At 61.0% G+C, this 57086-nt stretch carries 50 protein-coding genes, 2 pseudogenes and 1 riboswitch (1 of these 53 running past the window's edge); of the genes and pseudogenes, 32 read left to right on the top strand and 20 right to left on the bottom strand.

From position 1 onward, the window contains the following. The 5 genes from ACOZK4_RS26030 to ACOZK4_RS26050 all read left to right on the top strand — a co-directional run. Nucleotides 1-321, top strand: a 321-nt coding sequence (locus tag ACOZK4_RS26030) for an alpha/beta fold hydrolase (RefSeq protein ID WP_421594553.1), incomplete at its 5' end; no start/stop codon positions are given. Next, on the top strand, nucleotides 314-703 hold the full coding sequence (locus ACOZK4_RS26035) for a carboxymuconolactone decarboxylase family protein (protein WP_421594554.1): 390 nt from the start codon (nucleotides 314-316) through the stop codon (nucleotides 701-703). The genes ACOZK4_RS26030 and ACOZK4_RS26035, both read left to right, overlap by 8 nt. A 148-nt stretch (nucleotides 704-851) precedes the next feature. Beyond that, on the top strand, nucleotides 852-1685 hold the full coding sequence (locus ACOZK4_RS26040) for a transporter substrate-binding domain-containing protein (RefSeq protein WP_421594555.1): 834 nt from the start codon (nucleotides 852-854) through the stop codon (nucleotides 1683-1685). Nucleotides 1686-1742: 57 nt separating this feature from the next. Beyond that, nucleotides 1743-2717 (top strand): amino acid ABC transporter permease, encoded by a 975-nt coding sequence (locus ACOZK4_RS26045; RefSeq protein WP_421594556.1) that lies wholly within the window; start codon nucleotides 1743-1745, stop codon nucleotides 2715-2717. Next, nucleotides 2714-3454, top strand: coding sequence for an amino acid ABC transporter ATP-binding protein (locus ACOZK4_RS26050; protein WP_421594557.1), 741 nt, complete (start codon nucleotides 2714-2716; stop codon nucleotides 3452-3454). Before ACOZK4_RS26045 ends, ACOZK4_RS26050 begins: the two co-directional genes overlap by 4 nt. 341 nt (nucleotides 3455-3795) lie before the next feature. On the opposite strand, the gene ACOZK4_RS26055 is transcribed toward ACOZK4_RS26050, so the two are convergent. Continuing rightward, nucleotides 3796-4665 (bottom strand): LysR family transcriptional regulator, encoded by an 870-nt coding sequence (locus ACOZK4_RS26055; RefSeq protein ID WP_421594558.1) that lies wholly within the window; start codon nucleotides 4663-4665, stop codon nucleotides 3796-3798. 241 nt (nucleotides 4666-4906) lie between these two features. Between ACOZK4_RS26055 and ACOZK4_RS26060 the strand changes: the two genes are divergently transcribed. The 4 genes from ACOZK4_RS26060 to ACOZK4_RS26075 are packed head-to-tail and all read left to right on the top strand — an operon-like array spanning nucleotide 4907 to nucleotide 9482. Continuing rightward, nucleotides 4907-6025 carry a betaine/proline/choline family ABC transporter ATP-binding protein gene (locus ACOZK4_RS26060; protein WP_421594559.1) on the top strand — a complete coding sequence of 373 codons (1119 nt, stop codon included), beginning with the start codon at nucleotides 4907-4909 and terminating at the stop codon, nucleotides 6023-6025. 14 nt (nucleotides 6026-6039) lie between these two features. Continuing rightward, nucleotides 6040-7272, top strand: a complete 1233-nt coding sequence (locus ACOZK4_RS26065) for an ABC transporter permease (RefSeq protein WP_421594560.1) — start codon at nucleotides 6040-6042, stop codon at nucleotides 7270-7272. Further along, nucleotides 7232-8326, top strand: coding sequence for a glycine betaine ABC transporter substrate-binding protein (locus ACOZK4_RS26070; protein ID WP_421594561.1), 1095 nt, complete (start codon nucleotides 7232-7234; stop codon nucleotides 8324-8326). Before ACOZK4_RS26065 ends, ACOZK4_RS26070 begins: the two co-directional genes overlap by 41 nt. A 22-nt stretch (nucleotides 8327-8348) precedes the next feature. Continuing rightward, nucleotides 8349-9482 (top strand): LLM class flavin-dependent oxidoreductase, encoded by a 1134-nt coding sequence (locus tag ACOZK4_RS26075; RefSeq protein WP_421594562.1) that lies wholly within the window; start codon nucleotides 8349-8351, stop codon nucleotides 9480-9482. Nucleotides 9483-9690: 208 nt separating this feature from the next. Here ACOZK4_RS26075 and ACOZK4_RS26080 read toward each other — a convergent pair whose 3' ends face one another. After that, entirely contained in the window at nucleotides 9691-10338 is a 648-nt protein-coding gene (locus ACOZK4_RS26080; RefSeq protein WP_421594563.1) for a TetR/AcrR family transcriptional regulator, read from the bottom strand. Between the two features lie 226 nt (nucleotides 10339-10564). Here ACOZK4_RS26080 and ACOZK4_RS26085 point away from each other — a divergent pair, with 226 nt between their 5' ends. The 10 genes from ACOZK4_RS26085 (at nucleotide 10565) to ACOZK4_RS26130 (ending at nucleotide 20997) form a co-directional block, all read left to right on the top strand. Beyond that, on the top strand, nucleotides 10565-12157 hold the full coding sequence (locus ACOZK4_RS26085) for an ABC transporter substrate-binding protein (protein ID WP_421594564.1): 1593 nt from the start codon (nucleotides 10565-10567) through the stop codon (nucleotides 12155-12157). A 103-nt stretch (nucleotides 12158-12260) separates the two neighbouring features. Then, on the top strand, nucleotides 12261-13280 hold the full coding sequence (locus tag ACOZK4_RS26090; protein ID WP_421594565.1) for a flavin reductase: 1020 nt from the start codon (nucleotides 12261-12263) through the stop codon (nucleotides 13278-13280). Nucleotides 13281-13307: 27 nt separating this feature from the next. Next, nucleotides 13308-14333, top strand: a complete 1026-nt coding sequence (locus ACOZK4_RS26095; RefSeq protein ID WP_421594566.1) for an LLM class flavin-dependent oxidoreductase — start codon at nucleotides 13308-13310, stop codon at nucleotides 14331-14333. Further along, nucleotides 14330-14587 carry a tautomerase family protein gene (locus ACOZK4_RS26100; RefSeq protein WP_421594567.1) on the top strand — a complete coding sequence of 86 codons (258 nt, stop codon included), beginning with the start codon at nucleotides 14330-14332 and terminating at the stop codon, nucleotides 14585-14587. Before ACOZK4_RS26095 ends, ACOZK4_RS26100 begins: the two co-directional genes overlap by 4 nt. Before the next feature lie 11 nt (nucleotides 14588-14598). Further along, entirely contained in the window at nucleotides 14599-15375 is a 777-nt protein-coding gene (locus tag ACOZK4_RS26105) for an alpha/beta fold hydrolase (RefSeq protein WP_421594568.1), read from the top strand. A 76-nt stretch (nucleotides 15376-15451) separates the two neighbouring features. Further along, a complete protein-coding gene (locus tag ACOZK4_RS26110; protein ID WP_421594569.1) occupies nucleotides 15452-16405 on the top strand; it encodes an ABC transporter permease in 954 nt (317 codons plus the stop codon). Nucleotides 16406-16443: 38 nt separating this feature from the next. Next, entirely contained in the window at nucleotides 16444-17331 is an 888-nt protein-coding gene (locus ACOZK4_RS26115; RefSeq protein WP_421594570.1) for an ABC transporter permease, read from the top strand. Between the two features lie 7 nt (nucleotides 17332-17338). Then, nucleotides 17339-18949, top strand: coding sequence for an ABC transporter ATP-binding protein (locus ACOZK4_RS26120; RefSeq protein WP_421594571.1), 1611 nt, complete (start codon nucleotides 17339-17341; stop codon nucleotides 18947-18949). 22 nt (nucleotides 18950-18971) lie between these two features. Then, nucleotides 18972-20417, top strand: a complete 1446-nt coding sequence (locus ACOZK4_RS26125) for an NAD-dependent succinate-semialdehyde dehydrogenase (protein ID WP_421594572.1) — start codon at nucleotides 18972-18974, stop codon at nucleotides 20415-20417. A 22-nt stretch (nucleotides 20418-20439) separates the two neighbouring features. Then, nucleotides 20440-20997, top strand: a complete 558-nt coding sequence (locus tag ACOZK4_RS26130; protein ID WP_421594573.1) for a helix-turn-helix domain-containing protein — start codon at nucleotides 20440-20442, stop codon at nucleotides 20995-20997. Between the two features lie 205 nt (nucleotides 20998-21202). Here the strand turns inward: ACOZK4_RS26130 and ACOZK4_RS26135 are convergent, their stop codons facing one another. The 3 genes from ACOZK4_RS26135 to ACOZK4_RS26145 all read right to left on the bottom strand — a co-directional run bounded on the left by ACOZK4_RS26135 (nucleotide 21203) and on the right by ACOZK4_RS26145 (nucleotide 24215). Continuing rightward, nucleotides 21203-22039, bottom strand: a complete 837-nt coding sequence (locus ACOZK4_RS26135; protein ID WP_421594633.1) for an oxidoreductase — start codon at nucleotides 22037-22039, stop codon at nucleotides 21203-21205. Between the two features lie 456 nt (nucleotides 22040-22495). After that, the gene (locus ACOZK4_RS26140; RefSeq protein WP_421594574.1) at nucleotides 22496-23488 is read right to left on the bottom strand and encodes a rhodanese-like domain-containing protein; all 993 of its coding nucleotides are present in this window, start codon (nucleotides 23486-23488) and stop codon (nucleotides 22496-22498) included. Next, nucleotides 23397-24215, bottom strand: coding sequence for an SDR family NAD(P)-dependent oxidoreductase (locus tag ACOZK4_RS26145; RefSeq protein ID WP_421594575.1), 819 nt, complete (start codon nucleotides 24213-24215; stop codon nucleotides 23397-23399). The genes ACOZK4_RS26140 and ACOZK4_RS26145 overlap by 92 nt, the downstream gene beginning before the upstream one ends. Before the next feature lie 286 nt (nucleotides 24216-24501). Between ACOZK4_RS26145 and ACOZK4_RS26150 the strand changes: the two genes are divergently transcribed. The 8 genes from ACOZK4_RS26150 to ACOZK4_RS26185 are packed head-to-tail and all read left to right on the top strand — an operon-like array spanning nucleotide 24502 to nucleotide 33141. Beyond that, nucleotides 24502-25473: a substrate-binding domain-containing protein gene (locus tag ACOZK4_RS26150; protein WP_421594576.1), complete on the top strand. Its 972-nt coding sequence runs from the start codon at nucleotides 24502-24504 to the stop codon at nucleotides 25471-25473. Then, entirely contained in the window at nucleotides 25473-27041 is a 1569-nt protein-coding gene (locus tag ACOZK4_RS26155; protein WP_421594577.1) for a sugar ABC transporter ATP-binding protein, read from the top strand. Before ACOZK4_RS26150 ends, ACOZK4_RS26155 begins: the two co-directional genes overlap by 1 nt. 21 nt (nucleotides 27042-27062) lie before the next feature. Then, nucleotides 27063-28070 (top strand): ABC transporter permease, encoded by a 1008-nt coding sequence (locus tag ACOZK4_RS26160; protein WP_421594578.1) that lies wholly within the window; start codon nucleotides 27063-27065, stop codon nucleotides 28068-28070. Continuing rightward, nucleotides 28067-30007 (top strand): hypothetical protein, encoded by a 1941-nt coding sequence (locus ACOZK4_RS26165; protein WP_421594579.1) that lies wholly within the window; start codon nucleotides 28067-28069, stop codon nucleotides 30005-30007. The genes ACOZK4_RS26160 and ACOZK4_RS26165 overlap by 4 nt, the downstream gene beginning before the upstream one ends. Then, nucleotides 30004-31032 (top strand): Gfo/Idh/MocA family protein, encoded by a 1029-nt coding sequence (locus ACOZK4_RS26170; RefSeq protein ID WP_421594580.1) that lies wholly within the window; start codon nucleotides 30004-30006, stop codon nucleotides 31030-31032. The genes ACOZK4_RS26165 and ACOZK4_RS26170 overlap by 4 nt, the downstream gene beginning before the upstream one ends. Nucleotides 31033-31041: 9 nt before the next feature. Then, a complete protein-coding gene (locus ACOZK4_RS26175) occupies nucleotides 31042-32073 on the top strand; it encodes an aldo/keto reductase (RefSeq protein ID WP_421594581.1) in 1032 nt (343 codons plus the stop codon). Further along, nucleotides 32070-32444: a CidA/LrgA family protein gene (locus ACOZK4_RS26180; protein WP_421594582.1), complete on the top strand. Its 375-nt coding sequence runs from the start codon at nucleotides 32070-32072 to the stop codon at nucleotides 32442-32444. The genes ACOZK4_RS26175 and ACOZK4_RS26180 overlap by 4 nt, the downstream gene beginning before the upstream one ends. Then, a complete protein-coding gene (locus ACOZK4_RS26185; RefSeq protein WP_421594583.1) occupies nucleotides 32437-33141 on the top strand; it encodes an LrgB family protein in 705 nt (234 codons plus the stop codon). The genes ACOZK4_RS26180 and ACOZK4_RS26185 overlap by 8 nt, the downstream gene beginning before the upstream one ends. A gap of 360 nt (nucleotides 33142-33501) precedes the next feature. Here the strand turns inward: ACOZK4_RS26185 and ACOZK4_RS26190 are convergent, their stop codons facing one another. The 5 genes and pseudogenes from ACOZK4_RS26190 to istA all read right to left on the bottom strand — a co-directional run bounded on the left by ACOZK4_RS26190 (nucleotide 33502) and on the right by istA (nucleotide 39765). After that, nucleotides 33502-34566, bottom strand: coding sequence for a substrate-binding domain-containing protein (locus ACOZK4_RS26190; RefSeq protein ID WP_421594584.1), 1065 nt, complete (start codon nucleotides 34564-34566; stop codon nucleotides 33502-33504). Nucleotides 34567-34629: 63 nt separating this feature from the next. Next, a complete protein-coding gene (locus ACOZK4_RS26195; protein ID WP_421594585.1) occupies nucleotides 34630-35661 on the bottom strand; it encodes an ABC transporter permease in 1032 nt (343 codons plus the stop codon). Beyond that, nucleotides 35661-37190, bottom strand: coding sequence for a sugar ABC transporter ATP-binding protein (locus tag ACOZK4_RS26200; RefSeq protein WP_421594586.1), 1530 nt, complete (start codon nucleotides 37188-37190; stop codon nucleotides 35661-35663). Before ACOZK4_RS26200 ends, ACOZK4_RS26195 begins: the two co-directional genes overlap by 1 nt. A gap of 245 nt (nucleotides 37191-37435) precedes the next feature. After that, entirely contained in the window at nucleotides 37436-38248 is an 813-nt protein-coding gene (gene istB / locus ACOZK4_RS26205; protein WP_421594587.1) for an IS21-like element helper ATPase IstB, read from the bottom strand. Then, nucleotides 38238-39765: pseudogene (gene istA, locus ACOZK4_RS26210) on the bottom strand (IS21 family transposase). Before istA ends, istB begins: the two are co-directional and overlap by 11 nt. Nucleotides 39766-39884: 119 nt before the next feature. Between istA and ACOZK4_RS26215 the strand changes: the two are divergent. After that, complete coding sequence (locus ACOZK4_RS26215) at nucleotides 39885-40172, top strand: hypothetical protein (protein ID WP_421594588.1); 288 nt, start codon at nucleotides 39885-39887, stop codon at nucleotides 40170-40172. Here the strand turns inward: ACOZK4_RS26215 and ACOZK4_RS26220 are convergent, their stop codons facing one another. Beyond that, nucleotides 40173-40934 (bottom strand): TetR/AcrR family transcriptional regulator, encoded by a 762-nt coding sequence (locus tag ACOZK4_RS26220; RefSeq protein WP_421594589.1) that lies wholly within the window; start codon nucleotides 40932-40934, stop codon nucleotides 40173-40175. 24 nt (nucleotides 40935-40958) lie between these two features. On the opposite strand from ACOZK4_RS26220, the gene ACOZK4_RS26225 reads away from it, so the two are divergent. Together ACOZK4_RS26225 and ACOZK4_RS26230 are read left to right on the top strand one after the other, a co-directional pair. Next, the gene (locus ACOZK4_RS26225) at nucleotides 40959-42173 is read left to right on the top strand and encodes an efflux RND transporter periplasmic adaptor subunit (RefSeq protein WP_421594590.1); all 1215 of its coding nucleotides are present in this window, start codon (nucleotides 40959-40961) and stop codon (nucleotides 42171-42173) included. Between the two features lie 23 nt (nucleotides 42174-42196). Continuing rightward, nucleotides 42197-45289 carry an efflux RND transporter permease subunit gene (locus ACOZK4_RS26230; protein ID WP_421594634.1) on the top strand — a complete coding sequence of 1031 codons (3093 nt, stop codon included), beginning with the start codon at nucleotides 42197-42199 and terminating at the stop codon, nucleotides 45287-45289. Between the two features lie 531 nt (nucleotides 45290-45820). Here ACOZK4_RS26230 and ACOZK4_RS26235 read toward each other — a convergent pair. The 9 genes and pseudogenes from ACOZK4_RS26235 to ACOZK4_RS26275 all read right to left on the bottom strand — a co-directional run. Continuing rightward, nucleotides 45821-46630, bottom strand: coding sequence for an ABC transporter ATP-binding protein (locus tag ACOZK4_RS26235; protein WP_421594591.1), 810 nt, complete (start codon nucleotides 46628-46630; stop codon nucleotides 45821-45823). After that, the gene (locus ACOZK4_RS26240; protein WP_421594592.1) at nucleotides 46627-47670 is read right to left on the bottom strand and encodes a FecCD family ABC transporter permease; all 1044 of its coding nucleotides are present in this window, start codon (nucleotides 47668-47670) and stop codon (nucleotides 46627-46629) included. The genes ACOZK4_RS26235 and ACOZK4_RS26240 overlap by 4 nt, the downstream gene beginning before the upstream one ends. After that, on the bottom strand, nucleotides 47667-48689 hold the full coding sequence (locus tag ACOZK4_RS26245; RefSeq protein ID WP_421594593.1) for a FecCD family ABC transporter permease: 1023 nt from the start codon (nucleotides 48687-48689) through the stop codon (nucleotides 47667-47669). The genes ACOZK4_RS26240 and ACOZK4_RS26245 overlap by 4 nt, the downstream gene beginning before the upstream one ends. 11 nt (nucleotides 48690-48700) lie before the next feature. Then, nucleotides 48701-49351: a siderophore-interacting protein gene (locus ACOZK4_RS26250; RefSeq protein WP_421594594.1), complete on the bottom strand. Its 651-nt coding sequence runs from the start codon at nucleotides 49349-49351 to the stop codon at nucleotides 48701-48703. A gap of 64 nt (nucleotides 49352-49415) precedes the next feature. Beyond that, nucleotides 49416-50414, bottom strand: coding sequence for an iron-siderophore ABC transporter substrate-binding protein (locus tag ACOZK4_RS26255; RefSeq protein WP_421594595.1), 999 nt, complete (start codon nucleotides 50412-50414; stop codon nucleotides 49416-49418). A gap of 47 nt (nucleotides 50415-50461) precedes the next feature. Then, a complete protein-coding gene (locus ACOZK4_RS26260) occupies nucleotides 50462-52897 on the bottom strand; it encodes a TonB-dependent siderophore receptor (protein WP_421594596.1) in 2436 nt (811 codons plus the stop codon). A gap of 149 nt (nucleotides 52898-53046) precedes the next feature. Continuing rightward, nucleotides 53047-54009, bottom strand: coding sequence for a FecR family protein (locus tag ACOZK4_RS26265; protein ID WP_421594597.1), 963 nt, complete (start codon nucleotides 54007-54009; stop codon nucleotides 53047-53049). 76 nt (nucleotides 54010-54085) lie between these two features. Continuing rightward, entirely contained in the window at nucleotides 54086-54601 is a 516-nt protein-coding gene (locus tag ACOZK4_RS26270) for a sigma-70 family RNA polymerase sigma factor (protein ID WP_421594598.1), read from the bottom strand. Nucleotides 54602-54905: 304 nt separating this feature from the next. Then, nucleotides 54906-54998: pseudogene (locus tag ACOZK4_RS26275) on the bottom strand (short-chain dehydrogenase/reductase); the annotation flags it as partial. Between the two features lie 585 nt (nucleotides 54999-55583). On the opposite strand from ACOZK4_RS26275, the gene ACOZK4_RS26280 reads away from it, so the two are divergent. Continuing rightward, complete coding sequence (locus ACOZK4_RS26280) at nucleotides 55584-56813, top strand: aromatic ring-hydroxylating oxygenase subunit alpha (protein ID WP_421594599.1); 1230 nt, start codon at nucleotides 55584-55586, stop codon at nucleotides 56811-56813. A 53-nt stretch (nucleotides 56814-56866) separates the two neighbouring features. Further along, a riboswitch (cobalamin riboswitch) is annotated at nucleotides 56867-57013 on the top strand. Further along, on the top strand, nucleotides 56997-57086 hold the 5' portion of the coding sequence (locus ACOZK4_RS26285; protein ID WP_421594600.1) for a FadR/GntR family transcriptional regulator. 375 nt of this gene lie beyond the right edge of the window; the window shows 90 of its 465 coding nt (coding positions 1-90); its start codon is at nucleotides 56997-56999; the stop codon falls past the right edge of the window. It overlaps the preceding riboswitch by 17 nt.

Below are 57086 nucleotides of genomic sequence, written 5' to 3' on the forward strand. Positions count from 1 at the left end.
AAGAACCCCGAAATCATCGACCGGCTTCGCGCGCGCGATGCGGAAAACGATCCGGATTGCTACGCGTCCGCCTACAGGGTGCTTGCCGAAACCGATTTTGGCGGTTTTATCGACCAGATTCGCTGCCCGACTTTGATTGCCACCGGCGAGGACGATGCGGGGTCCAATCCGCGCATGGCCCGCTACATGCATGAGCGTATCCCGGGATCGCGGCTTCTCATTTTTCCCGGCCTTCGCCATTCCATCCTCATCGAGGCACCGGATGTCGTGGCGGACGCCGTCAGCGATTTCCTGATGCATACGGAGGCGGCACATGGATAGATCCTTGCGGGAAAAGGGGGAGACCATCCGGCGGCGCGTGTTGGGCGACGATTATGTCGACCGGGCGATGAACCAGGCCGATCAGTTTTCGGCTCCCCTCCAGGACGTGCTGAACGAGTATTGTTGGGGAATGGCGTGGACAGATGACGGCCTGGACCTCAAACAGCGCAGCCTTCTCAACCTCGGTATGCTCGTGGCAAGCAATCGCATGCACGAGTTCGGCCTCCACTTCCGAGGGGCAATTCGCAACGGGTTGACGGAAAGGGAGCTTCAGGCCGCGCTGGTCCAGATTGCGGTCTATTGCGGAGTGCCGGCCGGCGTGGAGGCCTTCCGCGTAGCCCGTGCCGTGAGGGCGGAAATGGCCGATGAGGGCGCGATTTGACTTCCGTCATTTCGATGGATCCAGCCGGCAGACGCTGCTTGGTAACACCGGAAGACGCATGGGGCAGCAAGCCTCAAGATCACCAGCAACGGCAGAGAGAGGAACTCGCGCCGTCGATGAAACGACAACAGTCAGAGGGAACAAACGCATGATCAACACTTCGACCTTTGCGGCTCTCGCCGCCTCTCTCGCACTTTCGCTGGCCGCCATGCCGGCCAATGCCGGCGCGGTGCTCGACCGTGTGCTCGCAGCCAAGACGCTGAAGGTGGCCACCGACGCCAACTGGGCGCCCCAGTCTTTCGTCAACGACAAGAACGAGATGGACGGCTTCGACGTCGACGTCGCGAAGGAGGTTGGCAAGCACCTCGGCGTATCCGTCGAATTCGTCACGCCCGGCTGGGATATCATCACGGCCGGCAACTGGCAGGGTCGGTGGGATATGCATATCGGCTCGATGACCCCGACCAAGGCGCGCGGCGAACTCTTCGACTTCCCCGCCGTCTATTACTACACGCCTGCCGCCGTTGCCGTGCACAAGGACAACAAGGCCGAAAAGCTGGCTGATCTCGAAGGGAAAAGGATCGGTGTGACGGCAACGTCGACCTTCGAAGCCTATGCCAACCAGGATCTCACGTTGGATGCGGCCGGTGCGCCTGCCTTTACCTATGAGTTCAAGCCGGGTGAGGTGAAGTCCTACGCCAACTCCACAACCGCGTTCGACGATCTTCGCCTGGGCGACGGCACGCGTCTAGACGCCGTGGTCTCCTCGCTGCCGAGCATTCTTGACGCGCAGAAGGCGGGTTACCCGATCAAGCAGCTCGGCAAACCTGTTTTCTTCGAGCCTTTGGCGGTTGCCGTCGAAAAGGGCGACAAGGAGTTGAGCGAGAAGATTGCCGAGGCAATCAAGACTATCCAGACCGATGGCACGCTGAGCAAGCTGTCCGTCAAATGGTACGGTGTCGACTACACGGTCACGCAGTAACGCCCCGTCGGCGCGCGGCCCGATTTTCGGGCCGCGTACAATTATCAAGGAGGGATGATGCTGTATCCCGATACCGTCGAATCCGAAGTGCTCGTCCACAAGCCGTGGTTTGTCGCCACGCTGTTCGCCGCGGTTTTCGCCTTCTTTCTCTTATTCGACCTGACAGGAACCTCGTTGGGCGAGGTGATGAGGCCTGTGATCGGTGAACCGTCGCAGAGCGGTTTCTACGGACGCTTTGCCATCGCTTTCGTCATCGCCGTGATGTTCTGCCTCAACATCGTGCTGATCGGCTTTGCGTCGTTGAGAGTGCAGGTCGCTGTCGTCTGGTTCGAGTTGCTGCTGCTTTTTCTCGCCTTCTTCACGACCTTCGATCTCAGCCTGCCGTTCATCGCCGAAAAGCTGCCTTTCCTTGTCACACAGGGGCTTTTCACGACGATCTACGTGTCCGCCATATCGATCGTGATCGCCTCCTTCATCGCGATTCTCGGCTCGGTCGCCAAGCTTTCGAGCAACGGCTTCGCCTATGCGATCGCCAGCTTCTATACCTCCTTCTTCCGCGGCCTGCCGCTGCTGATGCAGGTCTACCTCATCTATCTCGGCTTGCCGCAGCTCGGTTTCATCATCGACGCGGTACCGGCGGGCATCCTGGCGCTCTCCCTCTGCTACGGCGCCTACATGACGGAAATTTTCCGTTCGGGCATCCAGAGCATCGATCGTGGCCAATGGGAGGCCTCGCGCTCGATCGGCTTCGGCTTCGGCATCACCATGCGCAAGATCATCCTGCCGCAGGCGCTGCCCGTCATCATCCCGCCCACCGGCAACCAGTTCATCTCGATGCTAAAGGACAGTTCGCTCGTTTCGGTCATCGGCGTGTGGGAACTGATGTTCCTGGCGCGCACGCTCGGCCAGAAGTCGTTCCAGCACATGGAAATGCTGATCTCCGCCGCGATGCTCTACTGGGGCGTGTCGATCTGCCTCGAACTCATCCAGTCGCGCATCGAGCGTCATTATACGAGGAGCAAAGTCCGATGAGCGAAAAGATCATCGACGTCCGCAACGTCTCCAAATGGTACGGCGCGTTCCGGGTGCTGACCGATGTCAACCTTACGGTGGAAAAGGGCGAGCGCATTGTCATTTGCGGTCCCTCCGGCTCGGGAAAGTCGACGCTGATCCGTTGCTTCAACCGGCTGGAGGCCCACCAGGAAGGCGATATCGTCGTCAACGGTATTCCCCTGCACGATAAGATGCGCAATGTCGGGGAGGTGCGCAAAAACGTTGGCATGGTCTTCCAGCACTTCAACCTCTTTCCGCACATGACCGTGCTGATGAACTGCATGGTCGGGCCGATGTGGATTAAGGGCGTCTCGCAGGCCGAGGCCCGCAAGACTGCGCTGAAATTCCTCGAGCGCGTACGTATTCCCGAACAGGCGAACAAGTATCCAGTGCAACTTTCCGGCGGCCAGCAGCAGCGTGTGGCGATCGCCCGTTCGCTGTGCATGCAGCCGGCAGTTATGCTGTTCGATGAACCGACATCCGCGCTCGATCCGGAAATGGTTTCCGAAGTGCTCGACACTATGACGAGCCTGGCGCGCGACGGCATGACCATGGTCTGCGTCACCCACGAAATGGCCTTTGCCCGCGCCGTCGCCGACCGGGTAATCTTCATGAATGCGGGCCAGATCGTCGAACAGGGCAAGCCGGACGAGTTCTTCGGGAATCCGCAGCACGAGCGCACGAAGCTCTTTCTCAGCCAGATACTAAAACATTAAAGATCGATCGAAAGGCATTTGCTGTAACTACTGGTCTCAAGTTCGTATCCCTTCAAGAGCGCAAAAAATTCTGTCCTGCCTATACGTATCAGCATTGTCTTGACGGCGTCTGATGACGTTCTTGTCAATGGGTCGGCACCTTAGTTTGGCTAGCTGCTCAATTCGATCGTTGGCGTCATAACCTCTGTGTCGGGCACTCCGGCCCGAAGGGCGCTAGCCAAGAGCACTTGACTAATTGGTACGTATGTACGAAAGTATTTTGTACGTATGTACCAAACGAGGTCCTGTTGTTTCCCCCAGATAGGTACCTATCCGGCCTAAGCTTTCCCGCGAGGCCAAAATCAGCGCAGAGCGGAAAGCTCAAGTTCTTCCGCAGCCTGTCTGAACCCCGAATGCACTTCATCGAACCACGACCAGTTCTCGGTTCGAGCCGTGTTACGGGCGAGATAGGCGGTGCGGCGAAAGCGAGGAGCATCCTTCACTTCGAAAATCTGGCCGGCGTCCATTCGGTCCTTGGCGATCCGATACGGCAAATAGGCCGATCCGCCCCATTTCAGAATATGGTTCAAGGCGAAGACGCTGTTAGTGAACGTCACCACAGCTGTGTCATCAACCGGAAACGTCTCGGCGTGCCAGCGGCGGAACTCTTCGCCGTGATCGACATAGACGTACATCGGGTCCCACCGCATCAGGCCGCGCTCGACCGTCGCCACCTCGATGACGATATCTTCGAAAAGCGGGCTGATGGAAAAGCCGGTCGCCGGTGGCGCCTCATAGGCGATAGCGACGTCGACAATGGAGTTGATGATCCACGGACGCACCTCCGCCTCGCTCCCGCTCTCGACGTTCACCGCGACCGTCGGGCAGCGCGAGCGGGTGATATTGAGCCACAGTTCTCCCGCTCCGCTCCACAGCGCGTCGGTACAGCCAAGATTGCACACGTCGTCAAATCCGCTCGGCAGCGAGGTATCGTGACGAGCCTGGTTCCAGACCTGCATGAGGATCTGGGCGTGCTTGACGAATTTGGAACCAGTGGCTGTCAGCTCGGCGCCGGACTTGACCCGCCGCAGCAACTTCTGACCAAGCACATCTTCGAGCGCGTTGATGCGCGCCGTCACTGTCGACTGCGTGACGTTCAGCTTGGCGGCAGCCTTATTGAGATTGCCCGTTTCCATCACCACGAGAAACGTGTGCACGTGAGAAAGATTCATGTGTCCCGTCCCATTTGGAATGAATGAGAAAGTTCGAGAAATACGAATATAATTACCATAATAATTTGATTTACAGGATTATGGCTTTCTGTCAACTTTTCTTCATCCACCGGCCGCGAGGGGAAATTCTTCAGGACGGTCTTCATCTCGGGCTGGCATTGATGTGCTGGACGAGGCTCCGATCATGTCTTTGCAAGCCGATCACCCGGCTTCTGCAGCTTCGATCCGTCGATGAGGTCAAATGAACGCTGTACCTAAGATGCAGTTCGACACGTCGCATGCCGGCGAAGCTCGAGCGCCGGTTGTTTCCTGCCGGGACGTTTGGAAGGTCTTTGGACACCAGCCGGTCGTTGACGGGATTCTCGGCGACCTTCTTGCCGAGAGGATGGACGTGGAGCGCGCGCGACGGGAGCATGGCTGCGTCGTCGCGGTGAAAGGCGTCAGCTTCGACGTCCGTCCGTCCGAGGTTTTCTGCATCATGGGGCTTTCAGGTTCCGGAAAGTCGACCCTGATCCGGCACGTCAATCGCCTGATTGAGCCGACGGCAGGGGATATCCTAGTCAATGAGCGCTCAATTTCAGCTCTCGATGCCAGAGGCTTGCGGGAACTGCGGGCGCGAAAGATCGGGATGGTCTTCCAGAATGTGGCTCTCCTCCCGCACCGCACGGTGGAGGAGAATACCTATCTTCCGCTTGAATTGCGTGGCGAAACGGGCCTCGAAGCGCACGCTGCGGTCCAACGGGCCTTGTCCGTCGTTGGGCTTTCGGCGTGGGGAGATCGTTACCCGAGTGAACTGTCGGGCGGTATGCAGCAGCGCGTGGGATTGGCGCGGGCGCTTGCAGCGGACGCCGACATCCTGCTGATGGACGAACCGTTCAGCGCGCTCGATCCTTTGATCCGCAAGCAGTTGCAGACCGAGTTCCGGCGGCTTGTCAAAACACTCGGCAAGACGGCGCTTTTCATTACCCACGACCTCGACGAAGCGATCCGTATTGGTGACCGGATTGCGATCATGCGTGACGGGCAGATCGTGCAAACAGGAACGCCCGCCGAGATCGTGCTGTCGCCCGTCAATGAGTACGTCGCGCAATTCGTCGAGGGAATATCGCCGGTTCATTTCGTTGACGCCGAGCGCATCATGGTGCCTCCAACGCAGTATCCAGGGCATGCCGCAGCTCTTTTGGCCTCCGCCGTTCCGGAAGGTTGGCCGGTCTGCGAACGCAGCACACTGCTTGCCAGGCTCATCGCCCTGCAAACAGAGACTGATCGCCCGATCGCCGTGACCGATGGCGGTTTGGTGATCGGTGTTGTCGGGCCGCGTGAAATTCTGGTCGCCGTCGGCGGGCGCGGCAAGAGATAGGAGGAGATGTGACCATGGTCTTTCAGCCCGCCGATCCCGCAACGTTGACCGCAGCAGTGCCGGCACGCCAAAGCAACCGAAAACCGGTCGTCCTCCATTTTGCCGGTCTTCTGGTCGGACCTCTCTGCGTTTCAGCGCGGCCAAGACGTTTCCTGCTGCTTTATCTGCTCGCGGATGGCGCAGCGATGTGGTTCGCGATGCAGGGTCTTTTCGGCAGCATGTTTCTCGTCTTTGGCCTCTCGCGCGCGGCGGCGATCGCGTTGGCACGGTTTGCCGGGCCGGAGACGAAATTCCGTCGTGAGGTCTCGGCGTGGCAGCCGTGGATCGAACTGTCGCTCTATGTTTTCAGCCTAGCCACTATCGCTATTGCCAACATGACCGGGCCGATCGCAGCGCAGCTTTCCACATTTCCATCGTCGCAGGTTGTGCGCGGCACAGCCGCAGCCTCGATCGATGCGGCGGTCACGTATCTCACCGTGCAGGGCGATGTCTTCTTTCGCATCGTGACACGCTGGCTTCTGGCGCTTCTGAAGGGATTGGAGAATGTCCTGACATTGGCGCCTTGGCCTGTCCTTTTTGCCGTCGTCGGATTTGCCGCCTGGAAGCGGGGCGGGGCAGGGCTGCTCGTCTTGGTCTGGATGGCGCTCGGTTATCTGGGGCTGTTCGGATATTGGGCGGAGGCACTGCAGACTTCGGCACTGGTGTTGGCGTCGCTCTGTGTGTGTGTCGTCATCGGTATCCCCGCCGGGATTCTTCTTGCGAAAAGTCCGACCAGCCGCGCCATAGCATCACCAGTCCTTGACCTGATGCAGACCATGCCGAGCTTTGTCTATCTGTTGCCGGCAGTCGCATTTTTCTCCATTGGCAAGCCGCCGGCGCTGATCGCGACGGTGATCTTCGCGCTGCCGCCTCTGGTCCGGCTCACCTGCCTCGGCATCGAGCAGGTTCCGTTGCATGTTCGTGAAGCGATGCAGGCGCATGGGGCCACGCCCTTGCAGATGCTGCTCAAGGCGGAACTTCCCCTGGCGCTGCCCTCCATCCGCACAGGCATCAACCAGACGATCATGATGTGCTTGTCGATGGTGGTCGTTGCCGCGCTGATCGGCGGTGGCGGGCTCGGCTATAACGTCCTCTTCGCACTGCAGAACGTCCAATACGGCGAAGGCATCCTCGCGGGCCTCGCAATCGTCTTCTGTGCCGTGCTGTTTGATCGCCTGGCGGGCAGCGGCCGCAAGACAGATCTTTGAATCCATTCCAATCAACAAGGGGAACAATGACATGCAGTTAAAGAAACGGATCCGTGCGCTTGCTCTTACCGGCGTCCTTGCGCTCATTCAGCCGCTTGCGGCAGGTGCCGGAGAAAAGATCGTCCTGGCCGATCTCACCTGGGACGAGCCGAGAGCGGTGAACGCGGTTCTCGCCGAAATCCTTACCAACACCTACGGGGCCGAGGTCAGTCTTATCGCGGCCGATCAGACAGCGATCTTCGCTGCGATGGGAAAGGGCGACGGTTCGGTGGATGTGCATCCGGCGGTCTGGTCTGGCGCGCAGCAGAGCAATATCGACCGTTTCGTCACCAGCGAGGGTAAGGTGAGGTTGAATGCCAAGCCCTACGATGCCACTGACGGATTCTATGTCCCGAAATTCTTCGCCGAACAGCACGGCATCAAGTCGATTGAGGATTTGAAGAAGCCGGAAATCGCCGCGCTCTTCGATATCAATGGCGACGGCCGCGGCGACTATTGGCCGGGTGCCCCGGGCTGGGGCGTTACGAACATCTATCGGGTCAAGGGTGTGAGCTATGGACTGGAAGAGTTCTACGACCCGATCGTTGCCTCTGATGCTCTGATGAAGACGCAGCTTGCCAGCGTCGAGGCAAAGAAGACGAACGGCCTGCTGTTCTATTATTGGAAACCGGAAGCCCTGCATCAGGCCTATGAACTGACACAGCTTGAAGAGCCGGCCTTCGATGGCTTTGCCATGGAAAGCAAGAAGGCCACACCGGAGTACAAGGCCGATGGTTGCTACAACTATGTCGACCCGAAAGAGTCGCCGGATTGGTTGAAGCAGAGCCGCATTACCTGTGCGACGCCGCCGCAGCCGATCTATATCGCCTACTCCTCCTCGCTTGAGGAACGTGCGCCGGAAATTGCAGCCTTCCTGAACAAAGTTGCGATCGAGCCGAGCGAAGTCGGTGCGTGGATCTACGCCATGACGATCGACAAGAAAGACCCTGCCACCGTAGCCAAGGAGTGGGTTTCGGCAAATCCGGAGCGCGTCAAATCCTGGACTGGCAAGTAGGCGCTATCACAACGACCTTTTCATGCGCCGCCCGGCTTGCAAGCCGGGTGGTGATTCCCCGGCACGCCAAGGTCGTTCATGTGCGGCGTTCCAACGAGTAACAGCAAGGGAGCACTTCTCCGTGGATTTCAATTATTTCCTGACCAGCTATCTCCCGACGAAGGAGTTCGGCGGCGAACGGCTCTACAGCGACATGATCGATCAAGCGCTTCTTGCGGAGCGCCTCGGGTTTCGCTCCGTTTCCATCCCCGAACATCACTTGGTCAATGTCCTCCTGGTGCCTTCCCCGCTGCAAATGGCCGTCAAGATTGCGAGCATGACGAACCGCATCGAGATCACGACGGCGATCGTCGTGTTGCCGGTCCGTGACATGCGCATCTTTGCGGGCGAAGTGGTGCAGGCGGATATCCTGTGCAATGGCCGCCTTGTGCTTGGCGTCGGTCGTGGTGCCTTTGCCTACGAGGTTGAACGACTGGGCACGCCGATCGCCGAAACGAGGAAGAAATTCGACGAATCCTTCGATGTGCTCTGCGCCCTCCTGTCGCGAGAAGAGGTTTCCTGGGACGGCGAATACTATCGCTTCGAGCCGATTACCATCATGCCAAGGCCGGCGCGGCCGATCCCGATGATGGTCGCGGCCATGGCGCCGGAGGCGATCTACGCCGCCGCAAGCCGCGGGCTGAGCGTCCAGACGACGCCGCTCCAGGAATCGAATTCCGTTCTGCTGGAACAGGTGGATGCGTTCAAGCGCGGCAAGGCGGCGGCCGGGAAAAAAGGCAAGAACAGCCGGCTGTCCTTGCAGCGTGTTGCCTATGCCGCGCGGGATGACGCCGATGCAAAACGCTGCGTCGCGTTGATCCATGAGTACTACAAGCGGTTCGACAACGTCTTTTCCGGCCCAGGCATCGTCAACAAGGGGCTGATTGAGCCGCTTCCCCGCAAGCAGACGGTGGAGGAGCTGGAACGCAACGTTCTCGTGTGTCCGCCGGCCGAAATGGTCGATCGCCTGGGAGCCTATGAAGAGGCCGGCATTGATGAGGTCATCCTCAGTGGCGGCTTCGGCCAGAGCCAGGCGGACATGCTTGAGATGATGCACCGCTTCGCATCCGAGGTCGCACCGCACTTTTCTAAGAGCAACCTGAACGCAGTCGCTTGATCGGAAAATCCCATGAACGTGTCGAGCCTGAAACTATCTTTGTGGCAACGAATATTGGTAGCGCGCCCGCTTGCGGAGGCAAGTTCTCGTCGTGGTCGCTGGTCGCCGCTTTTCGTGCCTTTGCCGATCGGAGATTGCGATACGGCCGCGCTCGGTTTGGAGCGGGCTGCGACAGGGTCCAGGCAGAAGCCGGAAAGCACCGTGGCGTTCAGTTCGTCGGTTGAGTAACGGAGTGTTCCGCAGCTGGGAGGACTGCGTTGACCAGTCGGATACAGCCTTCCAGCCCGTTGCGAATGGATGCATCGTTATGATGACGTTCCCAGTCGAGCCAAAGGCCGTCGAGCATTGCCATTATGCTGTCGGCGAGGAGGGTTACGTCCCCCTCGCTGCCCTGCCTTTCCTCTCGCACCTTCTGAAGCACGTCCAAGAGATTCAGTCGGTAGCGGTCGTAAAGTTCACGCTCGGTTTCCGCAATTTGCGCATGGGAAAGTGCCGCCGACCAGAGATCGACACGCACACGCAGATATTCGTGTTTCAGGAAAGCCGGACTGAAGCCTGTGCCAAGAAAGGCCTTCAGCTGCTCGATCGGCGTTTTCGAGGAACGGCCGACGTCCTGAAACGTCGCGTCCAGCAGGGTTCGAGATGCATAGCGGTAGGTCTCGACCAACACCTCGTTCATATCCTTGAAGTGGTAGGTGATGTGGCCCAGCGAGATATTCGAGTGCTCGGCGATTTTCCGCGCGGTCAGCTTCGCATATCCGACGTCCTGGATGCACTGAAAGGCCGCCTCGATGATTTCCGCCCGCCGATCCTCCGAGGAGCGAAAGGTGCGTTGCTTCTTCTTGGCTTCAGTCACGCTGCATCCTCTTCATCTGTCCGCGCCCCATATTCATCGCACATCGCGCTCCAGGCAAGAGCATGGCGTCGCGCATTCGCGGCCCGTTCAATCAACCGTCTCCTAAGTCACACTTTCCGTATTGACAAGACGAATGGTACAGATGTACGAAATAGAAATCGTACGGATGTACAAATATTCGACGTTGCGGCCCTGCACTGAAGCGGCGCCATTGGGGGAGAAAGAAATGAGCAATTTCGACTGGGATCGTCTTTCCAAGCGCAACCTCTCCCGCCGAGGGGTTCTGAAGGGTGCGGCCGCCATCGGTGGCGCGGCAATGCTCGGCGGGCTCTCCCTGCCGGGGACGGCGCGGGCTGAGCCCGTGCGCGGTGGCACGCTGACGATGGGGCTGGGCGGCGCCAACACCACGGACACGCTCGACCCGGCTCTCGCCTGGGACGATTTCATGATGGCGCTGAGCTATGGCGGCCTGCGCAGCAATCTCATCGAACTCGATGCGGATGGCAATGCGGTCGGGGAGCTGGCAGAAAGCTGGGAATCGAGCGCGGACGCCAAGACCTGGATCTTCCGCCTGCGCAAGGGCGTCGAGTTCCACAATGGCAAATCGCTGGACGTCAATGACGTGATCGCGTCGATCAACCATCATCGTGGCGGGAAGACCACATCGCTTGCAAAGAGCATCTTTTCCCAGATTGCTGACGTAAAGGCAGAGGGTGCCACAAGCGTCCGAATCGAGCTTGCTGCCGGCAATGCCGATCTCGCCATTCTCCTTTCCGACTATCATCTCGGCGTCATGCCGGCGAATGCCGACGGCAGCGTCGACTGGCAGTCGGGCATGGGTACCGGTGGCTACAAGCTGGAAAGCTTCGAGGCGGGCGTGCGGGCCACCGCAACACGGTTTGCCAATTACTGGAAACAGGGGCGCGCCCACGTCGATGCGGTCGAGTTGATCGCGATCAACGACGTCACCGCGCGCCAGAGCGCGCTGGTCACCGGCCAGATCAACGTGATGAACCGCGTTGATCTGAAGACCATCGCCCTGCTGCAGCGCGCCGGCAAGGTGCGTGTCGATGAGGTGCAGGGCTATTGCCATGCCACCATGCCGATGCTGGTCGATATCAAGCCCTATGACGACAAGAACGTTCGCATGGCGCTGAAACATGCAATCGACCGTGAACAGTGGGTTGCGACGCTTTTGCAAGGGCATGGTGTCGTTGGAAACGACCACCCGATCCCGGCCAACCAACGCTATTTCAATGCTGAACTGCCGCAGCGTGCCTACGATCCGGACAAGGCGAAGCACTATCTGAAGCAGTCGGGCCTCGACAGCCTGTCAGTCGAGCTCAGCGCTTCTGACGCGGCGTTTGCGACTGCTGTCGATGCAGCCGTCGTGTTCAAGGAATCCGCTTCCGCCGCTGGGATAGACATCAACGTGAAGCGCGAGCCAAGCGACGGCTACTGGAGCAATGTGTGGGCGAAGAAGCCGTTCTGCACCTGCTACTGGACCGGTCGCCCGACCCCTGACGCCATCTTCTCGCTGATCTACGCCAAGGGCGCGTCCTTCGGCGATACGCATTGGGACAACGAGCGCTTCAATAGCCTTCTCCTCGAGGCGCGTGCAGAACTCGATGAGGTGAAGCGCAAGGACATGTATGGCGAGATGCAGGCCATCGTAAGCGACGACGGCGGCACCATCGTTCCGATGTTCATGAACTACGTCAATGGACTGGGCGAGGCGGTACAGACCCCCGAGCGCCAGAACGCCGATTTGCCGCTGGATGGCATGAAGGCGATTGAACGCTGGTGGGTTACGGCCTGACACAATCTCCTGCTCGCCCGCCGCCGTCTAAACGGCGGAAGCGGGGCGGGCGCTATCAGCCGGCGAAATCGGCCACGGCCAAACTTGAAATCGAGGACTTGGGATGACGCACACCTGGGTGGATGCGAACGACTGCGAGCGCCGTCTCTTCCGCGACATGCTTGGCTCCTTCATGACCGGCGTGACCGTGGTGTCGACACGCAGTGAGGATAGGACGGTTCGCGCCTTTACGGCCAACTCCTTCACCTCGGTATCGCTCGATCCACCGCTGGTGCTGGTGTGTCTCGCGAAAACCTCCGGCAGCTACGAGACTTTCGTCGCTGCCGAGAATTTCAGCATCAGCGTGCTGGGCGATTGGCAGCGCCAGATGTCGAATGCGTTCGCCTCGCGCGATCCGTCGATGAAGGCGGAGGCACTGGCAAGGCTCGCCGGCGCGGATGTGCCCTTCGTGGACGAAAGCCTGGCAACCATGATCTGCCGGCGCGACCGGGTCATCGATGCAGGCGATCACATCATCCTGCTCGGCGCAGTGAATCGTTTCCAGTCGAAGAACGGCCAGCCGCTCGGCTACTTCCGTGGCGGTTATGTCGGCTTCGGGCTTGCCGTGCGCGAGCTGGAACAGCTTGGCGCGCCTCTCTTCGTCGGAGGCCTTCTTGAACGCGACGGTAAAGTTCTGCTCTGCCGGCGGCAGGGCAGCGATCGCTGGGAATTGCCGGGAGCGGCACTTTCAGCCGGCGAGCAGCACACCGGCGTGCTGCGTTCGCTGTTTGCCCGCTTCGGCATTCCGGCGGAAGCCTCGCTTCTCTACTCCCTGTTCCAGGAGGTGGGCGAGCGGCGCACGACGATGATGTTTTCCGTCGAAAGCAATGGCGAGGCCGAGCCGGAAAGCGCGAACGGCATCGAGGCCCGCCTGTTCGGCGTTCAGGAACGCCCTTGGGAGCTGATCGACGGCGAGATGAAACAGGGCATGTTGCAGCGCTTCTTCCGGGAACGCGAGGCCGGCTGCTTCGGCATCTATTACGACACCGCTGACGGAGGCCGCGTTGTGGCCCTCGATGGCAAGCCGCGCCCCTGGGCCGAATGGCCGCCCGACCTGTCCGCAAAGCCGGCGACTGCCCGCTAGGACAGCAAGAAACGAGGACATATCACGATGGATTTCAACCACTTCCTATCCAGCTACCTGCCCGATCCCAGCTACGGGGGCACCCGGCTCTATCGCGACATGGTCGAACAGGCCGCGCAGGCCGAAAAATGCGGCTACCGCGGCGTGTCGATCCCGGAGCATCACTTGATCAACATCCTGCTCGTGCCGTCGCCATTGCAGCTCGCCGTCAAGATCGCTTCAGTTACGTCCCGCATCGAACTGGTGACCTCGATTGCGGTATTGCCGATCCGCGACATGCGGGTTTTCGCCGGTGAGGTGGTGCAGGCCGACATGCTCTGTGATGGGCGCCTGGTTCTCGGTGTCGGCCGTGGCGCCTTCGCGTATGAGGTCGACCGCCTCGGCACGCCGATCGAGAAGACCAAGAAGAAATTCGAGGAATCGCTTGCGGTGTTGGAAGCGCTGCTGACGCAGGAGGAGGTTTCCTGGGATGGCGATTACTACACGTTCGATCCGATCACCGTAATGCCGCGCCCCGAGCGGGTGATCCCACTGATGCTGGCCGTGATGGCGCCGGAAGGCATCTACCATACGGCGCGCAAGGGCTATCATGTGCAGACGACGCCGTTGCAGGCCTCTCATACGATTCTGCTGGAGCAGGTCAACGCCTTCCGCCGCGGCCAGATCGAAAGTGGCAAAGACAACCGCCTCGCACTTCAGCGCGGCATCTATCTCGCGCGTGACGCGGCGGATGCGCGTGCCAAACTCGAGCTTGCCTCCATCTACTACCAGCGTTTCGATAACGTCTATAGCGGTCCAGGCATCGTGGACAACGGCTGTATCCGTCCATTGCCGCGCAAGCAGACGATTGAGGAGCTCGGCCGCAGCCTGATCATTTGCGAGACGAACGAGATGATCGACCGTCTCGCGGCCTACTCGGAGGCCGGTATCGACGAGGTGATCGTCACTTCGAACTTTGGCCAGGAGCAATCCGAAACGCTGGACATGATGGCCCGGTTTTCATCCGAGGTCATGCCGCAGCTTTCCGGAATTCGCCAGAAATCCGTCGCGTGAATGCGACATCTCAACCCAACAATCGAGGAATGACCATGCCCGTAATCAAGATCGAAATGTTTCCCGGCCGTACGCTCGAACAGAAGCGCGCCATCGCGAAGGCAGTCAACGACAGCTTCGTTGAATCCGCCAAGGCAACGCCGCAGTCGGTCCACATCATCTTCAGCGAGATCGCGCAGGACGATTGGGCTGTTGCCGGAGAGCTTTGCTCGGATCGGGCTGCAGCTGCCGCCGCGTTAGCCGAAAAGAAGTGAGGCTTTCCACGATGAGCAAGGCAATTGATTGCGCCTATGCGATCGAGGGGCAGGGGCCTGCGCTGTTCCTGATCCATGGTATCGGTGCACGCAAGACAGGCTGGACGAAGATCGTCGAGCAGCTGAAAGATCAGTTCACCTGCATTTCCTATGACCTGCGCGGCCATGGTGGTTCGCCGCTTCCCGAGGGCCGCTTCGGTCTCGACGATCTGGTCGACGACCTGGAGGCGCTGCGCGCCAAGCTTGGCATCGAGACGGCGCATTTCGCCGGACACTCGCTGGGCGGCATGATCGGCCCGGCCTATGCGCGCCGTCATCCCGAGCGGGTGCTTTCGCTCGGCCTGCTGTCGACGGCAGCATTTCGCACCGAAGACGACAGTTCCAAGGTGAAGGCCGTCGTCACCGCGATGCGCGAGAAGGGTATTCCCCAGGTTCTCGATACGCTGACGGCGCGCTGGTTCACAGACGATTTCGCAGCCGCTCGGCCGGATGTCATCGAATGGCGTAAGAAGCAGGTTGTCGATACCGACGGGGACGTGTTCCTGAACGTCTTCGACATCTACGCCGAGACGGAAATGAGCCCGTGGCTGCACGAGGTGAGCGCGCCCACGCTGGTGCTTACGGGCGAACTCGACGGCGGCTGCAATCCGCGGCTCAACAAACAGATCGCCGAAGCGCTGCCGAATTCCGAACTGATCATCCTCGATGGCCTCAAGCACGCCATCCTGATCGAAGCTTCTGAGCGGGTTGGCCGACCGATGAAGGCCTTCCTGCAACAACACGCCTGATCGGCGTGGACTGCGCACGGCGCGCATCGCCGTGCGCAGTTATTTCAAACAGCGGCAAGTGTGAACGGGATCGGTCATGCGCAACATTCTTGTTCTCATCGCCAATCGGTTGGCGACCGGCGTGCTCACGCTCTGGATCGTATCGGTGATCATTTTTCTCGGCGTGTCCGCCTTGCCCGGCGACATCGCGACCGAAGTACTGGGCCAGGGGGCATCGCCCGAGACGGTCGCCGCCTTCCGCATCCAGCTTGGCCTCGACCTGCCGCTGCATGAGCGCTATGTCGCCTGGCTTTCCGGCATCCTGCACGGCGATTTCGGCACATCGCTCGCCAACCACCGACCGATCGGCGATCTCGTCTTCGGCCGCCTGTCGAGCACGCTGGAGCTGGCGCTTCTGGCCGCCGTCATGGCTGTGCCCCTTGCGCTCGCACTCGGCATCCTTGCCGCGCTCTACCGCAACGGTGTCTTCGATCGCGCAATCAACATGCTGACGCTGACATCGATCTCCTTTCCCGAATTCTTCGTCGCCTATGTGCTGATCCTGTTCCTTTCGGTGAAGGCAGGTCTGCTGCCCAGCCTTGCCGGTTCCAGCGACGGCACGGTTCTCGGGCGCGTCGAGGGCATGATCCTGCCGGCCTTGACGCTGACGCTGGTGGTCGTGGCCCATATGATGCGCATGACGCGCGCCGCGTTGATTGGAGTGCTCGCCAGTCCCTATATCGAGATGGCCAAGCTGAAGGGCGTTTCGCCCCTCGGCATCATAACGCGCCATGCCCTGCCGAATGCGCTTGCCCCGATCATCAACGTCGTGGTGCTGAACCTCGCCTATTTGATTGTCGGCGTGGTCGTCGTCGAGGTGGTGTTCGTCTATCCCGGTCTCGGCCAGCTGATGGTCGACAGCGTCCAGAAGCGCGACATTCCGGTGGTGCAGGCGTGCAGCCTGATCTTCGCCGCAACCTACATCCTCCTCAACCTGACGGCCGATATTCTCGCAACGGCGACAAATCCACGCCTGTTGCATCGCCGATGAAACGCCGAGAGACCATGCTTCTTCCCAAGGAACCGTCCATGACTGCACTTGCGCGCGGCAGCGCCGTGTCGTCCGCAACAGGCGGACGGCTTTCCCCCAACTGGCTGAAAGCACTTGCGGCAGCCCCGCTGAGCGCAAAGCTGGGCCTCTTCATCGTCATTTTCTATGTCGGGCTCGCCCTTCTGGCGCCCTGGATCAGCCCCTATGGCGAGGCAGAAATCGTCGGGCCGCAATTTTCGGCATGGAGCAGCGAATTTCTGCTCGGCACCGACAATCTCGGCCGCGACATGCTGAGCCGGCTGATTTTTGGCGCACGAAACACCGTCGGGATCGCCTTTGCAGCGACGCTGCTGGCTTTCGCAGTCGGCGGAACGCTGGGCATTTTTTCAGTGGTGGCGGGTGGGTGGCCGGATCATTTGCTGTCACGCACCGTCGATGTGTTGATGGCGATACCACAGCTGATCTTTTCCATGTTTCTTCTGACGATCTTCGGCATGTCCATTCCGGTGTTGATCGTCGTCATCGCGCTGGTCGATTCCACCCGTGTCTTTCGTCTGGCGCGCGCGCTCGCCATGAACGTAACGGTGATGGATTATATCGACGTGGCGCGGCTGCGCGGCGAAAGCCGGCTCTGGATCATGCGCCGCGAGATCTTGCCGAATATCCTGTCGCCGCTCGTCGCCGAGTTCGGCCTGCGCTTCTGCTTCGTCTTCCTGATGATCAGCGCCTTGAGTTTCCTCGGCCTCGGCATCCAGCCGCCCACGGCGGACTGGGGCTCGATGGTGCGCGACAATGCGACCCTCATCACCTATGGCGACGTCACGCCGCTGCTGCCGGCCGCCGCGATCGCCGTGCTAACGATCGGCATCAACTACGTCGTCGACTGGTTCTTAGATAAATCCAGCGGCCTACGCGATGGACAGTGAGGCTCATATGGCGAAGCCCGGTATTCTTCTCGATGTGCGCGATCTCAGGATCGAAGGCGAAAGCGGCGGCCGGTGGCAGGAGATCGTCAAAGGGGTTTCCTTCCGGCTCGATCGTGGTGAGGTGCTCGGCCTGATCGGCGAATCCGGCGCGGGGAAATCCACCATAGGCCTGGCCGCGCTCGGCTATGCGCGCCCAGGCTGCCGCTTTTCCGGCGGGCAGGTCCTGTTCGAAGGGCGCGATCTCCTTCGCATGTCCGAAAAGGAGCTGAGGCGGCTGCGGGGCATGCGGATCGCCTATGTCGCACAGTCGGCTGCGGCCTATTTCAATCCGGCGCATCGCTTGATCGACCAGTTCATCGAAGTGCTGGCGGTGCATGGTTTCTCCGATCGTGCCGCCGCGGCGACCAAGGCGCGCGAACTCTATCGGCGCCTCGGCCTGCCCGATGCGGAGCAATTTGGGCAACGCTATCCGCACCAGGTTTCGGGCGGACAGTTGCAACGGGCGATGATTGCGATGGCGATGGCCGGCGATCCGGATCTCATCGTCTTTGACGAACCGACGACAGCACTTGACGTCACCACCCAGGTCGGCGTGCTCATGGCTGTGCGCAGTGCCGTGCGAGGGTCGAAGACGGCTGCGCTCTATATCACGCATGATCTTGCGGTGGTGGCGCAGGTCGCGGACCGGATCATGGTGCTTCGGCACGGCGAGACCGTTGAGGAAGCCGGGACACGGGCGCTCCTCGACACACCCGGCCAGGACTATACGCGCCGTCTTCTGGCTGCCGATCCGGCCATTCGCCCTCAGCGCACCGCAGATGCGCATCTGCTCGAAATCGCCGGTCTGTCGGCCTCCTATGGCGCACGGCGCGTGCTTGACAGCATTTCCATCCGTGTGCCGAAGGGCCGCACGATGGCGATCGTCGGAGAATCCGGATCCGGAAAGTCGACGCTGGCGCGGGTCATCACCGGCCTGCTTGTGCCCGATACCGGCACCCTGCGCTTTGATGGCGCGACGCTTTCGGGCGGGATCAACCAGCGCGACCGCGAAACGCTGCGCCGCATTCAGCTGATCCACCAGATTCCGGACACGGCGCTCAACCCGCGTCAGAAGATTTCCGAGATATTGGGGCGTCCGCTGGGGTTCTACGGCGGTCTGAAAAGTGAAGCCGTTGCGGGGCAGGTGGCACGGCTGCTGGAGCAGGTCGAGCTCTCGCCGACGCTTGCCGAGCGGTTTCCCGGCGAGCTTTCCGGCGGACAGAAACAACGCATCTGCATCGCCCGCGCGATTGCGGCCGATCCCGACCTGATTATTTGCGACGAGGTGACATCGGGACTCGATCCGCTGGTGGCGGAGGGAATACTGGATTTGCTTTCCACCCTGCAAAAGCAGAGTGGAAAGACCTATCTGTTCATTACGCATGACCTGAAGATCGTCGCCGCGATCGCCGACACGGTGGTCGTCATGAAAGATGGCGAGGTGGTCGAGCAGAACGAACGGGACGCGGTGCTGCAAAATCCGAGTAGCGACTACACGGAATGCCTCATCGCGTCCGTTCCCCAGATGCATGGTGGCTGGCTGGACGCGCTGATTGCGCGCCAGGGCGGCACCCCGTGAAACTTTGAAGACGGAGATTTCAATGACGATCGAAAACCAGGCCTATTGCGACACCAAGCTTTTGATCAACGGTGAATGGCGAAATGCAACGGACGGCGCGACGTTGCCGGTATTCGATCCGGCGACCGGCGAAGCGATCGGCAAGGTATCGAAGGCGACCCGGGCCGATCTCGAGGCCGCCGTTTCTGCCGCTTCTGCCGGTTTCGAGGCATGGCGCGCCGTATCTGCCTATGAGCGATCGAAGATCATGCGTAAGGCCGCCGATATTCTGAGGGAGCGCAAGGAGCGGATCGCCGTTCTGATGACCCGTGAACAGGGCAAGCCGCTGAACGAAGCGCTTGGCGAAATCGGCGCGGCCAGCGATCTCATCGAATGGTTTGCGGAGGAGGGCCGGCGCGCCTATGGCCAGGTGATCCCGGGCCGCAGTTCCAACGTTTCCCAGAGCACGATCAAGCTTCCCGTCGGCCCGGCCGCTGCCTTCACGCCGTGGAATTTCCCGATCAACCAGATCGTTCGCAAACTGTCGGCGGCGCTTGCCGCCGGTTGCTCGATTATCGTCAAGGCGCCGGAAGAGACACCAGCCGCGCCCGCGGAACTGCTCCGGGCCTTCGTCGATGCCGGTGTGCCGGCTGGTGTCGTTGGTCTGGTCTTCGGCGTGCCGGCGGAGATATCCGAATATCTCATCTCGCATCCGGTTATCCGCAAGATCTCCTTCACGGGGTCAACGCCGGTTGGCAAGCAACTCGCCTCGCTTGCAGGCCTCCACATGAAGCGGGCGACGATGGAGCTCGGCGGTCATGCCCCGGCAATCGTCCTCGACGATGCGGATGTCGCCAAGGCAGTGCAGGTTCTTTCCTTCTCGAAGTTTCGCAATGCGGGCCAGGTCTGTGTTTCGCCCACGCGCTTTCTGGTCCAGGAAAAGGTGTTCGACCAGTTCCTCGATGGCTTTGTCGAAGCCGCCCGCGCCATTAAGATCGGTAACGGACTGGAAAAGGACGTCACGATGGGGCCGCTCGCCAACGAACGGCGGATCCCGGCCCTCGAGTCGCTCATCAGCGATGCCGTGGAACGGGGTGGAAGGCTGGTTACCGGCGGGCGCCGGATTGGCAACAAGGGCAACTTCTTCGAGGCGACGGTGCTTACCAACGTGCCGATCGACGCCTGCGTGATGAACGAAGAACCGTTCGGTCCGCTCGCGATCATCAATCCGGTGAAGCACCTCGACGCGGCGATCGAAGAGGCCAACCGACTGCCATTCGGCCTAGCTTCCTATGCTTTTACCACGTCGATCGAAAATGCACAGGCGCTCGCGACGCGCGTCGAGGCGGGCATGACGACGATCAATCACAACGGCCTTGCGCTGCCTGAAGTGCCTTTCGGAGGCATAAAGGATTCCGGCTACGGCAACGAAGGTGGTTCAGAGGCGATCGACGCTTATCTCGTGACGAAGTTCATCTCAGTGACCTGAGTAGTGTGGACGGAGATGCTTGATGAGCGGGGATCTCGAAATCCATCATTTGATCCGCGCCGCACGGACTGCTCGACGCATGTCGCTGAGAACGCTCGCTGCGATCACAGGATTAACGCCAAGTTTTCTCAGCCAGTTTGAGCGCGGAAAGTGCGGCGCAAACGAAATGACGATCGCTCGCATCTGTGGCGGTCTGGGTCTGTGCTACTCGAATGTAAGCACCGGGCGGAGGCTTCAGCACAGTGTCATACGGAACGACATAATTCACGGTGTTCATGTGGCTGGAGATAATTACAGCGTTTCTCTCGATAGGTTTCCCCGCGGCAGTCTGCAAGTGGACACAATCGCTTTGCGCCCTGGAGTGAGGACACTGCTCGGTGGGGATCACGCCTCGCACGCCATAAGATACCTAATTGTTACGAATGGTCGAATTGAACTTTGCTCTGATCGCCAGTGTCTGCCCCTTGGTGAGGGTGATACGTTCGAATGTTTCACCGTTCATCAGATTCAAATTTCAAGCGGTGATCAACGGGAGGCTCGGCTGATTTGCATCTCCTCGCCTAGCGCATACCCCGGCTAATTCTGGCGAGAGGCACCAGCCGCACCGACGATCCCAACTGCAACTTGCGACCTGACTGCTTAAAAGGTGCTTGTGCCCGAAATTGGAAATGATTGCTGCGGTTTGTCATAAGGAAACGTGGCTCGGCGGTTCGTATCCTTTCAAGGCGAATGGGAGACCGCGAAAGCGGCCTCCCATCGGACGAAGCTTAACCAGACGAGCGCCGTCATGAATCAGTGGCGAAGTCAGTTGATAATGAGATGGTGCGCCATTCGGAGAGGATGGCGGCGTCATGCGCGTGCTTCTTTTCGATCGCGGCCACAGTGTCGCTGCCGAGCGGCAGGCGAACCGGCGGATTGGGAGCGTCAGCGAAGGCGATCAGGACCTCGACCAGCTTCTGAGGATCGCCGGGTTGATTATGGCTGAGCCCCGTCGCTATCGCGCGCACCTTGCCGGCGGTCGCTTCGTAGTCGCCGATGATGTTGCCGCTGACTGAGAGTGATGTGGAATCCAGGAAATCGGTGCGGAAATAACCCGGTTCGATCACGGTGACATGGATGCCGAGCGGCGCCAGTTCGTCATGCAGGGCTTCGCTCAGCCCCTCAACGGCGAATTTGGTCGAGGAGTAGACCCCGAAGCCTGCCGCGCCGTGATAGCCGCCGATCGACGAGATATTCAGGATGCGGCCTGAGCGGGCCCGGCGCATGAAGGGCAGGACGGCGCGGGTTACGTTGAGGAGGCCAAAGACATTGGTGCGGTAGACAGCCTCTATTTCGGATACCGTCGCCTCCTCGACAGCGCCTATCAATCCAAAACCCGCATTATTGAGCAGGATATCGATGCGGCCGAAGCGATCGATCGCGGCCTTCACTGCTGCGGTGGCCTGGCTGTCGTCGGTCACGTCGAGGGCGACCGGAAGAAGGTTGGGGTGCTCACCGAACCGCTCGGTGATCGCCTTTGGATTACGGGCGGTGGCGACGACGGCGTCGCCCTGTGCAAGAGCGTGTGTGGTAACGAGGGCGCCAAAGCCGCGCGAGGCGCCTGTGATGAACCAGATTTTCATGAGGGTGTTCGCTACACCACCGCCAGGCTCGTGTTGCCGCTCATCACCCTCGGCAGCGTGCGCGTCCAATCCATATCCTCGACCGAGACAGGATTTAACTCGCTGGGATTTAAACGCGTCCCCGATGGCTCACTGATCTGCCACGCTCCTATGGCAGGATGGATCGGTTTGATCCCGTGGGTGCTTGGGATCGTCGTTCTTATCGTCACAATCGCATAACCGTCCCCACCACCGGACGCTTACCGTTTGCAAGCGTGTGTGGCTGTGTAAGCCACGATATCCGACCGTCGCCCAACGGAATTCCTCCATCGACGGCGCGAAGGCCGTGATTGCCATAGCGCAGATTGGCCCGATGCGAGGCACCTTCTGGACCGGCCAAACTACATCGCATTACCTCGCTTCTGCGGCGATGCAACGATCGATCGGATGATCCAACCCACCAGTGCAAATCAATACTCAGTGACTTGGTTGTCTTGTTAGCTTCGGCATGTCTTCACGTTGGCCCCATTCATGCCAAGAGCCGTCGTAGAGGCGCCAATCCGGGTTGCCGAGCTGCTCGACCATGAAACCAAGAATGCAGGCGGTGACGCCCGAGCCGCAGGTCGTGATGACATTGCCGGAAATATCCGCCTTTGCCTCCTCGAAGACGGTGCGTGCCTTGTCGGGTGATACGAATTCGAAATTCTTGTCGGCGTCGAAGAACTTTGCCCATGGCGTATTGATCGCGCCGGGCATGTAGCCCGAGGCGACGCCGGGGTAGCCGGAGCCTTCCAGACCGTCGAAGCGCGCTGCGGTTCTTGCGTCCACGATTGTCGCATCGTCCTTGTCGATTGCGGCGCGAACTTCGTCCAGAGTGACCACCTTGCCCGGAACCAGCTTTGCGGCAAACGCGCGAGGGGCGACAGGGGCGCTTGCGCCGGTTTCGATCGGTCGGCCCTCCGCCTTCCATTTCCGCCAGCCGCCGTTCAGAATGCGGGAGCGGTCGTGGCCGAATGTCCGGAACATCCACCAGAGACGGCACGAAACGTAACCCGCGTCATAGATGATGAGATCCGTCTCGTTGTCGATCCCAAGGCGGCCGACATGGGCTGCGAAAAGATCGGCGGCGGGCAGCATGTTCACGTAACGTGAATCCGGGTCCGAGACATCACCGAGGTCGATGAAGCGTGCACCGGGGATGTGGCCTTTGACGAAGTCGTCCCTCGCATGCTTGCCGGCTTCCGGCAGATACCAGGAGCAATCCAGAACGACGATATTGTCTGGCTTGCGGGCGAGCATATCGGAAAGCTCTTCGGTGTTGATGAGCCAATTTGTCATGGCGGTCTTTCTTCTTCGGTCCTGCGTGCGAGCGGTTAGATCAGGGATATACGGAGGAACGGCCCAGCTTTTCCACCCACGAATCTCCAGAGAGTACGCCACCATCAACAACGACGCTTCGACCGGTGACATAGCGCGAGGCAGGTGCAACGAGGCTGAGCGATGTCGTGATCAGGTCTTCCGGCACGGCCAGATGGCCGGCAGGGATATAATCAGCGAACCAGCGGCTGCGGTATTCGTCATCCCAGAGCGGGCGCGTGAATTCGGTCTGGACGAAGCCCGGTTCGATGGAATTGACCTGGATGTTGTCGCCGGCCCATTCATGCGCCATCGAGCGCGTCAGCGATGTTACGGCCGCCTTCGTCGCGGCATAGACGGAGATCGTGTCGAAGGAGATGTTCGCCGAAAGCGAGCTGAAGTGCAGGATCTTGCCGCCACCCTGTGCCTTCATCAGGGGCTGCACGGCCTTGGAGAGGAAGTAGACGCTTCGGAAATTCACCGATGTGATGATGTCGAAATCGTCCTGCGTAACCTCCAAGATGGGCTTGCGGCGATTGGTGCCCTGCAGGTTGACGAGAATGTCGATCCGGCCCGTCACCTGCTTTGCCCTGCCGACCAGTTCTTCGCATACTGCCGACGAATCGAGATCGGCCTGAAGCCCCTCGAAAGGCAAATTCTCGGCGGCGAAACGCGCTTTCAGGGCCGCCAGGCGGTCTGCCGAAAGATCATGAACGATGACGCGCGCACCCGCCTTTGCAAAGGCCTCCGAAATTGCCGAACCGATGGCGCCGGCGCCGCCCGCGATGAGCGCGGTCTTGCCTTCGAGCGAAAAAAGAGAGGACAGGTAGGCGGACATCATATTCCTTTCGAGGCCTGAGCGCAGATTGACCATTTTTGCGGTCCGTAGCGCTCATTCTGGCATCTGCCCCTGCCGGGGCATCAGGGTAAGCGGTTGATATAAATGGCAAACGCCAAGTGCGGCCAAAATACATTTTCTTTATAAATTTAGTAGATATTTTTTGCTAACGCCGATCGAATAATCATATTTAAATTCCCGTTTGGGATCGGAATTTGGTGGTTTCGCCTTTGGATTGCGATGCGCCTCTCGCTAGCTTCTGAGCATCAAAACAAGGAAGCCTAACAACATGTTTCGCAAGACAATTCTGACCGTCGCCTCCGGCCTCGCCCTGTTCGCCGCAAGCGTTTCCGCGCTTCATGCGGAACCCAAGGGCAAGGATGCTCCGGTGACGGTATTCGTTTCGCCACTCACCTTCGCCTTCACGCATTTCGTATTTCTGACGGACCAGCTGGAAGATGAGGCGAAGACGATCGGCGGCGTGACCATCGTCAAGGCGGATGCCCAGCTGTCTGCGCCCAAGCAGATCGCAGACCTTGAAGCCGCGATCGTTCAGGGTGTTGATGGCATCATTCTTGCGCCCGTGGAAGCGGATGCGCTGGCCCCGGTCGTGAAGCAGGCCATCGAGGCCGGCATCGCCGTCGTTACCGTCGATCGTCCGGTCAATGGCGTGCCGGAAGTTCTGGCCAATGTCGCGGCCGACAATTTCAAGGGTGCGGAGTCCCAGGGCGAAGCGGTTGTGAAGGACTTTCCCGAAGGCGCCAAGGTGGTGAACCTGCAGGGCATCCCGGGCGACAAGACCGCCAATGACCGCAGCGGTGGCGTTCACAAGGTGCTCGATGCCGCCGGCGGCAAGTACACGTTCGTGTCCGAACAGGCCGCCAATTTCTCGCGGGACAAGGGTCTGGCTGTCACCGAAAACATCCTGACCGGCCTTTCCGAAGTGCCTGACGTCATCGTCGCCGGCAATGACGACATGGCGCTGGGTGCTGCGCAGGCTGTCGAAGCCCGCGGCCTGAAGGGCAAGATCAAAATCTACGGCTACGATGGCTCCGAAGACGCCCTCAAGGCTGTCAAGGACGGTAGCCTTGCCGGCACCGTCGATCAGTTCCCCGGCCAGCAGGGTCGCGTCGCGGTTCGCACGATCGTGGACTTCATTCGTGAAGGCAAGAAGCCGGAAACCGCCAATGTTCTGGTCGCCCCCGTTGCCATCACGCCGGAAAATCTGGAACAGGCAGAGCGCGTAGGGCTCATCAACTGATGACGATCCATCCACGTCCGGAAACCGTGGACGTCGAAACGTCGGGGCGCGCTCAGCGCCCCGTACCTTTTGTGGCCGCGGTCGATCTCGTCAAGCGTTTCTTCGGCGTGACGGTCCTCGACGGTGTTTCTCTGGCCTTGCAGCCGGGCGAGGTGCGCGCCCTGCTTGGCGAAAACGGTGCCGGAAAATCCACCGTCATCAATATTCTGTCGGGTGTCTTTGCCGCAGACGCCGGAGCAGTGGAAATCGATGGCGCCTCGGCCGCCTTCAGTGGACCGCGTGATGCCGACCAAGCCGGCATCAGCGTCATACGCCAGGAACTGTCGCTGTTCCCCGACTTGTCCGTCGCCGAGGCGATCTTTGCCGGGCATTTGCCCCTCACGCGCGTCGGAACGGTGGACTGGACGCTGGTTCGCCGGGCCGCGCGCGATGCACTTGCGCAACTCGGTATATCGTCGCTCGACGTTCGCCGGCCGGTCGCCGGCCTATCCATCGCGCAGCAGCAGATGGTGGAGATCGCCCGCGCGCTGACGCGCCGGTCGCGCCTCGTCATCATGGACGAGCCGACCGCCTCGCTCTCCCCGGAGGAAGTCAGCCATCTCGGCGAGATCATCGCGCGTTTGTCCCGCGAGGGTGTGGCGATCCTCTATGTCAGCCACCGGTTGGATGAAATCCGCGCCTTTTGCCAAAGCTACACCGTTCTGCGCGATGGCAGGATGATCGAGGACGGAGAGGTCGCTGCCGTCGACAATGCGCAGCTGATCCGGGCCATGGCGGGTCGCGACGTGAAGATCGGCCTCAGGCGCGAGGCAACAATACCGGGTGAAGTAGTCCTGGAAGTGCGCAATCTGGCGGCGCGGGCATCAGGACGCGCGCCGGCACGCGTCACGGACGTGAGCTTTGATGTTCGCGCAGGCGAGATCGTCGGTCTTGCGGGCATCGTCGGTGCAGGGCGCTCCGAAACCGCGCGCATGATCTTTGGTGCCGATCCCGTCGGCGCCGGCGAAATTCGTCTCGGCGGGCAGCGTTTTTCGCCGTCCTCCACGACCGAAGCCATTCGCGCTGGCATTGGCCTCGTACCGGAGGATCGAAAGGGGGAGGCCATCCTGCCGCAGCGCGCGGTCGTCGAAAACTTCGCTCTCGCGGGCGCCAGTGCACCCCGCTACCGCTGGATTAACGACCGTCATGCGGAAAAAAGTCTGTTCGGGAGTTTCGTCGAGCGGCTCGGCATTCGTGCAAGCTCGTTCAATGCGCCCATTGCAACGCTTTCCGGCGGAAACCAGCAGAAGGTTATTCTGTCGCGCTGGATCGCGCGTCGGCCGAAGGTGCTGATCGTCGATGAACCGACACGCGGCATCGATATCGGAGCGAAGGAGGATGTCCACGGGCTGTTGCGCGAGATAGCCGGGCAGGGCGTCGCCGTTCTCGTCATCTCCTCCGACCTGCCCGAACTGATGGCGCTGTCCGACCGGATCGTTGTCCTGCGCGAAGGCCATTCCGTCTTCGAAACCGACGGAGCGTCTGCCACGGCGGAAGAGCTGATGGCCAGGATGACGCGGCACGGCTGAGAAAATTCCAAGGAAAAAACAATGTCCAGCATATCCCTCACCACGACGCACCGCGCGCAGACCTTCGCCATTCTCGGCAAGGTCGCGCCGCTCATCTTCCTTATTGCGCTGGTCGTGCTCTTCGCCGTTCTCCAGCCCCGTTTCCTCATGCCGCTCAACCTTTTCAATATTCTCCGGCAGGTTTCGATCTACGGGATCATTGCCGTCGGCATGACCTTCGTGATCCTGGCGCGCGGCATCGACCTTTCGGTCGGTTCTCTCGTCGCGATGTCCGGGCTGGCGGCCGCCGTTGTCGCGAAAGGCGGCATCGAGGGGCGCTTTCTGCTGAGCGCGGATGGAACGGGCTATGCCTGGCCTCTGGCCGCACTGGCGGCGATTTCCGCCGGAACGCTTGCCGGATACCTGCAGGGCCTTGCCGTCTCGCGCCTTTCCGTTCCCGCCTTCGTTGTGACGCTGGGCGGCATGACCGTATTTCGCGGCGTCGCGCTGACAATCGGCAATGGCGGGCCGATCTCCGGATTCGATGAGGCCTTCGGTTGGTGGGGGCGCGGCATGATCGGGCCGGTCCCCGTTCCCGTCATCATCTTTCTCGTCGTGGCACTGCTCGCGCATTTCGTGCTGACACAGACGCGCTTCGGCCGCGCCGTCTATGCCGTGGGTTCAAATCCGGATGCGGCAAGGCTTTCCGGTATCAACACGACCCGTGTGACGACCGCCGTCTATGCCGTGATCGGTTTCTGCTCTGGGCTGGGCGGTTTCGTGTTGGCGTCCAGGCTCAATTCCGCCGAGGCCGTCGCCGGTTCCGGTTATGAGCTGACGGCGATCGCCGCGGTCGTGATCGGCGGGACGAGCCTGCAGGGCGGGACCGGCTCCATCGTTGGAACGGTCATCGGCGCCGTACTGACCGGCGTGCTCCTCAACGGTCTCGTCATTCTCAACGTCTCCCCTTACGTGCAGCAGATTCTGGTCGGCCTGATCATCGTCGCTGCCGTCGCATTCGACAGCTTCGTGAAAAGGCAAACCCGATGAATCCTTCCATCATCCTAACGGGAACGACCGTCGAGGAACCGGCAAAGCGTCTTCTCAAGGCCGGCGCCCTCGAAGCAACGTTCGATTCGGGGGCCTTGCGCTGGATACGCTGGAACGGCGTCGAAATTCTTCGCGGTATCAGTTTCCTCGTGCGTACGCCCAGCTGGGGCACCCCGGCTCCCGTCGTTTCCAATCTGCTGATCGACGAGCAGGAACTCGGCTTCGATGTGCGTTACGATGCCTATTTCGGCGAGGCCGGGAAGGGCGTGCTTGCGAAGATCAGCTTCAAGGCGCGGGCCGACGGCAATCTCGAGGCGACCGCCGATATCAGCGCCGACGCCCCCTTCAGCACCAACAGGACGGGTTTCGTCATCCTGCACCCGCTGATCGGCTTTGCCGGCACTGAGGTCGGGGTCGAGCACGCATCCGGGCTTCACGAGCAGATCACCATTCCCTTGCAGATCAGCCCCGGCCAACCTGTGATGGACATTCAGGCGATCACCCACCACCCGTATCCGGGGCTCAATGTTTCCACGCGTTTTGCGGGCGATGTCTTCGAGATGGAGGATCATCGCAACTGGTCCGATGCCTCGTTCAAGACGTATAGCCGGCCCATCGGTTTGCCTTATCCCTATTGGCTCAATCCGGGTGTTCCGGTCGGGCAGTCGGTTACGGTCACGATCAAGGATGAGCGTGTCGGTGGCGCTGCGGAAAACCCCGTCGCCGTGCCGGTTCTTGCGGGCCAGGTTTTGCCTGGTTACGCACTTCCGCTGGACAGGTTGGAGGACGCCAGCGACGCACTGCGGTTTGCCGATGCGCTGGCGGACGTGAAGCCTGCCAGCATTCTGCTTCGCTACGATGCCGCGCGCGGCGATACCACTGCCGCTGTTGCCGACCTTGCCGAATTGCTGCGCCAAACCGGCGCATCGCTCGATGTCGAGGCCATTCTCGATGGCGACGAGCCCGCCACTGCCGGCGCGGCGTTGCATGCGCTTGCGCAAGCGCTCACGGACAAGGGCATTGTCGTGGCGAATGTCGCGGCCTGCGCGAAAATCGATGAGCAGTCCTTCCAGCCGGAAGAGGCGCGTCCATCGCACCTGTCGGAAAAGCAGCTGGCTTCGGCGCTTTCATCGGCCTTTCCGCAAAGCCGGCATGGCGGAGGAACGCCGGCCTTTTTCACCGAGTTTAATCGCAAGCGCCCGAACCCGGCACTGGTCGATTATTTCGCCTTCGCGACGACGCCGGTCGTGCATGCTGCCGATGACGCCTCCGTCATCGAGACCTTGCAGTCGCTGCCGCATATCCTGCACTCCGCCCAAAACCTTTCGGACGGCGTGTCCTTGGCCGTCGGGCCTGTCGGCATCGGTGCGAGGCTGAACCCGTACGGTCCGGCTCCGGTCGACAATTCGAGCGAGGAGCGCGTCGGCATGGCGGCGCAGGATCCACGCCAGCGCGGCCTCTTTGCCGCCGCCTGGCATGTGGGCTACCTTGCCCAGCTCGCCCCATGGGGTGTCGCGAGATTTGCTTTCGGCGCGCCGACAGGTCCCTTCGGCCTCGTCGCTTCGCGCCAAGACTATGCGCGAGACGGCTGGGATGCGTTGCCCGATGGGGCACTCTATCCACTTTACCACGTTGCGCGATGGATCTCCGAGGCCGGAGGAGGGGAAGTCGTATCGGCAGGCATCGACGGCAATGTCGCACAGGTCACGTGGGAAAAGCACGGTGAAAGGCGGGCGCTCTTCGCCAACCTTTCGACCGAATCCGTTGCGATCGATCTGGCAGGCGAAGTCGCCGCCTCCGGCATCGTGCTGGATGAAGAAAGCTTCGAAACAGCGGTACTCGACCGCGAAACATTCCACGTTCCGAAGCCACTTTCCGGGACGGCCCGAATCGGCGCGTACGGCGTTCTCTCCCTGAACTATGGAAATGCCCCATGACCGGAACCCTCAAGGGATTGCTCATCGGTTGCGGCTTTTTTGCCCGCAACCAGCTTCATGCCTGGTCGGAAACGGATGGAGCCGAGATCGTTGCCGTCTGCGACCGGGATGCCGAGCGTGCACGCAGCTACGCGGCTGAATTCGGCATTCCCGCCTGGCACGATACGGCAGATATATTGTCGTCGGGCAGCTTCGACTTCGTGGATATCTGCACGACGATGGAAACGCACGAGGAGCTGGTCGCGCTTGCGGTGCGCCATCGTGTGCCCGTGATCGTTCAAAAGCCTTTTGCGCCAGATATTGATACGTGCCGGCGCATCGTCGCGAATGCCGCGGCAGCTGGTGTACCTGTCATGGTGCATGAGAACTTCCGTTTCCAGAAGGTTTTCCGGCGCATCCGCGATATCCTCGACAGCGGCGAAATCGGCGAGCTGACCTTCGGGCGGCTTTCCTGGCGCAATGCCATAGATGTCTATTCCAACCAGCCCTATCTCCTGAAGACCAAGCGCTTCATGATCATGGATGTCGGCATCCACATGCTGGACCTCGCCCGCTTCCTGTTCGGCGATGCCGGCGAGGTCTCCTGCTTCACCCAGTCCGTCAAGGAAGGGCTGGCCGGGGAGGATGCGGCGACGATCCTCTTGCGCCACGACGACAAGGCAACCTCGATCGTCGATGTCAGCTACGCTGCACATCGTTTTCCCAATCCGTTCCCGCAGACACTTGGCGAAATCGAGGGACGTCAGGGCACGATCCAGATTCTGGAGGGCGAGGTTCTGCTGATCCATTCGCAAGGCAAGCAGCGGCGCGAAACCATCGCGGATGATGGCCGCGCATGGACATCCGCGCCCTGGATACAGATCCAGGACAGCGTTCCGCGCACCCAGCAGCACTTCATCGACGCGCTCCGTCGAGGCGGGAATTTTGAGACCTCCGCGGAAGACAGCCTGAAGACCTATGCCCTTGCGGAAGCGGCTTATCGCTCGGCGGAAGCGGGTCGCGTCATCGACGCAAGAAATCTCTAGGACCTTATAATGCACATTCAGACAACACGGCGCGTCGGACAGACCGACCTTCAAATCCCTGTTCTCGGACTTGGAACCTGCCCGCTCGGCGGCGTCTATAACGCCATCGACGAGGCAACCGCCCGCGCAACCTTCGAAGCGGCCTGGAATTCCGGCCTCCGCCTCTATGACACAGCACCCTGGTATGGCCTCGGGCAGGCGGAACACCGGACGGGCCGTGCGCTCTGTGAAAAGGAACGTGAAAGCTATGTCCTGACCACCAAGGTCGGGCGTCTCCTGAAGGCCCCGCGTGACCGTGGATCGTTCAAGCCGGTGAACTGGGCTGGAGCACTGCCCTTCGAGCATCATCACGTCTTCACTTACGATGCCATCATGCGCTCCTATGAGGACAGCCTGCAGCGTCTTGGCGTGAACCGGGTCGATGCGCTCTACATTCATGATCTCGACAGCGGTTATTTCAGGACCGAGGAGGAGTTGAATGCCCGTCTCGGCGATCTCGAAAAGGGTGGTTATCGCGCGCTTGAGGAGTTGAAGCGTAGCGGAGAAATCAAGGCCATCGGCGCGGGCGTCAACGAACGCGGCATGATCGATCGTTTCCTCGACCGCTTCGATCTCGATGTCTTCCTCGTCGCATCACGCTATACGCTGCTGGAGCACGACATCTATTTCGACGAAGTCGCCCGCGCAGCAAAACGGGGTGCCAGCCTCGTCGTCGGCGGCGTGTTCAGCTCCGGTATCCTCGCCACGGGCGCCGTCGAGGGCGCGAAATACGAATATGGCGCGGCCTCGTCTTCGATTATCGAGCGAGTTCGGAAACTGAGCCGTATTGCTGATGCGCACGGCATCTCGCTGCCGGCGGCAGCGCTTCAGTTTCCTCTCGCTGCACCTATGGTCGCGTCGGTCGTCTTCGGGGCGGTCAAACCGGCCGAGATCGAGGCGAACGCCGCGCATTTCACCGCTGCCATTCCGGTCGGCTTCTGGTCGGATTTGCGGTCGGAGGGGCTGGTCCATCCCGACATTCCATTGCCGGCAGACGCATGACGATGACGCGGATCGGAACGGCCGGGCGCTGGTGCGGCGCTCTTGCCATCGTGCTGGCGGCATGGGCCGCGGGCGAGGGACTTGCGACGACTTTGAGCCTGCCGGTCCCCGCCGCGCTCATCGGTCTTTCTTTGCTCTTCCTTGGCTTTTGCCTTCGCCCGGCGCTGGTCAAAACCGTCGAGCCTGCCGTCCATACCCTGTTGCGCAACTTTCCCCTGTTTCTCTATCCGCTGGGAGCGGGTTTCCTCACCCTGCATGGGCTGGGCGGCGTGGTTCTCCTGAAAATTCTAGTCGCCGTTTTCGTATCGCTGGTGCTTTCACTGCTCGTCGGCGCCCAGGTTTTCCATATCTTCAAGAACAGGCATGGGTGACATAATCCTCACACTGGTCTGGCTGGCCCTGACGATCGCGATCTGGCTGATCAGCAAGCGCCTGACACAGATGTTTCGCATCTCGTCGCTGCGCAACCCGCTGTTCTTCGGCATCATAGCACTCTGCATTCTGCTCCCCGCCTTCGGCGTGGCTCCCGGCGATTATCTCGACCGTGTCCGGCCAATGACATTCCTTGTCGGTCTGGCCACGGTGGCGCTTGCCTTGCCTCTCTGGCAACAAAGGACGCTGATCCGTGCAAATGCACGGGCGATGTTTTTGTCAACGCTCGCATCGACGCTCACCGGCATTCTTTCTGCCATCGCACTTGGATGGGTGCTCGGTCTCGACGCGCCCTATCTGGCAAGTGCCGGCCCCAAGATGACGACGCTCGCCGTGGCACTGCCTCTGTCTCGTCTGACAGGCGGGTGGGACAATCTCGCGATGCTTTGCGTCATGTGCAACGGCGTCGGAGGCTCCTTCATATCAAGCGCGCTGTGGCAGCATCTCCTTCCCAAGAGCGGCCCCGAGGAGCGTGCCTTTTCTCTTGGCCTTTCCTCGCATGCCATGGGGATTGCGCGGACGCTGGCAATATCGCCCAATCATGTCTCGCTTGCGAGCTGCGGCATGTTGCTCAGCGCGCTTATCACGTCTGCCGTTTATGGAGTTGTATTGGCAGCTGACAAGCTCAGTCCCTGAAAATTTACACAATGCCAGACTAAGAATGTTGAACGAAGGTAGCCTCGCTCCGTGATCCGAAGCACAGCGTCTCGCTTAAAATCTTCGCTGAAATTCGATTTGCTCATAATGCTCTTCTTGCCTTAAAATTCGGAAAGAAAGCGTCTACGAAACTCGGGGCTGGTCGAATTGATGGCGGAGAAAAATCGCTGCTTCGAATCCCACGAGTATAGACTTGGACGAGTGCGAGTATCTGAGCGGGGTACGATATCACTTGTTGATCGAAATCTCTGAAGAAGGCTATGGGGTTCTAAGCTTGAGCTCATAAATGAATCAGGGGTCGAGAAGCTCGACCCCTGATGTCGTTAAGCAAGAGGCGGTTTAGTTGGACGGTGCGGCGGCTTTCGCAATCCAGTCGGCCGTGACGGCATGGTCCAATGCGAATTCTGGCAGCTTGGCGTTCAGCTCTTCTTCCGTCTTCACATCGTTGTCGAGCAGGAACTGTCGCGTGATGAGGGTCGGCGGCAGAAGTATGTTGGTGTCTTTCAGTTCGCCCGTCAGCGACAGGGCAACGGCGCGGAGCGCTGCCGCGCCGGTTCCGGCGGCGCTGATGGCCGAGGTCGCGACCCACGGGCTGTTGGGCTCGCGGATAGCTTGAATGTCCGACGTCGAGACGTCTACGCTGTAGATCTTCACCTGATCGTTGATACCTGCCTCGTCCACGGCGATCTTGGCACCACGCGCAAACTCGTCCCAGGGTGCCAGGACCACGTTGATGTCGGGATTGGCGCGGAACACGGCGGCGGTCTGGTTTGCCACGGTCTGCGCCGGGGTGTCGTCTACCGCACCCCATTGAGCAAGCTGGCTCACGCCGGGATGGCTCTTCTTGAAGGCCTGCCAGGCGACATCGCGCTTGTCGAGTGCGGGGAAGCCTTCGACGTAGATATAGCCGGCCTTGAAGTCGTCGCCGTTGTCCTTGACCGCCTGTTCCAGCACGAGATTCAGTTGCTTGCTTTCGTCCTGGTCGATGACGATGATTCCCTTCTGCGGCAGCGTGATGTTCTGCACGGCGATCTTGATGCCCGCGTCCAGAGCTTCCTGCACCACGTCGGAGACGGCCTCGCCCTTGCCGCCGGCGATGATGATGCCGCTGACGCCGAGATTAATTGCCTGGCGGATCTGCTCGCGCTGTTCGTCAGGTTTCTGGCGACCCTGGAAGGAGCGAAGTTCGATACCCAGCTTGTCGGCCTGGCGTTTCACGCCCGCTTCGTAGTTCTGGTAGTAGTCGCCGCCCGAGAGGTAGACGATAAGCGCGACCTTAACGCCGCCCTTGTCGAAGGGGGCTGGCGCGCCGTTGATGCCCTGCGCGCTGGCGATGCCGCTCATGAGCGTGGAGGCGGCGAAAAGCGCGCCGGTTGCAAGACCAAGAAGAGTACGACGTTTCATGCTGGTTCTCCGATGGTTGTGCCCGCTTGGGCAGAAGGTTTGGATGTCGGTGAGGCTGCAGATTCAGGTTCGGCGGTGCGACAGGCTGAAGGTGAGGGCGAGTGCACCGATCAGCACGACGCCTTTCACGAAATCCTGGATGTAATAGGGGGCGTTGAGCATGGTCAGGCCGTTGAGAAGCACGCCCACGAAGACCGCGCCGACGACCGTGCCGAAGACGTTTGGCCTGTTGGCGCCGAGCACCGCGTAGCCGATGAGGCTCGCTGCGACGGCGTCGAGCATCAGAGAGTTGCCGGCGCTGACGTCGCCGCGCCCCAGACGGGCGGCAAGCAGGATGCCGCCGAGTGCTGCCAGGACGGACGAAATGACATAGGCTGTGAAGCGGTAGGTTTTCGTCGGTGCTCCCGCCAGATGGGCCGCGGTCTGCGAGCCGCCGACTGCATAGAAGACGCGCCCCCAGCGGGTTCTCTCCATGACGAACCAGAAGGCGAGCGCGACGACGCCAAGCACGATCACCGGAACCGGCACCACGCCTTCGACCCGGTATCGTCCGAGTGCTAGGAAGAATTCCGTGAACGATCCGGTCGCAGCACTTCCGTCGAGCAGGGCCATGCCGGGAGCGACGGAGCGCCCACCCGTCGGAATGAGCTGGGCGCCGGCAAGCAGAAACAGCGTGCCGAGCGTCGCCAGAAGATCCGGAACGCGCAAGATGACGATGAGCAGCCCGTTGAACAGGCCGACGAGCAGGCCGATCAGCAGCGTACCGGCGATCGCCTCGAAGGCGGAGCCATTGAGCACGATGAGGATATAGGCAGCCGCCATCTGGCTGAGCGCCGCCATCGCGCCGACGGAGAGATCAAAGCCGCCGATAGCGCAGCTCACCGTGACACCGATGCCAAGCAGCGCCACGATTGCGACGGCCTGAAGAATGCTGAAGATATTGGCGACCCTGAGGAATGCCGGCTCGTTCAGCTGGAACACGACCATCATGGCAGCGAGCAGAACGAAGATGCCCGACTTTATGACGATGGTCTGCCAAGGCCAGCGCGACGATGCGCCGGTATGGTCGGAGGGTGACGATACTGTGATGGACATTATATTGTTTCCAAATGCGGCTTCGCCGCCGGGGATGGTTCGAGGATTGCGGTTTCGTCCGGCGTATCTGGGCCGGCCTGGATCGCACCGTTTTCGATGGTCAGAATGCGATCTCCAACCTCCAGCGCCTCTTCGTAGTCACTCACGAAGACGATCGTCGCGCGCCCGGTGCTACTTGTTCGGATCGCGCGGATGATGTCGTCGCGCGCGCCGACATCAACGCCTTGGAAGGGTTCGTCGAGCAGCAGGAGCCTCGCGGGCTCCGCCTGCCATCGTGCGAGGACCACCTTCTGCTGGTTACCGCCCGACAGCGCCGTCAGTGGCACGTCGCGTGACTGTGCCTTGATGCCGAAAGTAGCGATGGCGTTGTCGGCAACGTTGCCTTCCTGACGGAGTGGCAGCAGGCCGTAAGAGCGCCAGCGGCGAAGAAAAGGAAAACTGATCGTGCCCGCCAGAGAGGCAAAGGGGACAGTGGAGGGAAAGAACGATGTCCGCCACCGGTCTTCCCCGGCATAGAACACGCCTGAGGCTATCGACTGGGCAGGACCGGAAGGACGCCACTGCCGGTCCTCAAGCCACATTTCCCCCTGCGCAAGAGGCCACAGCCCGAAGATCGCGCCTGCAAGCGCACTCTTGCCGGAACCGAGCGGACCGGTGATCGCGATGATCTCGCCTGCGCCGACATCGAGGTCGAAGGTCGCCTCGCGTTTTCTCAAGCGAGCATTCCTGATACGGAAAATCGGTGGCCCATGATCTGCCGGTCGCGGCCGAGCCGCCGGCAGGTCATGGCCGATCATGGCGCGGATTGCCGCGCCGATCTCGATGGGACGCGCGAAACTCGCCGCGATGCGGCCATCGCGCAGGACGACGACGCGGTCGGCAAGCCGGCGGATGTCGGCGGTCTTGTGCGAGACGTAGATGATGGCGACGCCGCTTGCCCGCAATCCTTCGATGACGCGGAAGAGTTTTTCCGTTTCAACCGCGGAAAGGCTGGCTGTCGGTTCGTCAAACAGCATGACTGTCGGGCGATGGCTGACGGCACGCGCGATTGCGATCAATTGCTGGTCGGCCAGCGAAACGTCGGCGAGCTGCGCATTGAGATTAATGTCCAGGCCGATCCTTTCGGCCCGCTCCTGCGCGCGTCGGCGCACATCGGCAGGCGTCGCGACCAATGGCCGGGCGCCGGTGCAGAAGATATCCAAGAGCAGGTTTTCGGCGACGCTGAGCGTCGGCACGCCGACATCGGCGATCGACTGGTGAACCACGACTATGCCGTGTTCCTGCGCTTGGGCCGGAGACGATATATCGACGGTGCGGCCCTCGATTTCGATCGCACCCGAATCCGCCCGTTGAATGCCGCAGAGAATTTTGATCAGCGTCGACTTGCCTGCACCATTGGCGCCCATCAGTGCGACGATCTCCCCGGCATGCACATCGATATCGACGGAGCTGAGGGCACGGGTCGGACCATAGGACTTGGTGACGGAAGTTAACCGCAAAGCGGGTGGCGCAGGCCGCAATGCCGTCATTCTCGAGCTCCTTTCAGGGCATATCGAAGTCGATAAAACCTAGAAGGAGCACGGCATGCGGATAAGAAATAATCTACTAATTTTATAGATAATTTTGATTTTAGCTTTCACGCATCTGGCCTGCCCCCATTGAGTGAAGTGCTTGGGTCTGGTGGTCCGGATGGGGCGTTAGAATCCAGCAGCAGTTTTAGCCTGTGATTTCCACTGAGAGCTGACCCAGCATTTCCACCGAGAAGTAACCCGCCTTAGGTATCGTTTGTGTTGGTCGTGGTGGTCAAGCTCCTCCGTTTTTCCTTTGTTGTTTTTGGCTCATGCGCCGAGCTGTTCTTGAAGCGGAAGCTGTCGTTTCCGGTTTCCAGGATGTGGCAGTGGTGGGTAAGCCGGTCGAGCAGCGCGGTGGTCATCTTGGCATCTCCGAACACGCTGGCCCATTCGCTGAAGCTGAGGTTGGTTGTGATGATGACGCTGGTGCGCTCGTAGAGTTTGCTCAGCAGATGGAAGAGCAGTGCTCCGCCTGAGGCGCTGAACGGCAGGTATCCCAGCTCATCGAGAATGACGAGATCGGAATGGACGAGCCGATTGGCGATCTGCCCCGACTTGCCTTGAGCCTTCTCTTGCTCAAGCGCGTTGACCAGTTCGACTGTCGAGAAGAACCGGACCCGTTTGTGATGATGCTCGATGGGCTGGACGCCGATTGCTGTCGCGATATGTGTCTTGCCCGTTCCGCGACCACCGACCAGAACGATATTGTTGGCATCGTCGAGGAAGTCGCAGCGATGGAGTTGCTGCACGAGCGCCTCGTTGATCTCGCTGCTTGCGAAGTCGAAGCCATTCAGATCACGATAGGCCGGAAAGCGTGCCGTCTTGAGCTGGTAGGCGGTAGATCGAACCTCTCGTTCGGCCGTTTCCGTCTTCAGAAGCTGGGACAGGATCGGAATGGCGGCCTCGAACGCCGGCGATCCCTGCTCGGTCAAATCACCGACGGCGTGGGCCATGCCATGCATCTTCAATTGCCGCAGCATGATGACGATCGCGCCGCTCGCTGGGTTATGACGCATGGCGAACCTCCGTCTTTCTCAATGTATCGTATCGTTCGACATTGGCCTTGGGCTCATTGGTAAGCGTCAGTGCCTGAGGTGCGTCGAGGGTCGGCGGGGTGAAGGATTTGCCGTCGACGAGGCGATGCAGCAGGTTCAGCACATGCATCTTGCTTGGGACACCGGACTTCAGCGCCATGTCGATGGCCGAGAGCACCGCTTGTTCGTCGTGTTGAAGAACAAGAGCCAGGATATCGACCATCTCCCGGTCGCCGCCAGGCTTTTTTGAGCAGATATTGCTGCAGGGTCCGGAATGCGTCCGGTAGCTCGATGAACCGAGCACCATTGCGAAGGGCACCAGGCTTTCGCTGCACGACCGCCAGATAATGCCGCCAGTCGTAGATCGTCTGCCCCGGCCGGTCGTGGGAGCGATCAATGACGCGGCGGTGCTCGCAGACGATCTGACCTTCTGCGGCGACGACGACACGATCCGGATAGACCCGAAGGCTCACCGGACGGTTGGCGAAGGATGCAGGCACGCTGTAGCGATTGCGCTCCAGATGCACGAGGCAGGTGGGTGTGACCCGCTTCGTATATTCGACGAACCCGTCGAACGGTCTGGAAACCGGCATCAGAGCCGGGGCTTCCTCGGTCCAGATGTCGGCAATCGTGCCGCGCATCTGACCGTGTGGTGTCTTTGCCCAGAACTCCTTGCATCGAAGCTCAAGCTAGTCGTTCAGTGCTTCCAGCGATGGAAAGCGCGGAACGGGTTGAAAGAACCGGTGACGCGCATCCTGCACATTCTTCTCGACCTGTCCCTTCTCCCAGCCGGACGCAGGATTGCAGAACTCGGGCTCGAACAGATAATGGCTGGCCATCGCCATGAAGCGGACGTTGACGTCGCGCTCCTTGCCACGGCCGACCTTGTCGATTGCTGTGCGCATATTGTCGTAGATGCCGCGGCCAGGGATGCCGCCAAACACGCGGAAGGCGTGATTATGGGCATCGAAGAGCATCTCATGCGTCTGCAGGAGATAGGCCCGAACGATGAAAGCCCGGCTGTAATTCAGCTTCGTATGGGCGACCTGCACCTTGGTCCGCTCATTGCCGATGATCGCCCAGTCTTCTGACCAGTCGAACTGGAAGGCTTCGCCCGGCTCAAACGCCAAGGGCACAAATGTCCCGCGGCCCGTCGTCTGCAATTCTCTCTGCCGATCATCGCGCCATTCCCGAGCAAATGCCGCCACGCGATTGTAGGACCCCTCGTAGCCGAGGCTCACCAGGTCGCAGTGCAACTGCTTCATGGTCCGCTTCTGTTTGCGGTTCTTTTTGGCTTCCGTCATCAGCCAAGCCGACAGCCGGTCCGCAAACGCGTCAAGCTTGCTCGGTCGCTCCGGCACGTTGAACTTGGGCTCCACACCGCCGGCACGTAGATATTTGCGGATGGTATTCCGGGATAAGCCGGTTCTGCGGCAAATCTCCCAGATCGATAGATGCTCTCGAAAATGCCAGCGCCGGATAACGCTCAGTAACGCCATGTCGATCACTCCAGAGCCCCCGCTGAAAACATGCGAGGGACGGTTGAAACATGGGTCAATTCTCAATGGAAATATCAGGCTGCGCCGGGTCAGCTCTCAGTGGAAATCAACAAGCAGCCGTGACGCTCACATCGTCGTCCGGCGGCAACAGCCTTTCCGCGCTTGAAGCGCAACTCTCGGCGAAGGAGAACGAGCTTTCGGAGGCTGCGGACGAAGACGCCAAGGCCGAACTCAAGGACGCGATCGCGACCCTCAAGGCGGAGATTGCCGAGCTGAAGGCGGCGAAGGAGACGAGCTCCACGCAGCAGCAAGCGGGACAGAACACCGAGAGCGACAACACCTCGCGCATCGGAACGCACAATTTCGAGGATGGCGATCCCTTCGGCGAGCGGGAAATGTACATCTGATCAGGTTTCAGGCACCGGGCGAACGCCGGTGCCGTGGACGAAGATGCGGATGCAACGCCGCATATAGTCCTTGCGCGCGTCAAGGCCCGGCCACTCGACGTGCGCACCCTTCTTCGTCACGATGGCGCCGAACATCATGTCCATCAGCATCCGTGCGGCGCTTGCGGTGTCATCGATGAACATCTGCCCGGCCTGCTTCTTCTCTTCCATCCAGTCGGCCAGCAGCGCATGTGCCTTGTCGCCCCCGAGCCTGATCATCATCTCCCCGACCTCCGGATAGCGTGCAGCTTCCACGATCGTGAGATTGAGAAACGCTTCCCGCGCCTTATCTTCCTCTTCGCTGATATCGACCTGAAAAATCTGTTCGAGCGCTTGCGACAGGTCAAGGCCGGCATAGTCGCCGGGAAGTGCCAGCATGGTGGTACGATGCTGCTCGATGACGGCGCCGAGCAGGTCTGTCTTGGAGGGAAAGAGTTCATAAAGCGTGCGCTTTGATGCGCGGCAATGGGCGGCCACCTCGCTCATCGTGGTGCTGCCGTAGCCCTGGGTGAGGAATAGCTGGCGTGTTGCCTCGACGATTTTCGCGCGCTGCTCGGCTGGCGTTGCGAGTTTCGGGCGACCGCGAGCTTTGCGTTTGGCGGGTGGCGTTGTGTTCGGGGTCGCGCTCATGGGGTGTCCGGGAAGCAGCGGGATTGACAATGTCGATTGCTGGACATTATTGGTACTCATGAGTTTTGTAAATAACATGTGCTGGCAGAACACTCTGCCGTAAGCAGAAAAGGGTGCATGATGCGCGCGAAAATCCTGTGGATCGGCCTTGTGGCCGCCGGCTTCGTTCTGGCCGCCTGTTCGGATCAGGGCAACGGGGGCACACCACCCGGTGGTACGCCTGCGGTGGAAGTGGGCTTCGTGGTGCTGAAAGCCCAATCGGTTCCGCGCTATGCCCAACTCTCCGGCCGTGTCGTTGCCCATGCCACGGCGGAAATCCGCCCGCAGATCGACGGCATCATCGAAAGCATCGATTTCCGTGAAGGGCGCAAGGTCACAGCCGGCGATATCTTGTTCAAGGTGCGGGACGCGAAGTTCAGCGCAGCCTATGCTGCCGCTGCTGCATCGCTGTCGCGGGCGCAGGCGACCGAACAATCCGCACAGGCCACCTTCGATCGAAACGAGCGGCTGCAATCGCAGAGTGCGGTAAGCCAGCAGGTGCTGGACGAAGCCAAAGCGGCATTGCTGCAGGCCAAGGCGGACGTGGAATCGGCCAAAGCCAGCCTGGAGACCGCGCGCATCGACCTCGACAACACGACGATCAAGGCGCCGATCGACGGTATTATCGGCACGGCCAGCGTCAGTGTCGGCTCGCTTGTCACGCAGAACCAGACGGACGCGCTGGCGACCATTCGCCAGATCGACCCGGTCAATGTCGATCTCGTCGATACGAGCTCCAATCTTCTGCGTATCCGGCAGGATGTCGAGGCCGGGCGCCTCGGCCGCGAGGGGGAGGGCGCGCCGAGCGTCAAGCTGACGCTGGAAAACGGTGCGGACTACGCCACCGCAGGTACAATTTCGCTCGCGACGGTCAATGTCAGCGAGAGCACCGGCACATTCACGCTGCGGGCGAGCTTTCCGAACCACGAACGCATCCTGCTGCCCGGCATGTTCGTGCGCGCGTCTGTCGATCTCGGCAGCATGCCGAACGCCTTCCTAGTGCCGCAGCGCGCGGTGCAGCGCGACGGCGCGGGCGAACCCATCGCCTATGTCGTCTCCGCTGACAACACGGTGGAGCAGCGCACGCTCGCCACGGGCGGCATGAGCGGCAATGACTGGATCGTCACCGAGGGGCTGAAGGAGGGCGAGCGGCTGATCGTCGACGGCTTCCAGAAGATCTCCGCAGGCGCGGGCGTCACGCCCGTCGAGGCGACGATTGATGCGGATGGCGTCGTCAAGCAATCCCTCACCAGCCCGGCCACGACCGGCGACGCGTCTGGAGTTGCGAAATGACCGAAGGCCTCCGGCGCAATGCCCTGGCGAGCTTCTTCATCGCTCGCCCCGTCTTCGCGATCGTTCTTGCGATTGCGACCCTGCTGTCCGGCGTAATGGGCATCTATTCGCTGTCGATCTCGCAATATCCCGATGTCGCGCCGGTCACGGTGCGCATCAGCGCCAGTTATTCGGGCGCCACCGCCGAGGCGGTGGAAAATTCGGTGACAACGAAAATCGAAAGCGCGATGACGGGCCTCGATGGCCTGCTCTATATGGAATCGACGTCGAATACCGGTTCGGCGTCGATCTCGCTGACCTTTGCCAGCGGCACGGACCCGGAACTGGCGCAGGTCGAGGTGCAGAACAAGCTGGCGCGCGTCGAGTCCCAGCTTCCCGAGGCCGTGCAGGATGCCGGCGTCAGCGTCTCGCGCTCGCCTTCCGGCATTCTGATGATTGGCAACATCATCTCGCGCGATGGTCGCTACACGTCCTCGCAGCTCTCCGACATCATGTCGAGCAGCATAGAGGAGCGTATCGAGCGTCTGGACGGCGTCGGCTCCGTGCAGGCGTTCGGCAGCGGCTATGCTATGCGCATCTGGCTCGACCCCGACCAGATGCAGAAATACCAGCTGGTTCCCTCCGACGTTACGACGGCGATCAAGGCGCAGAACGCGCAGGTCGCGGCCGGCTCGATCGGCTCGACGCCGGTGGTGCGCGGACAACAGCTGAAGGCCAGCATCGTCGCGCAGACGCAGATGACTTCGGCGGACGAGTTCAAGAAGATCATCCTCAAGACGGCGACGGACAGTTCCGTCGTACGGCTCGGCGATGTCGCGCGGGTCGAGATCGGCCTGGAGAGCTACGGCCAGAGCTCGACCTTCAACGGCATGCCGGCCGCGGGCTTCGGTGTGCAGCTGGCAAGTGGTGCCAATGCGATCACCACAGCGGACGCCGTGCATGCGGAACTCGACAGCCTCGCCGGCTCGTTGCCGGAAGGCGTGGAGATCGCCTATTCCTACGAGACGACACCCTTCGTCGAACTGTCGATCGAAAAGGTCGTGCACACGTTGATCGAGGCGATCGTGCTGGTCTTCCTCGTGCTGCTGCTCTTCCTGCAGAACCTGCGTGCCACCCTCATTCCGATGATCGCGGTACCTGTCGTCCTGCTTGGCACCTTCGGCGTGCTGGCGGCGCTCGGCTATTCCATCAACATGCTGACCATGTTCGCCATGGTGCTCGCGATCGGCCTTCTCGTCGATGACGCCATCGTCGTGGTGGAGAATGTCGAGCGCGTCATGTCGGAGGAGGGGCTTTCGGCCCGCGAGGCGACCAAAAAATCGATGGGCGAGATCACCGGCGCGCTGATCGGTGTCGCGCTAGTGCTGACCGCCGTCTTCATTCCCATGGCCTTCTTCTCGGGCTCGGTCGGCGTCATCTACAGGCAGTTTTCCGTCACCATCGCCAGCGCGATGCTGCTTTCGGTGCTCGTCGCGATCATCCTGACACCGGCACTCTGCGCGATGTTGTTGAAGCCCACGCATGGCGGGCTGGCGGCCCGCATCTTCGGCGGCTTCAATCGCGGTTTCGAGAAGACGACACGCGGTTATGTCGGCATGGTCGGCGGCATCCTGATGCGGCCGCTGCGCATGCTCGTGCTGTTTGCCGCTCTGCTCGGCGGTGCCTGGTGGGTCTATACGCAATTGCCCTCCTCCTTCCTGCCGGAGGAGGACCAAGGTGTGCTGATGACGCAGATCACGCTGCCGGCCGGCGCCAATGCCGCCCGCACCCAGGCGGTGATCGACATGGTCGAAAACTATTTCCTCACGGAGGAGAAGGACGCGGTGCAAAGTGTCTTCATGACGCTCGGCTTCGGTTTCGGCGGGAGCGGCGAAAATGCCGCGATGGCCTTTGTGCGGCTCAAGGATTTCGATCAGCGCACGGACAAGGCGCTGTCCGCCTCCGCCATCTCGCAGCGTGCCTCCGCGCATTTCCGCAAGATCCGCGATGCCGAGGTCTTCGTGCTGGCGCCGCCGGCCATTCAGGGGCTCGGCCAGAGCAACGGCTTCTCCATGTATCTGGAGGATACCGGCAACAAGGGCCGCGATGCGCTGACGGCGGCGAGCAACCAGCTTGCCGACCTTGCGCAGAAGGACGACATCGTCGGCAATGTGCGCGGCAACACCCGCACGCTGGAAAGTCAGCTGAAAATAGAGATCGATCAGGAGAAGGCGGGCGCGCTCGGCGTCGATCTCAGCGGCATCAATGCCCTGATCTCCACCGCCTTTGCCGGCAGTAATGTCAACGACTTCGTCTATAAAGGAGAGATCAAGCCGGTTTATGTGCAGGCGGACGCGCCCTTCCGCATGCAGCCGGAGGACGTCAGCCGCTGGTATGCCCGCAACGGTACCGGCGAGATGGTTCCTTTCTCGGCCTTCGCCACGACGAAATGGATCCAGGGCTCGCCGTCGCTTGCCCGCTTCAACGGCACGGCCGCCATCTCCATGAACGGTGCCGCCCAGACAGGCGCCAGCTCCGGTGACGCGATGGACCGCATGGAGGCGCTCGTTGCCGATCTCGATGGTGGCTACAGTGCGGCCTGGTCCGGCCTGTCCTACCAGGAGCGGCTGGCCGGCTCGCAGGAGGCGATGCTCTACGCTGTCTCGATGCTCGTCGTCTTCCTGTGCCTTGCGGCGCTTTACGAAAGCTGGTCGATCCCGCTCTCCGTTATCCTGGCGGTGCCGGTCGGGGTGCTCGGTGCGCTTGTCGCGGCCTGGGCCTTCGGCCAGTCGAACGACGTCTATTTCAAGGTCGGCCTGCTGACGACCATCGGTCTCACCGCCAAGAACGCCATCCTGATCGTCGAATTCGCCAAGGACTTGCGCGATCAGGGGAAATCCGTCGTGGATGCGGTGCTGGAGGCGGCGCGCATGCGCCTTCGCCCCATCATCATGACATCGCTCGCCTTCATCCTCGGCGTGCTGCCGCTCGCCTTCGCGACGGGCGCCAGCTCGGCGGCGCAGAATGCCATCGGCATCGGCGTGATGGGCGGCATGATCGCTGCAACCCTGCTCGGCATCTTCTTCGTGCCGCTGCTCTTCGTGGTCGTTACGAAACGGCAGGTTGGTTCCGGCTAAGAGTAGGGTTGCCGTTATCACGCACTGCCAAGAGAACCGTAACCGGACTATAGGATCATATCGGCAAGCTGGTTGGTCTGGTTGAGCCACAAAAGGCCCGGACTTAACTCAACTGATGTGGATACGATCCAGCCTGAGGGGAAAGCTCCAGTCAAGCGGCGCTGGGCGAAGCCAGTCGAGGGTAGGGAAACGGTCAAGACCAAGTTCACTAACGTCTGGGGAAGATGCGGTTGAAACACTAAGGCGGCTCCAGCGGATGAAGCGGTTGTAGCCCGTTCCTGATTACGCAGACGATCCCAACTTACGACGAGCCGATCATTGAGCGTGCAACACCATGCGAAAGCGGGATCGCGCGACACTCGCGCCATCTGGCGCTCGTTCACCAGGAAATAAGTTACTTATAACCGCGTCCTTGGCGGAGAGCGTGAATCACATTTCAGACGGAATTAATAGGTCCTTAGCCTAGATGCTCAACATCAGCACGATGCTCGCGCTGATGCCGAGCAACGATTAATTTCGATGGCGTTACCCTCATCCGTCCGCACGGGCACGTCTTGCCGGCACCACCATCGGGAGGCCTGTGACCGGGTCGTCTATGACGATGCAGGCGATGTCGAAGATGGTTTTGACCATATCCTGGGTTACCACATCGCGGGGATGTCCCTCCGCGACGATCATGCCGTCTTTCATGGCAACGAGATGCGATGCGTAGCGGGCGGCCTGGTTGAGGTCGTGCAGGACGGCGACGATGGTTCGTCCCTCCCGGTTCAGCCGTTCGAGCAGATCCATGAGATCGATCTGGTGGGCGATGTCGAGGAAGGTCGTCGGCTCGTCGAGGAGCAGGATCGGCGTTTCCTGTGCCAGCGCCATCGCGACCCAGGCGCGCTGGCGCTGGCCGCCTGAAAGCGTATCCACTGACTGCTCGGAAAGGCCTGCAATATCCGTCGCCGCGATGGCGGAACGCACGGCGTCCTCGTCCCCCGCAGACCATTGCCGCAGAAACGATTGATGCGGGTAGCGGCCGCGGGCCACCAGTTCCGCCACGGAAATGCCCTCGGGGGCGGTGGACGTCTGCGGCAGAAGGCCGAGGCGGCGGGCGACGTCGCGGGTTTTCAGGCGGTTGATATCCTGCCCGTCGAGCACGACCTGGCCCTGGCTCGGCACGAGCAGCCTTGCCATGGCGCGCAGCAGGGTCGACTTGCCGCAGGCATTGGGGCCGACGATGACCGTGAAGGAGCCGGGGCGTATGGCAAGCGTGAGGTCCCGGCAGGTCACCGTATGGGCACCGTAGCCCAGCGTCACCGACTGCGCTTCGAGTTGCGGTTGCTGATTGTCCGTCATCGCCGACCTTCGCGGATAAGGAGCCATAGGAGATAGAGCCCGCCGACGCTGATCGTCATGATGCCGACGGGGAGCTGGCGGCCGAAGGCGTGCTGGGCCGCTCCGTCGGCCAAAACCAGCAGGACCGCGCCGGCAAGGGCGGGGGCGAAAAGCCCGACGCTGGAGGCGCCGACGAGACGCCGCGCGATCTGTGGGGCGCACAGCGCGATGAAGGAGATCGGCCCGGCCGTTGCGGTGGCGACCGCCGTCAGCGCGACGCCAAGCAGCATCAGCAGGCCGCGCGTGCGGCGCACGGTGACGCCGGAGGCGAGGGCGGCGTCATCTCCCAGTTCCATCTGGCGCAGCGGGCGGGCGAGGGCGGCGAGGGGAAGGCAAAGCAAGCAGAACAGGACGGCAGAGGGGCGTAGCTGCTCGAAACCCAGTCCGTTCAGCGATCCGGCAGCCCAGAATGCCGCGCCCATCGCCATTTCCAGATCCGCCTTCTGGATCAGCCAGGCATTGAAGGCCGACAGCATGGCGGATGTGCCGATCCCAACGACGATCAGACGGAAACCCTGCTGGCCGGTCGTGCCGGCAAGCAGATAGACCAGCATCGCCGTGACGATGCCGCCGCCGAGCGCGCCGAACGCCGTCGCATAATAGCCGCCCGAGAACAGCAGCAGCACCACCAGCGCGCCGGTGTGCGAACCCGCGGCGAAACCGATGATATCGGGCGACCCCAGGGGATTGCGTGTCAGCGATTGGAAGATCGCGCCGCCGAGGCCGAGGGCGGCGCCGAGAAGCATCGCGAACAGCATGCGGGGTAGGCGCCATTCTAGAATGATCATCCTGGTCTTGCCGGTGGCCTGCCCGGACAGTGCGCTAAAGACATCCGCCATGCCGGTATCGAAGCGTCCCGCCGTCAACGAGAAAAAGGCAAGCAGGAGAAGTAGCGTTGTGAGTGCGAGGCACACGGCCAGCGTGCGCGTCCGGATACGGACGGAGACCTGCTGGCCGGCATTGGGGCCGTGCGGCGGAAAACGATGGATCAGCGCTTTCAAAGGGTCTTTGTCCTTGCGCTGCGTGCCAGCATGATGAGAACCGGTGCACCGAGAAATGCCACGACGATGCCGGCATCGAGCTCGTCCGGGTAGATGAGCAGCCTGCCGGCGATGTCGGCAGCCAGGAGAAGATTGACCGAGCAGAGCATCGTCAGCGGGATGATCCTCCGTTGATCCGATCCGGCGATCCAGCGGGCGGCATAGGGCATCATCAGACCGATGAAGCTGATCGGGCCGGTTGCGGCGGTGGCAGCGCCGGCCAGCAGCGTCACCGAGAGGATGACGGTGATGCGCAGGCGGGACAGGTTCAATCCGAGCGCCTGCGCCGTGTCATCGCCCAGCGCCGCGGCGTTCAGCGCGGGTGCGGCGATCAGGGCAAGCAGCAAGCCGGCAACGATGAACGGCGCCACAGTCGCGGCGACGGCGAGGTTGCGCCCGGCGACCGTACCCACCTGCCAGTGGCGCAGGCTGTCGAAGGCTTGGGGGTCGAGCAGCGTCACGGATGAGCCGATACCGCCGAGAACGGCCGAAATCGCGACGCCGGACAGAAGCAGCCTCACGGGCGTCGCGCCGCCGGCGCCGGCACCGATCGTGTAGACGAGCAGGCCGGCCATGGCCGCGCCGGCGAGAGCGAACCAGACATAAGCGGTGATCGACGCGAAGGAAAACACGCCGACGGCCAGAATGACGGCAAAGGCCGCGCCGGCATTGACGCCGAGAATGCCGGGATCTGCCAGAGGGTTTCGCGTGGAGGCCTGGATCAGCGCGCCGGCCGTGCCGAAGGCCGCGCCGCAAAGAAGACACAGGATGGTTCTGGGCAAGCGGTATTGACGCACGACGATGTGGTCGGTCATGCCGGAATTGTAATGCAGGAAGGCATCGCGTACCGCAGAAAACGCAATGGGTCGCGCACCCAGCATCAGGCTGGTGATGGAAAGGGCGACAAGCAGAAGGCCAAGCACGGCAAGGGCGAGCGGCACGGAACGCGCATGCGTCCGCCCGACGGGCCTGCCTGGCATCAGACGATCGCTCACGAGCGTGCCTGCCCATGGATCCAGTAGCCGACGGTGGTCAGCTGCTCGCGCGGGAGCCCGAGCGTGTCGCGAAAATGCTTTCGGCACGCGGCGATCTCGCTGGCTTCGCCGGCAACCCAAACGTAGCCGGGACCATCCGGAAGGGCGATCGAGCGCGCGATGTCCGAAAGGCGGCTTGGGCGCTCGCCGTGATGCATGTTCTCGTGCCAGTGGACGGTACAGTCCGCTGCAGCGAAATCCTGGCGGTCGCCTGCGGTCATGATCTCGACATGGGCGGTGACCGGCAGACCAGCAGGCCGTTCCTCGATGATCCGGCCGACGGCCGGCAGCCCCGTCGCGTCGGCAATCAACAGGATCCATGTGCTGTCGGCCGGTGGAACGTAGCGGAAGCGCGGCTTGAAGATATCCAGCCTGTCACCTGGCCGGGCGCCGCGCGCCCATGTGGAGGCGATGCCGCCCTCATGCGAGACGAAATCGATCGTCATCTCGCCAAGCGCACCGTCCCAGCGCCGGATGGTGTAGTAGCGTCCGGGCGCGTCGGCGAGCGCCACGTCCCCATCGGGAAAGCTCAGCCAGATGAACTCGTCCAGCCCGCCGCAGCTTGCAAAATCGCGCAGCCCGTCGCCCCCGATGACGATCCGGATCATCGATGGCGTCATAAGCGTGCTGGAGAGCACGATCGCAGTGTGAAAATCCCTTTCCTCGACCATATCAACGCCCCTTCGCGGCGGCGGCCGCAATGCGCTCGACAAAACCGGGGAATGCATAGGGAATGGACAGGACGCTGACGGCAGAGGTCGCCCATACCGAGACCGGATCGTCGAGCGGGACATAGGCGCCGCGGCGCATCGGGCCAAAGGCCTGAAGCAGCGGTTGGCTTTCCGCATCGGCGCGGGCGCCCGGCCCGTACCAGACGATGAGGACGTCAGCGTCGAAACGGTCGAGGTCCTCCAGACTGACGCCGGTTCCGTTGACATCGGGTTCGGCCGCCATCAGGGCTTCGATGCCGTGGGCGAGGCGAAGCCCCATCGCCAGAAGCTCGCGCACCCGTGGGTCGCTTGCGAAATAGACCCCGAGCGATCCTTCGCCCGGAAAATAGCTGCCGAAAATGAAGGTCTTGTCCTTGAGATCCGGATACGCGTCGGCAAGGCTGTGCAACTGCCGTTCCGTCGCGGCCACGAGGTCGCGCGCCTTCTTTTCCTCGCCGAGCGCCAGCCCCGTCAGCGCCATCTGCTCGCGCCAGTCCGCCCGCCAGGGCGCTGAGCGGTAGGCGACGGTCGGCGCGATGCTCGACAGGCGCTGCCACTCGACCTCGTTGATGCCGGTCTTGATGGCCAGGATCAGGTCTGGCTCGAGGGCGGCAATCGCCTCGTAGTCGAGTTCACCGGATTGCAGCAGTGTGGGCATCTGCGTCTGCAAATAGTGCTCGTTCCACGGGAGAATACCGCTTTCGAACAGGCCGTAGCGATGCATGCCGACCGGAATGCGGCCAAGTGCGATCACCGCATCTTCGCCGTTCCAGCCAAGGGTGACGATGCGCTGCGGCTCTGCCTCGATGCGGGTTTCTCCGAGCGCATGACCGATGGCGACGGGAAAACGGTCCGGCGCTGCGGCGAACGCGACCGTGGCGGGGCTTGCGGCAAGCAGTCCCGTGGCGCCGATCAGGGCGCCGATGAACTGCCGTCTGTTTGCATGATCTGCTGTCGTCATGAATGCAAAAGCCGGCCGGCGTTTTCACGCGCCAGCCGGCCCCTTTCTCAGAATTTGTAGCTCAGCGAGAGGGACGCATTCAGAGGATCGCCCCAGACGTTGCTGTAGATGTTCGTGCTGGAATAGTACTTCTTGTCGAAGAGGTTGCGGACGTTGAGCTTGGCGCTCACATTGTCGCTGAAGTCGTACTTGGCCATCAGGTCGACGACCCAGAAGGCATCCTGCTTGGTGGTAACGCCATCGGGGAAAGTGCCGTTCTTCTGGGTAAAGCTGCTCGAGCTTTCGAAGCGCGCACCGCCGCCGATCGTCAGCTTGTCCCATTCTCCCGGCAGGCGGTAGGAGGTGAAGAGCTTCAGCGTGTTCTGCGGAAGGCCGACGACAATGTTGAAGCCGGCCGGCAGCTCGGTGCTGGTATGGGTGAAGCTCGCCTGCATCTGCCAGTCGGGCAGGATTTCACCGGACAATTCCAGCTCGATGCCGCGGATGACGGCGCCATTGGCGGCGACATAGGCATCGTCACCCGTGGGCGTGAGATTGCCGTCGGCGACCGCGTAATTGTCCTGTTTGGTGCGGAACAGCGCGACGCTTGCGTTCAGCCGCTCGTCGAAGAACGCTGCCTTGACGCCGACTTCATAGGTATCGCCCGTCACGGGTGCCAGAGTATGGCCGGCGACATCCATGACCGATTGGGGTGAGAAGATGCTGGTATAGCTTCCGTAGACCGAAAGAGTGTCGGTCAGGTCATAGACCACGCCGGCATAGGGAACCCAGACGCCACTTTCCTTGATGGAGTCCGGATAGGGACCCCAGGCGATGTAGTCGTAGGTCGAATCCTGATCGTACCAGGTGAAGCGCGAGCCAAGGATGACCGAAAGGTCGTCCGTGGGCTTGAGGCGGGCCGCACCATAGGCCGAATATTGAGTCAAGGTATATTCGCGAAGGCCTGTCGTTTCCCACTCCGGTTCGGCAAAGACGCCGTTCCAGTTGAAGATATCAGGGATGGTCGCGTCGAAGCCCGGCACGCTCCACAAGGGATACATGTCATAGTCCGCGCGGGTGCGGGACGCATTCACACCGAACATCAGATCGTGCTCACGACCCAGCAGTTCCACGGGGCCGCTGATCTTGGCGTCCAGGCTCGCCTGCTTGGTCACGATCGGCCACCTGGCAACCCAAAGGCTCGATCCCGCGCCCGTATCCTTGTCCGCGTAGCCATTGCGGCTGAACCAGCCATAGGTGCGGTCGTTGTCCTCGTAGGTATAGGACGCGGTGGCGTTGAACTTCCAGTCGTTCTCGAATTCGTGGTCGAACGAGACGAAGCCGTTGTAACGGGTGCGGTCCTGGCGGCTCCAGTTCGTCGCCGAATTGAACGAACGGTCGAATGTGGCCGGCGTGCCATCCGAGAAATAGGCGGGCGCGCCGAAATAGCCGCAAGCCCGGCATTCCTTGTTCTGGTATTCGCCGCCGATCGTCAGCATCGAGCTGTCGCCGATGTCGGCTTCCAGAATTCCGTAGAGCGCCTGCGATTTCTGCGTCAGCCGGTCGATGTAGGATTCACCGTCCTGCAGCACGCCGACGGCGCGACCTCTGAGGCCCCCGTCTTCCGAAAGCGGACCGCCGACATCGAAGCTGCTGCGATAGGTGTTCCACGAGCCGACCGTTCCTTCGACCGAGGCCTGGAAGTCGTCGGTCGGGCGCTTGCGCACCAGGTCGATGGTCGCGGACGGGCTTCCCGCACCGCTCAGCAGGCCGGAAGCGCCACGGATGATCTCGATGCGGTCATAGATCTCGGTGTCCAGGCTCAGCGAATTGAGGTTCTTGCTGACATTGACGCCATCGACCTGAAAGTTCTCGATCTCGAGGCCGCGCGCGAACAGGCCCTTGTCGTTGTCGTCGGCAATGCCCTTCTTCTTGAAGATGATGCCGGGGCTGTTGGCCACGACTTCCTCGACATTGCTGAGATTCTGGTCCTCGATCCGCTGGCGCGAGACGACGGACACCGACTGCGGCGTTTCCCGGATGGAGAGCGCAAGGCCCGTCGCCGTTGACATCGACTGCGTGGTGTAGGAACCGGTGTTCTCCGTCAGCACACCATCCCCCGCGACCACGATGGTTTCGAGAGCAGTGGTGCCTGCGGCACTGCCGGCATCCGTGTTGGCCTGGCGCGGATCGAAGACGGTCACGGCATTGTCGCCGGTGAAGCTGTAGGAGAGGCCGCTGCCGGAGAGGATCTGCTGCAGGGCGCCGGGGCGCGTGTAGGGTCCAACGGCGGCGCTGGATGTCTTGCCCTCGGTCAGCATCGCCGGATAGGCGATCTTCAGACCGCTGGCGCGTGCGAAACTGACGAGCGCGCTGCTCAGCGGCTGCGACGGAATGTTGTAGGTTCCCGGCTGGAGCCGGCCCGTCGTGGCCTGTTGTGCCCATGCCTGTTGGCCAGCCACCGTGTGAACCGAAGCGGCAAGCGCGACGAGTGCCGTTGCCAACAGCCTATTTTTTCCCGAAAATCTCAACTCTGAACCCCTTGACGCAAATCGACGGCAGACCCCCTGTCTGGTCCGTCATGGGGTAAGACCGTAAAGATGAGAAAAACCCTCAACCTTCGCGGAAGGAAAAATTAACATTTTCATTAAGTCTATGAAATGATTGTCAGATAATTTGAGATGTGGCGTACTTTGATCGGCAGGCCGCCTTGCAGCACATCCAGTGAACCGTTGGCGTCGCGCAGATCGAGAACCGCATTGACCCGGAGCTTTTTGAGTCGTCCGTCCATGATGACGATGACACCGCGATGCCAGGCGCTCAGCGCCGACACGACCTCCTCCAGCGACCGGCCTTCGGCGACATACTGGCCGTCGCGCCATCCGGTTACTGCGGAAACGTCCTTTTTGACGGCTGCCCCGATCCGCCCCTGACGGTCGATACGGGCGACTTCCCCTTCGCCGACATCCAGCGTATCGCCGGAGACGGTTCTGATCCGCACGCTATGCTCGGTCACGGCAAGTTCCGCGCGGGCCTCCGGCAGGTCGCGCGCGATATCGAAGGCCGTGCCCCTGGCCCGGAACGAGAGTTCGTCCACCATGACCTCGAACGGGCGCGCCGGATTGGCCGCGACCTCGAAATACGCCTGGCCTGCCCTGAGATGAACCTGCCGTATGCCATCGGAGAAATCGACGTCGATCGCCGACCGGGCATTGAGCGAGACACGCGATCCGTCCGGCAGGTCGATGACCTCGAGGCTGGCCGTATCGGTGGCATAGTCCGCCGACAGGCGATCCAGCAGGCCGGAGGACCAGAGCGCGCTGCCGGCCACGCCGCTGGCGCCAAGACACAGGAACAGCGAGAGGGCGCCGCGGCGCGTCAGGCCCTGCTTCGGTGCGGCCAGTACGCGTCCGCTCCTGCGGTCGAAATGCAGATTGCCCATGGCCGCCCAGAGCCGCTCGGCCTCATCGGCTGCCTGTCCACGCCGGGCATTTTCGGCACGCCATGCCGCATAGGCGGCAGCATCTTCGGGCGTTGCCGCGCCCGAATTCAGGCGAACGATCCAATGCAGCGCCTCTTCGACCGGATCGGCTTGCGTGTTGGCAAGATCATTCATCGATATATCCAGGTTCGGTTGCCCCTCTGCCGGTTAAGACGGGGCAAATCGCACAAATCCACAATAGGCTCGCACATTACAGGTCCCCATCGGCCAGAAGGAGGGATCGGCAGTGGAGCAGGGCGCGGACGATATGTTTTTCGACCATGCTGGTGGATATGCCGAGATGCGCGGCGATCTCCAGATGGGTGTATCCCTGCAGCTTGTTCATCACGAAGGCTTGCCGGCAGGGCGGCGGCAGGGTGTTGAGATAGACGGCGAGCTTGGCCAGTTCGCGCTGCATGTCCATGCGCGCAGCGCCGTCATCGGCAAGATGAGCCTCGTTGAGGCTGTCGAGGTCCACACGGCGCTGCCATTCCCGGTTCTGGCGATCGGTAAAATCGATCGCGGCATGGCGGGTCGCGGTAAAGAGATAGCTCTTCGGATGGTTGATCGGCGTGGTCGACCGCCGTGCAACGAGCTTCAGATAGGCATCCTGGACGACTTCCTCACCGTTGTCGCGATTACCGACAAGCCGCGTGGCGAACCGGACCGCCTCGCGATGGTAGAGCTTGAACAGCTGATAGAGCAATGTGTTGCGGTTGATCGCCATCGTTTCCGGCAGTTCATTCCGTGGTTGCCGCGCGAGAAATTTCCGCCGCGGACACAGCTGCGCCTCTCATAACCGCTCGAAGGATAAAAACAAGATTAATCTAGTCAAGTTATCCCTCCGATTCACGCCACTGCCAATGCCTACCCGGAGCGGACTGTCTACTTTCATCTATATTCGAGTGGTCGCTACTGTAACTTCTTGCGGATTTCGGGCGGAGCGCGTCAGAGATGGAAATCTCGTCCGATGCAGAGCCGAGCGTATCTGCATCGGACATCGGCCTGGATGGCTGAGAGTCTACCTTGATGATCCAGGCGACCGCGTCGGCGCCGGCCGGGATGCGCATCGGGGCATATGGATCGGTGGCCGCACGCCAGACGGGCTTGGCAACGTCCGAGGAACGGTTTTTGCAGCGCCCGATGTCCGCATGGCCGCGGTCACGCCATTGGCAAACTCGGCATCGGGCGCGGGGAAGGCGCCGTTTTCTTCCAATCTCGAAAACGCGCTAGAGTTGCTAATGATTTTTTGCTACAACTATGGGCCGACGGTTCGAGTTGGTTCATGAGCGCAGTTTGCCGCATCTGATAATAGTGCGGTAGAGTCCCCCTCACTCGAGCAATGATCGCGGAGGGCCAGGAGATTTTTTTGTCGCGGTAGCGTCAGCGACATCGCGCTATGACCCCGTTGGGATGGCGCATTCGGGAATCTCGGTTCGTATCCTCCTAGCCGCTTCTGGTCTGCAATATATCGGGTAACATGGGCCATCCCGGTGAATTTATTGTCTATTCATTGTTGAATTTTGAGGCTGTTTGGCGAATGCGTTCTTTCGCTAAGAGATCGCGGGCATTTAAACGCGACATGAAATCGTTAGAGTAGCTTATGCCTCTAATCGACAATGTCGATTAATAGAGGAAATTTCGGCGACTTGTCCAAGCTCCTGAACGTCTAAATACTGATGAGAAGCTAGTATTTAGGGGTGCATTGAGTGACGAAGGACGCAGAGACCTTAATCAAGACGTCTACGGGTCCGATCGACCAACTCATTGCAGGGCATCGTGCCGGTTACGGTCTTTCCCGACCGTTCTATCACAATGCCGATATCTACCAGCGCGATATGGAGCGGGTCTTCCGCCGGCATTGGCATTGCATCGCCCATGAGAGCGTGATCCCCAACGCCAACGACTTCGAGGTCTTCCGTATTGACACCGAGCAGGTGATCGTCACGCGCGCGGCGGATGGCTCGATCCATGCCATCCTCAACGTCTGTCGCCATCGCGGCGCGGAGGTCTGCACCAAGCAGAAAGGCAATGCGCGCGTCTTCGTCTGCCCCTATCATGCCTGGACCTACGGCAATGACGGAAGCCTGCGTGCGGCGCGCCTGATGCCGAAGGAATTCAAGCGCGAGGACCATGGGCTGAAAACGCTGCATGTGCGCGTTGTCGAAGGCCTGATCTTTATCTCCTTTGCGGAGGTTCCGTTGGATTTCAGCGAGGTCGAGCATCTGTTGCACGCGACCTGCGGCCAATACGGCTGGGGGAGCGCCAAGGTCGCCTATCGCGAAACCTATCCGGTTGCGGCCAACTGGAAGCTGGCCGTCGAGAATTACGTCGAGTGCTATCACTGCGGCCCCGCGCATCCGGAATATTCGCAGACCCACGCGCTGGAGCAGCCGCTCCATATGATCGAGGCGATGAACGACGCCATGGAAGCGCGGACCTATGCGCTTGGCATCGAGGTCGGTTCCGGCAACCGCTGGCAAACCTCACGGGAAGGTCGCGAGGCGATCCATGCCTTCCGCTATGCGCTCTACGAGGGTGTTGAGAGCGGCAGCGAGGATGGCAAGGCTGTCGCGCCGCTGATGGGGCGTTTTACCGATTTTGATGGTGGCGTCACCTCCATTCATCTCGGCGGAACGACATTCCTCGTCTGCTACCCCGATCACGGCATGATCTATCGCTTTATTCCGAAGACGGCAGAGACCTGCGAGATGGAGCTCATCTGGCTTGTCGATGGCAAGGCGGAGGAGGGCAAGGATTACGATCTCGACCGGCTGACCTGGCTCTGGAAGGTCACGACAGCCGAAGACAAGGCAATCATCGAGCACACGGCGCGTGGCGTGCAGTCACACTATTTCGTTCCCGGCCCGATCGCGCCAATGGAGCATAACGAGCTTCGCTACATCGACTGGTATCTCGACGAAATCAGTCGCCCATGAAGATAAAGGTATAAGCATTTCTTTATATCTATTGACAATCGCCCCCTGATGACGTGAAGTCTGCGCGTCGTGGTTCTCTGGAGCGGCTTTGCCATTCCAGGGCTAAGAGGGAATCCGGTGCGCCGAACATTCGGCAAAGCCGGGGCTGCCCCCGCAACTGTGAGCGGCGAGCCGCTGTCCAGCATGGCGTCCAATCACATGGGCCCTTGGCGCTACTCCGACAGCTATTCGGTTTTCGATGTATTCCAGACGCGGATCATGTTGGAAGGGCAA

This window comes from Shinella sp. M27, assembly GCF_049199905.1.
Taxonomy (GTDB): domain Bacteria; phylum Pseudomonadota; class Alphaproteobacteria; order Rhizobiales; family Rhizobiaceae; genus Shinella.

What these genes read in the sequence shown, in the direction of transcription:
- ACOZK4_RS26035 (WP_421594554.1), top strand. Translation starts at nt 314, where the DNA reads ATGGATAGATCCTTGCGGGAAAAGGGGGAGACCATCCGGCGGCGCGTG.
- ACOZK4_RS26040 (WP_421594555.1), top strand. Translation starts at nt 852, where the DNA reads ATGATCAACACTTCGACCTTTGCGGCTCTCGCCGCCTCTCTCGCACTT.
- ACOZK4_RS26045 (WP_421594556.1), top strand. Translation starts at nt 1,743, where the DNA reads ATGCTGTATCCCGATACCGTCGAATCCGAAGTGCTCGTCCACAAGCCG.
- ACOZK4_RS26050 (WP_421594557.1), top strand. Translation starts at nt 2,714, where the DNA reads ATGAGCGAAAAGATCATCGACGTCCGCAACGTCTCCAAATGGTACGGC.
- ACOZK4_RS26055 (WP_421594558.1), bottom strand. Translation starts at nt 4,665, where the DNA reads ATGAATCTTTCTCACGTGCACACGTTTCTCGTGGTGATGGAAACGGGC.
- ACOZK4_RS26060 (WP_421594559.1), top strand. Translation starts at nt 4,907, where the DNA reads ATGAACGCTGTACCTAAGATGCAGTTCGACACGTCGCATGCCGGCGAA.
- ACOZK4_RS26065 (WP_421594560.1), top strand. Translation starts at nt 6,040, where the DNA reads ATGGTCTTTCAGCCCGCCGATCCCGCAACGTTGACCGCAGCAGTGCCG.
- ACOZK4_RS26075 (WP_421594562.1), top strand. Translation starts at nt 8,349, where the DNA reads ATGCGCCGCCCGGCTTGCAAGCCGGGTGGTGATTCCCCGGCACGCCAA.
- ACOZK4_RS26085 (WP_421594564.1), top strand. Translation starts at nt 10,565, where the DNA reads ATGAGCAATTTCGACTGGGATCGTCTTTCCAAGCGCAACCTCTCCCGC.
- ACOZK4_RS26090 (WP_421594565.1), top strand. Translation starts at nt 12,261, where the DNA reads ATGACGCACACCTGGGTGGATGCGAACGACTGCGAGCGCCGTCTCTTC.
- ACOZK4_RS26095 (WP_421594566.1), top strand. Translation starts at nt 13,308, where the DNA reads ATGGATTTCAACCACTTCCTATCCAGCTACCTGCCCGATCCCAGCTAC.
- ACOZK4_RS26105 (WP_421594568.1), top strand. Translation starts at nt 14,599, where the DNA reads ATGAGCAAGGCAATTGATTGCGCCTATGCGATCGAGGGGCAGGGGCCT.
- ACOZK4_RS26110 (WP_421594569.1), top strand. Translation starts at nt 15,452, where the DNA reads ATGCGCAACATTCTTGTTCTCATCGCCAATCGGTTGGCGACCGGCGTG.
- ACOZK4_RS26115 (WP_421594570.1), top strand. Translation starts at nt 16,444, where the DNA reads ATGACTGCACTTGCGCGCGGCAGCGCCGTGTCGTCCGCAACAGGCGGA.
- ACOZK4_RS26120 (WP_421594571.1), top strand. Translation starts at nt 17,339, where the DNA reads ATGGCGAAGCCCGGTATTCTTCTCGATGTGCGCGATCTCAGGATCGAA.
- ACOZK4_RS26125 (WP_421594572.1), top strand. Translation starts at nt 18,972, where the DNA reads ATGACGATCGAAAACCAGGCCTATTGCGACACCAAGCTTTTGATCAAC.
- ACOZK4_RS26130 (WP_421594573.1), top strand. Translation starts at nt 20,440, where the DNA reads ATGAGCGGGGATCTCGAAATCCATCATTTGATCCGCGCCGCACGGACT.
- ACOZK4_RS26135 (WP_421594633.1), bottom strand. Translation starts at nt 22,039, where the DNA reads ATGAAAATCTGGTTCATCACAGGCGCCTCGCGCGGCTTTGGCGCCCTC.
- ACOZK4_RS26140 (WP_421594574.1), bottom strand. Translation starts at nt 23,488, where the DNA reads ATGTCACCGGTCGAAGCGTCGTTGTTGATGGTGGCGTACTCTCTGGAG.
- ACOZK4_RS26145 (WP_421594575.1), bottom strand. Translation starts at nt 24,215, where the DNA reads ATGATGTCCGCCTACCTGTCCTCTCTTTTTTCGCTCGAAGGCAAGACC.
- ACOZK4_RS26150 (WP_421594576.1), top strand. Translation starts at nt 24,502, where the DNA reads ATGTTTCGCAAGACAATTCTGACCGTCGCCTCCGGCCTCGCCCTGTTC.
- ACOZK4_RS26155 (WP_421594577.1), top strand. Translation starts at nt 25,473, where the DNA reads ATGACGATCCATCCACGTCCGGAAACCGTGGACGTCGAAACGTCGGGG.
- ACOZK4_RS26160 (WP_421594578.1), top strand. Translation starts at nt 27,063, where the DNA reads ATGTCCAGCATATCCCTCACCACGACGCACCGCGCGCAGACCTTCGCC.
- ACOZK4_RS26165 (WP_421594579.1), top strand. Translation starts at nt 28,067, where the DNA reads ATGAATCCTTCCATCATCCTAACGGGAACGACCGTCGAGGAACCGGCA.
- ACOZK4_RS26170 (WP_421594580.1), top strand. Translation starts at nt 30,004, where the DNA reads ATGACCGGAACCCTCAAGGGATTGCTCATCGGTTGCGGCTTTTTTGCC.
- ACOZK4_RS26175 (WP_421594581.1), top strand. Translation starts at nt 31,042, where the DNA reads ATGCACATTCAGACAACACGGCGCGTCGGACAGACCGACCTTCAAATC.
- ACOZK4_RS26180 (WP_421594582.1), top strand. Translation starts at nt 32,070, where the DNA reads ATGACGATGACGCGGATCGGAACGGCCGGGCGCTGGTGCGGCGCTCTT.
- ACOZK4_RS26185 (WP_421594583.1), top strand. Translation starts at nt 32,437, where the DNA reads ATGGGTGACATAATCCTCACACTGGTCTGGCTGGCCCTGACGATCGCG.
- ACOZK4_RS26190 (WP_421594584.1), bottom strand. Translation starts at nt 34,566, where the DNA reads ATGAAACGTCGTACTCTTCTTGGTCTTGCAACCGGCGCGCTTTTCGCC.
- ACOZK4_RS26195 (WP_421594585.1), bottom strand. Translation starts at nt 35,661, where the DNA reads ATGTCCATCACAGTATCGTCACCCTCCGACCATACCGGCGCATCGTCG.
- ACOZK4_RS26200 (WP_421594586.1), bottom strand. Translation starts at nt 37,190, where the DNA reads ATGACGGCATTGCGGCCTGCGCCACCCGCTTTGCGGTTAACTTCCGTC.
- istB (WP_421594587.1), bottom strand. Translation starts at nt 38,248, where the DNA reads ATGCGTCATAACCCAGCGAGCGGCGCGATCGTCATCATGCTGCGGCAA.
- ACOZK4_RS26225 (WP_421594590.1), top strand. Translation starts at nt 40,959, where the DNA reads ATGATGCGCGCGAAAATCCTGTGGATCGGCCTTGTGGCCGCCGGCTTC.
- ACOZK4_RS26235 (WP_421594591.1), bottom strand. Translation starts at nt 46,630, where the DNA reads ATGACGGACAATCAGCAACCGCAACTCGAAGCGCAGTCGGTGACGCTG.
- ACOZK4_RS26245 (WP_421594593.1), bottom strand. Translation starts at nt 48,689, where the DNA reads ATGCCAGGCAGGCCCGTCGGGCGGACGCATGCGCGTTCCGTGCCGCTC.
- ACOZK4_RS26250 (WP_421594594.1), bottom strand. Translation starts at nt 49,351, where the DNA reads ATGATCCGGATCGTCATCGGGGGCGACGGGCTGCGCGATTTTGCAAGC.
- ACOZK4_RS26255 (WP_421594595.1), bottom strand. Translation starts at nt 50,414, where the DNA reads ATGACGACAGCAGATCATGCAAACAGACGGCAGTTCATCGGCGCCCTG.
- ACOZK4_RS26265 (WP_421594597.1), bottom strand. Translation starts at nt 54,009, where the DNA reads ATGAATGATCTTGCCAACACGCAAGCCGATCCGGTCGAAGAGGCGCTG.
- ACOZK4_RS26270 (WP_421594598.1), bottom strand. Translation starts at nt 54,601, where the DNA reads ATGGCGATCAACCGCAACACATTGCTCTATCAGCTGTTCAAGCTCTAC.